42 protein-coding genes and 1 tRNA gene are annotated in these 42,629 nt (G+C 46.6%); 20 read left to right on the top strand and 23 right to left on the bottom strand.

Annotated features, from left to right (window positions below):
* On the top strand, positions 1-368 hold a 368-nt coding region (locus Q0198_RS08020), incomplete at its 5' end, for an agmatine deiminase family protein (protein ID WP_297896764.1).
* Here Q0198_RS08020 and Q0198_RS08015 read toward each other — a convergent pair.
* The gene (locus tag Q0198_RS08015; RefSeq protein ID WP_297896762.1) at positions 313-1,269 is read right to left on the bottom strand and encodes a hypothetical protein; all 957 of its coding nucleotides are present in this window, start codon (positions 1,267-1,269) and stop codon (positions 313-315) included. The two genes, Q0198_RS08020 and Q0198_RS08015, sit on opposite strands and share 56 nt — an antisense overlap.
* A gap of 182 nt (positions 1,270-1,451) precedes the next feature.
* On the opposite strand from Q0198_RS08015, the gene Q0198_RS08010 reads away from it, so the two are divergent.
* Complete coding sequence (locus Q0198_RS08010; RefSeq protein WP_297896760.1) at positions 1,452-2,351, top strand: DMT family transporter; 900 nt, start codon at positions 1,452-1,454, stop codon at positions 2,349-2,351.
* 13 nt (positions 2,352-2,364) lie between these two features.
* Entirely contained in the window at positions 2,365-2,787 is a 423-nt protein-coding gene (locus Q0198_RS08005; protein ID WP_297896758.1) for a Sua5 YciO YrdC YwlC family protein, read from the top strand.
* 395 nt (positions 2,788-3,182) lie between these two features.
* Here Q0198_RS08005 and Q0198_RS08000 read toward each other — a convergent pair whose 3' ends face one another.
* Positions 3,183-3,410 carry a hypothetical protein gene (locus tag Q0198_RS08000; RefSeq protein ID WP_297896757.1) on the bottom strand — a complete coding sequence of 76 codons (228 nt, stop codon included), beginning with the start codon at positions 3,408-3,410 and terminating at the stop codon, positions 3,183-3,185.
* A gap of 563 nt (positions 3,411-3,973) precedes the next feature.
* Between Q0198_RS08000 and Q0198_RS07995 the strand changes: the two genes are divergently transcribed.
* From Q0198_RS07995 to Q0198_RS07975, 5 genes are all read left to right on the top strand, one after another.
* Positions 3,974-5,350: a GntP family permease gene (locus Q0198_RS07995; protein WP_297896756.1), complete on the top strand. Its 1,377-nt coding sequence runs from the start codon at positions 3,974-3,976 to the stop codon at positions 5,348-5,350.
* A gap of 393 nt (positions 5,351-5,743) precedes the next feature.
* A complete protein-coding gene (locus Q0198_RS07990; protein WP_297896754.1) occupies positions 5,744-6,880 on the top strand; it encodes a glycerate kinase in 1,137 nt (378 codons plus the stop codon).
* Between the two features lie 276 nt (positions 6,881-7,156).
* Complete coding sequence (locus Q0198_RS07985) at positions 7,157-7,288, top strand: hypothetical protein (RefSeq protein WP_297896752.1); 132 nt, start codon at positions 7,157-7,159, stop codon at positions 7,286-7,288.
* 223 nt (positions 7,289-7,511) lie between these two features.
* Complete coding sequence (locus Q0198_RS07980; RefSeq protein ID WP_297896751.1) at positions 7,512-7,751, top strand: hypothetical protein; 240 nt, start codon at positions 7,512-7,514, stop codon at positions 7,749-7,751.
* Between the two features lie 87 nt (positions 7,752-7,838).
* On the top strand, positions 7,839-7,961 hold the full coding sequence (locus tag Q0198_RS07975; protein WP_297896749.1) for a hypothetical protein: 123 nt from the start codon (positions 7,839-7,841) through the stop codon (positions 7,959-7,961).
* A gap of 707 nt (positions 7,962-8,668) precedes the next feature.
* Here Q0198_RS07975 and Q0198_RS07970 read toward each other — a convergent pair.
* Complete coding sequence (locus Q0198_RS07970; protein ID WP_297896748.1) at positions 8,669-9,475, bottom strand: 3'-5' exonuclease; 807 nt, start codon at positions 9,473-9,475, stop codon at positions 8,669-8,671.
* Between the two features lie 21 nt (positions 9,476-9,496).
* On the bottom strand, positions 9,497-10,138 hold the full coding sequence (gene rpe / locus Q0198_RS07965) for a ribulose-phosphate 3-epimerase (protein WP_297896746.1): 642 nt from the start codon (positions 10,136-10,138) through the stop codon (positions 9,497-9,499).
* Between the two features lie 145 nt (positions 10,139-10,283).
* Between rpe and rpmB the strand changes: the two genes are divergently transcribed.
* The 4 genes from rpmB (at position 10,284) to Q0198_RS07945 (ending at position 13,287) form a co-directional block, all read left to right on the top strand.
* Complete coding sequence (rpmB, locus tag Q0198_RS07960; protein WP_297896744.1) at positions 10,284-10,475, top strand: 50S ribosomal protein L28; 192 nt, start codon at positions 10,284-10,286, stop codon at positions 10,473-10,475.
* Between the two features lie 18 nt (positions 10,476-10,493).
* Positions 10,494-11,624 carry a potassium channel protein gene (locus tag Q0198_RS07955; RefSeq protein ID WP_297896742.1) on the top strand — a complete coding sequence of 377 codons (1,131 nt, stop codon included), beginning with the start codon at positions 10,494-10,496 and terminating at the stop codon, positions 11,622-11,624.
* A complete protein-coding gene (gene argJ, locus Q0198_RS07950) occupies positions 11,617-12,810 on the top strand; it encodes a bifunctional glutamate N-acetyltransferase/amino-acid acetyltransferase ArgJ (protein WP_297896740.1) in 1,194 nt (397 codons plus the stop codon). The genes Q0198_RS07955 and argJ overlap by 8 nt, the downstream gene beginning before the upstream one ends.
* 246 nt (positions 12,811-13,056) lie before the next feature.
* Positions 13,057-13,287: a YdcH family protein gene (locus Q0198_RS07945; RefSeq protein WP_177387402.1), complete on the top strand. Its 231-nt coding sequence runs from the start codon at positions 13,057-13,059 to the stop codon at positions 13,285-13,287.
* A gap of 862 nt (positions 13,288-14,149) precedes the next feature.
* On the opposite strand, the gene Q0198_RS07940 is transcribed toward Q0198_RS07945, so the two are convergent.
* The gene (locus Q0198_RS07940; RefSeq protein WP_005873131.1) at positions 14,150-14,590 is read right to left on the bottom strand and encodes a hypothetical protein; all 441 of its coding nucleotides are present in this window, start codon (positions 14,588-14,590) and stop codon (positions 14,150-14,152) included.
* A 134-nt stretch (positions 14,591-14,724) separates the two neighbouring features.
* Positions 14,725-15,078 carry an HTH domain-containing protein gene (locus Q0198_RS07935; RefSeq protein WP_297896737.1) on the bottom strand — a complete coding sequence of 118 codons (354 nt, stop codon included), beginning with the start codon at positions 15,076-15,078 and terminating at the stop codon, positions 14,725-14,727.
* A gap of 113 nt (positions 15,079-15,191) precedes the next feature.
* Between Q0198_RS07935 and Q0198_RS07930 the strand changes: the two genes are divergently transcribed.
* The 4 genes from Q0198_RS07930 to Q0198_RS07915 all read left to right on the top strand — a co-directional run bounded on the left by Q0198_RS07930 (position 15,192) and on the right by Q0198_RS07915 (position 20,024).
* Positions 15,192-16,118, top strand: coding sequence for a zinc ABC transporter substrate-binding protein (locus tag Q0198_RS07930; RefSeq protein WP_297896735.1), 927 nt, complete (start codon positions 15,192-15,194; stop codon positions 16,116-16,118).
* A 3-nt stretch (positions 16,119-16,121) separates the two neighbouring features.
* A complete protein-coding gene (locus Q0198_RS07925; protein WP_297896733.1) occupies positions 16,122-18,284 on the top strand; it encodes a DUF1007 family protein in 2,163 nt (720 codons plus the stop codon).
* A 242-nt stretch (positions 18,285-18,526) separates the two neighbouring features.
* Entirely contained in the window at positions 18,527-19,495 is a 969-nt protein-coding gene (locus Q0198_RS07920) for a DUF3137 domain-containing protein (protein WP_297896731.1), read from the top strand.
* Between the two features lie 376 nt (positions 19,496-19,871).
* The gene (locus tag Q0198_RS07915) at positions 19,872-20,024 is read left to right on the top strand and encodes a hypothetical protein (protein ID WP_297896729.1); all 153 of its coding nucleotides are present in this window, start codon (positions 19,872-19,874) and stop codon (positions 20,022-20,024) included.
* A 147-nt stretch (positions 20,025-20,171) separates the two neighbouring features.
* Here Q0198_RS07915 and serA read toward each other — a convergent pair whose 3' ends face one another.
* From serA to pheS, 6 genes are all read right to left on the bottom strand, one after another.
* Positions 20,172-21,749, bottom strand: a complete 1,578-nt coding sequence (gene serA / locus Q0198_RS07910) for a phosphoglycerate dehydrogenase (protein WP_297896727.1) — start codon at positions 21,747-21,749, stop codon at positions 20,172-20,174.
* A 54-nt stretch (positions 21,750-21,803) separates the two neighbouring features.
* Complete coding sequence (locus tag Q0198_RS07905; RefSeq protein WP_297896725.1) at positions 21,804-23,471, bottom strand: 30S ribosomal protein S1; 1,668 nt, start codon at positions 23,469-23,471, stop codon at positions 21,804-21,806.
* Between the two features lie 112 nt (positions 23,472-23,583).
* On the bottom strand, positions 23,584-24,420 hold the full coding sequence (locus tag Q0198_RS07900) for a 4-hydroxy-3-methylbut-2-enyl diphosphate reductase (RefSeq protein WP_297896723.1): 837 nt from the start codon (positions 24,418-24,420) through the stop codon (positions 23,584-23,586).
* On the bottom strand, positions 24,410-25,684 hold the full coding sequence (aroA, locus tag Q0198_RS07895; RefSeq protein ID WP_297896722.1) for a 3-phosphoshikimate 1-carboxyvinyltransferase: 1,275 nt from the start codon (positions 25,682-25,684) through the stop codon (positions 24,410-24,412). The genes Q0198_RS07900 and aroA overlap by 11 nt, the downstream gene beginning before the upstream one ends.
* Positions 25,681-28,011, bottom strand: coding sequence for a phenylalanine--tRNA ligase subunit beta (gene pheT / locus Q0198_RS07890; RefSeq protein ID WP_297896721.1), 2,331 nt, complete (start codon positions 28,009-28,011; stop codon positions 25,681-25,683). The genes aroA and pheT overlap by 4 nt, the downstream gene beginning before the upstream one ends.
* The gene (gene pheS / locus Q0198_RS07885) at positions 28,008-29,003 is read right to left on the bottom strand and encodes a phenylalanine--tRNA ligase subunit alpha (protein ID WP_297896719.1); all 996 of its coding nucleotides are present in this window, start codon (positions 29,001-29,003) and stop codon (positions 28,008-28,010) included. Before pheS ends, pheT begins: the two co-directional genes overlap by 4 nt.
* Positions 29,004-29,133: 130 nt before the next feature.
* On the opposite strand from pheS, the gene Q0198_RS07880 reads away from it, so the two are divergent.
* On the top strand, positions 29,134-29,490 hold the full coding sequence (locus Q0198_RS07880) for a histidine triad nucleotide-binding protein (protein ID WP_297881238.1): 357 nt from the start codon (positions 29,134-29,136) through the stop codon (positions 29,488-29,490).
* Between the two features lie 556 nt (positions 29,491-30,046).
* On the opposite strand, the gene Q0198_RS07875 is transcribed toward Q0198_RS07880, so the two are convergent.
* Entirely contained in the window at positions 30,047-30,490 is a 444-nt protein-coding gene (locus Q0198_RS07875) for a Dps family protein (RefSeq protein ID WP_297896717.1), read from the bottom strand.
* 165 nt (positions 30,491-30,655) lie between these two features.
* Between Q0198_RS07875 and Q0198_RS07870 the strand changes: the two genes are divergently transcribed.
* From Q0198_RS07870 to Q0198_RS07860, 3 genes are all read left to right on the top strand, one after another.
* Entirely contained in the window at positions 30,656-31,576 is a 921-nt protein-coding gene (locus Q0198_RS07870) for a M23 family metallopeptidase (protein ID WP_306528386.1), read from the top strand.
* Entirely contained in the window at positions 31,528-31,944 is a 417-nt protein-coding gene (locus Q0198_RS07865) for a polymer-forming cytoskeletal protein (protein WP_297883182.1), read from the top strand. The genes Q0198_RS07870 and Q0198_RS07865 overlap by 49 nt, the downstream gene beginning before the upstream one ends.
* A gap of 630 nt (positions 31,945-32,574) precedes the next feature.
* Positions 32,575-32,665 (top strand) — tRNA-Ser (locus Q0198_RS07860).
* A 51-nt stretch (positions 32,666-32,716) separates the two neighbouring features.
* Here Q0198_RS07860 and Q0198_RS07855 read toward each other — a convergent pair.
* From Q0198_RS07855 to Q0198_RS07810, 10 genes are all read right to left on the bottom strand, one after another.
* Positions 32,717-33,346, bottom strand: a complete 630-nt coding sequence (locus Q0198_RS07855; RefSeq protein WP_297896714.1) for a hypothetical protein — start codon at positions 33,344-33,346, stop codon at positions 32,717-32,719.
* 373 nt (positions 33,347-33,719) lie between these two features.
* Positions 33,720-35,006: a 2-hydroxyacyl-CoA dehydratase gene (locus tag Q0198_RS07850; protein ID WP_297896712.1), complete on the bottom strand. Its 1,287-nt coding sequence runs from the start codon at positions 35,004-35,006 to the stop codon at positions 33,720-33,722.
* On the bottom strand, positions 35,006-37,960 hold the full coding sequence (locus Q0198_RS07845; protein WP_297896710.1) for an acyl-CoA dehydratase activase: 2,955 nt from the start codon (positions 37,958-37,960) through the stop codon (positions 35,006-35,008). The genes Q0198_RS07850 and Q0198_RS07845 overlap by 1 nt, the downstream gene beginning before the upstream one ends.
* 294 nt (positions 37,961-38,254) lie before the next feature.
* On the bottom strand, positions 38,255-38,611 hold the full coding sequence (gene rplS / locus Q0198_RS07840; RefSeq protein ID WP_005873155.1) for a 50S ribosomal protein L19: 357 nt from the start codon (positions 38,609-38,611) through the stop codon (positions 38,255-38,257).
* Positions 38,608-39,309, bottom strand: a complete 702-nt coding sequence (trmD, locus tag Q0198_RS07835; protein WP_297896708.1) for a tRNA (guanosine(37)-N1)-methyltransferase TrmD — start codon at positions 39,307-39,309, stop codon at positions 38,608-38,610. Before trmD ends, rplS begins: the two co-directional genes overlap by 4 nt.
* A complete protein-coding gene (gene rimM / locus Q0198_RS07830) occupies positions 39,306-39,836 on the bottom strand; it encodes a ribosome maturation factor RimM (protein WP_297896707.1) in 531 nt (176 codons plus the stop codon). The genes trmD and rimM overlap by 4 nt, the downstream gene beginning before the upstream one ends.
* Entirely contained in the window at positions 39,829-40,071 is a 243-nt protein-coding gene (locus Q0198_RS07825; RefSeq protein WP_297896706.1) for a KH domain-containing protein, read from the bottom strand. The genes rimM and Q0198_RS07825 overlap by 8 nt, the downstream gene beginning before the upstream one ends.
* A gap of 1 nt (position 40,072) precedes the next feature.
* Entirely contained in the window at positions 40,073-40,303 is a 231-nt protein-coding gene (gene rpsP, locus Q0198_RS07820) for a 30S ribosomal protein S16 (RefSeq protein WP_297896705.1), read from the bottom strand.
* A gap of 78 nt (positions 40,304-40,381) precedes the next feature.
* Complete coding sequence (gene ffh, locus Q0198_RS07815) at positions 40,382-41,722, bottom strand: signal recognition particle protein (protein WP_297896704.1); 1,341 nt, start codon at positions 41,720-41,722, stop codon at positions 40,382-40,384.
* Positions 41,723-41,788: 66 nt separating this feature from the next.
* On the bottom strand, positions 41,789-42,538 hold the full coding sequence (locus Q0198_RS07810; protein ID WP_297896702.1) for an RluA family pseudouridine synthase: 750 nt from the start codon (positions 42,536-42,538) through the stop codon (positions 41,789-41,791).
* Between the last annotated feature and the right edge of the window lie 91 nt (positions 42,539-42,629).

Here is a 42,629-nt window from a genome sequence, read left to right as displayed (position 1 = left end):
GGCACAGCGACGGCATGGTGAGATGGATAGATGAAAACAGCGTGATTGTCAATGATTTTTCAAACGAGAGCAAGAGTTTTAACGATAGGCTTATAAGGTCTCTTAAAAAGTGCGGTTTGAATATCAAATTTATGAAGTATGGCGAGGGCTTTTTTAGTAAAATAAGAGATTGGGGCGCTTACCTAAATTTTATTAAAATAAACGGTCTTTTGATAGTGCCAGTATATGGGACAGATGATGACTATGTCGCGATAGAGCAGATCAAGAAAATTTATGGCGGTTGCAAAGTAGAGACGATAAATTTAAGCGAAATCATAGAGCTTGGCGGAGCGCTACACTGCATAACGGCAGAGAAATTTGGGCGGTAGAGTTACCGCCATTTTTAAAACTATTTTTGTTTTTGCTCCAATATTCAAAATCTTCTGGAAATTCTACATTCTTGTTTAAGTAGTCATTCCAAAATTTATTTATACCTCTAGCAATAGGCTCAAAACTCTCAGCCGACAAAAAATCACTTTTTGCATTATTGCAAATGTAGCAAGCCAAACGGCAATTATCTTTTGAATATTTATTTTCACTTTTTGGCGCTGTTATCACTCGTTCAACTTCTAAAAATTTTCCTCTTGGTCTAGCTTTTTCATATTGCGTATTTTCACTTTTAAAGTATTCTTTTAAATCAGCTTCTTCAACTCCGCAATAGCAGCATTTTTTCTCTTGATTGTTATACCAATTAAAAAAATTTGCCATTCCCTTAAATCCTTCTAGTCTTGTATTTTTGCTATTTTTTACAACTTTTTCAGCTTTTGATAGAGCTTTCCAGCTATTAAAAAAATCTTCTTCCACCCCTAATGGTTTTTCGGATCTCAAGTCATCTTCCGTTAATGTATATTTGCTATTTTTTACATTTTTGCATATATCATAAAAAGTTTTTTCTAATCTGTAAAATTTTGAATTTTCTATATCAAAACATCCAAAGATGATCTTGCCTATTTTCTCTACTCCGCCAAAAATACTTTTCACATCCATCTTTGCCATATCCTGTTCTTTTTCAATAGGAAATGAAAAATTATACTTGCCGTCTTTAGTTTTTTCAGCGCTTTTTACTAAAGTATGTTCGCTCTCAACATAAAACCAATTTAAATTCTTTTTGTTGTTTTTTTGATAAATGTCGACAGGCTTAAAATTACCTTTGAAAAAATCCAAATTATTGTAGTTAAGTAAAATTTGGGCTCTCGTTGCAAGAGAAATTTCTGACCAATTTTTCTTCATTCTTTTATTCTCCTTTGTGAAAAATGTTATATTTATTATATCACTAATGTTTAGCCTTAAATTTTAAATTTACAAAATTCTACTAGTTGCAAACACTGTCCGATAAACTACGCCAAAGTCCTAAATTTAACCCCAGCTTAAGCATAAGCTTGTATACTTTGGCTTTAAATTTAAGGCGGCAAATGAGATCACAGAGCGAATTTTTTGGCGTTTTCATCACTCTTCTTGGCGGCGTATTATGGGGATTTAGCAGTGTTTGCGGGCAGTATTTGTTCACGCAAAAGGGCGTTAGTGCCGACTGGCTCGTGCCCTACCGCCTAGGCCTCGCCGGGCTTGCGATGGTAGCGTATTACATCGCTCGCTCGCCGCGCCTAGCCTTTGCGCCGCTAAAAGATCGCGTGCTTTTGCCGCAGCTGCTCATCTACGCGTTTTTTGGGCTTATGATGACGCAGTATTCGTACTTTTGCGGTGTCGAGCTCTCAAATGCCGCCGTCGCGACCGTAATCCAGTACTCCGCGCCCGCGCTCATCCTCGCCGTCGTTTGCTTTTTAGAACGACGCGTGCCTAAAAAGGTCGAGCTCATCGCGCTCATTTTCGCGGTGCTGGGCGTCGTGCTGCTCGCCACCCACGGCGATCTGGGATCGCTGGTTATCAGCGCGGAGGCGCTGGTTTGGTGCCTCATTAGCGCGCTTGGCGTCGTGATTTATAGTCTCATCCCAACGAAGCTAAATCAAAAATACCCCGTCGCGCTAAATTTAGGCTGGGGCATGGTCATCGGCGGCGGCGTGCTCGCGCTTTACACGCGGGTTTGGCAGCTAGGCGGCGTGAGCGACGCGGACGGCTTTGCGGCGCTTGCCGCAGTAGTGGTACTTGGCACGATATGTGCGTTTAGTTTTTACATGACGGGACTAAAGATAATAGGCGCAAGCAGGGCGAGCATGATAGCGTGCATCGAGCCGGTGAGTGCGGCGGCGTTTGCCTATTTTTGGCTGGGGACGGAGTTCGTGTTTCTTGATTTTGCGGGCTTTACGCTGATTATCTCGTGCATATTTTTGCTGGCCAAAGATAGAAAAAAGGCGTAAATTTGGAGGAGAGATGATCTATTTGGCGCAGACCGATACGACGGCGGGATTTTTGAGCAAGGATTTTCGCGAGATAAACGCGCTAAAACGCCGAGCGGCAGACAAACCCTGCCTCATAACGACGGCAAAGCTTAGCGAGCTAAAAAATCTCACTCGCGTGCCCGCTAAATTTAAAAATTTAGTGCGCCGCGCGAGAAAAACGACGTTTTTATATCCGAACGCCAAGGCCGTGCGCGTCGTAAAAGGGTGCGCTCACGAGGAGTTTTTAAGGCAATTTGACTGGCTTTACTCCAGTAGCGCAAATTTAAATGGACAAAGCTTCGACGAAGCCTGGGCGAAAGCGGCTGCAGACGAGGTAGTGGATCAAAATTTCAGCCAAAATGCAAGCTCGAAAATTTATAAAATTTCAAAAACGCGCTTAAAGCGGCTGAGATAGCGCTGCACTCAAAATTTACACGCGCAAAGAACACACAAAAAAGAGGCGCGGCGGGAAGTAACTTTACAAATTTAAACGGCTTTGCAAATTTAAAACCAGATTCCTCGCTTCGGCTACTTTGTCCTCTGCACGATTTAAAACGGCCTTCTAAATTTAAAATAGCTCTGTAAACTTAGCCGAGCCGTGAAATTTCGTCACATATAAACCGCGCAAATACCGTCTGAAATTTTAAAAAATCGCGAAAAGATCACGGCAGGCTCGCAGAAAAATCGTATAAAAAGCTGTAAATCCCCCCTCCCGTTGCCTTCAAATAGTAAAATTCCTGCCGTTTTCGGAGCCGTAAAATTTCGCTATTGCTAGCTTTTGAATGAAATTCTATCGCCAAATACTCTCGATCAAAATTTTAACTCGGGCGAGCTAAGATTGTCGCTATAAATTCTTGCATCCCGAACATTTTCGATTAAAATTTTAAAGATCGGGCATTGCCGCCGGTTTTTATCCGAGCCGCTACGCACCGTTTTGATCGAAGCTCCACCGACGCCGCTTTTGCCTTTGATTAAAATTTGATCTTTTAAAAAAGCTCCTCTGGCGCCGCTAAAATCAAAATTTCGCTGCTGCGCCAATAGTTTTAATAAAATTCAGACGTCACTTCCGCCGACACCTATTCAATTAAAATTTTATCGCCGCTGCTGCAAGTAGTTTGCGATCAAAATTCTATCATCGCCGATTGTATATCAAAAACCCTGCCGCCGCCTCATCGCTGCTGCCGCCGATACTACGCCTTTGATCGCCGCTGCCGCAGCAAGCGCCGCAAAGCCGTCCGCATCACTTACGCCCTTTAGCTGCCAAACCTGCGTTTAAAGCGCAATCGCACCGCCCCCATTGCTGCGCCACGACGACAGATCCGCGATAAAATTTCCGCCGTCGCGCAACGTGAGTCAAGCCAAACGCTGCAAATTTTAAAATTTAAACCGCCTCTCGCCGCGTAGCACTGATAAATTCCAACCGATAAATTCCGCTAGCTAGTCTTTCATTTCCGCATAAATCATAAATTTCCATAAATTTAACGCTGCCTTTCTTGCTTTATATTAAAATTTCGCTAAAATTACCGCATTAAATTTGAGGCGCAAACGGAGTTTAAGCTTAAACCGCTTGCGGGCAAATTAAATCCATTCAAGGAGCTTTTATGAGCGGTGTTGCGTTAATCATCTGCTTCGCCATAGCGGTCGTCGTGATGATTTTTTTGATCTCCAAAGCAGGCGTTCACCCATTTTTGGCGCTAATGCTTATCTCCCTGGCGCTCGCGATCGTTGCGGGCATACCGCTAGCCAAGATCCCCGCGATTATCGGCGACGGATTCAGCGGCACGTTTAAGAGTATCGGTATCGTCATAATCTTCGGCGCGCTCATCGGCACCGTGCTCGAAAAGACGGGCGCGGCACTCAAACTCGCCGATATGGTCGTAAACGTAGTCGGGCAAAAGCGCCCAGAGCTTGCGATGCTCATAATGGGCTGGATCGTAGGTATCCCCGTATTTTGCGACAGCGGCTTCGTAGTTTTAAACCCGATCCGAGAAGCGATCAGTAAAAAAATCGGCGAAAATCCGGTCGCTCTTGCAGTAGCGCTCTCCGGCGGACTCTACGCCTCGCACGTATTCATCCCGCCGACTCCGGGACCGATCGCCGCAGCAGGCGCCGTGGGTCTAGGCGGCAATCTGCTACTCGTAATCGCAATGGGCGCGGTAGTATCATTGCCGGTGCTAATCGCTACATACTTTTTTTCCAAAAAAGTCGCCAAGAGCGTGCATATAAGCGAGGCTGAAGCAAATGAAGTTATCGCAAAAAGCTACGACGATCTGCTTAAACAATACGGCAAATTGCCGAGCGGATTTTTGAGCTTAGCCCCTATTTTGATCCCGATCCTATTTATGGCGCTGGGCTCCGTCGCCAAGATCTTAAAAGTAGGCGGATTTGCGGGCGAAATTTCGCAATTTTTAGGAAATCCTATCATCGCGCTAGCCTTGGGCGTAGTTTTTGCGGTATTTCTACTTGCACAAACCGACAAACTAGGCGAATTTAGCGAGATCACCAACGAATCCTTAAAAATCGTAGGCCCGATCCTCTTCATCACCGCAGCGGGCGGAGTGCTAGGCAAGGTAATCACCGACGCCGGCTTCGTAACCTACATCAAGGACAATGCGACCGCGATTAAAGCCGCGGGAATTTTCTTCCCGTTCTTAATCTCGGCAGTCCTAAAAACCGCGCAAGGAAGCTCCACCGTGGCGATCATCACCACCGCTTCGATCATGGGCGCATTTAACGCGGACGGCTCGCTGATGCAGGTGCTGGGCTTCACCTCCGAAATGTCCAGCGCGCTTGTGGTAATGGCGATCGCAGCGGGCGCTATGACGGTTTCGCACGCTAACGACAGCTACTTCTGGGTTGTTACGAATTTCAGCAAGATGAATCCGCAGCAAGGCTACCGCACACAGACCATGCTAACCCTAATTATGGGCATTACGGGCATGATCAGCGTTTGGATTTTGTCGCTGTTTTTGATCTAGGCTAGCTTATTCTAGCCGCTACCGCGCTAAATCAGTGCGGAGCGCTACGGGCATCTACCAGCGGCTAGCTACATAAGATTCTTTAAATTTACGTAGCTAGCCGTACCGCGCAAATGCCTTAATATTAAAATTTCGTATAGCGGAGTTTTAAATTTACACACAAAGCCTCAAGGAGCGAAATTTTAAAATTCTATCGCTACGGAATTTTAAAATTTAGCCGAAATTCTGTGGCTTACAGAATTTTAAAATTCCACGACATGAAATTTTAGAATTTGCCCCATAAATTTGGCAACGAGATTTTAAAATTCTACTCTTGCTTCAGTCTTGTCATCGTAAATTTAGCCTACGCGCTGTAAAATTCCAAAATTTTAAGATACCAGCTAAAGGAAAAATATGAAAGTTTTAGTCGCGATCGACTCGTTTAAGGGCTCACTTAGTTCGCTTGAGGCGGGCAACGCCGTAAAATCAGGCATCAAAAAGCTAGGCTGCGAGGTGCTCGTCAAACCTATCGCAGATGGCGGCGAAGGAAGCGTTGAAGCCCTTGCCGACGCGCTAAAAGCTAGGTTTATGGACGTCATCGTAGCAAATCCGTTAGGCGAAAAAACGCCCGCGCGCTACGCCTTAAAAGGCGAGCTAGGCATCTTAGAAATGGCGTCCGCATCGGGTCTGCCGCTCATCGAAAAATCGCGCCGCAATCCGCTAAAAACGAGCACTTATGGCTTTGGCGAGATGATAGCGCATGCGATCACGCACGGCGCGCGAAAGTTTATCATAGGCATCGGCGGAAGTGCTACGAATGATGCGGGTATGGGTATGCTGCGCGCGCTTGGTTTTAAATTTAAAGATGCAAATGGCGCAGAGCTTGCGGGAGCGGGCGAGGATCTGATTAAACTCGCCACGATAGATTGCACTTCGATGCTGCCGCATCTTAAAGAATGTGAGTTTCTCATCGCCTGCGATGTGGATAATCCACTTTTTGGCGAAAACGGCGCGGCATATATTTACGCTCCGCAAAAGGGCGCGGATGCGACGATGGTAAAGCAGCTCGATGCAGGACTTATCAATTTTGCAAGCGTCGTAAGCAAACACCTCGGACGCGAGCTTTGGAATAGCCCCGGAGCAGGAGCTGCTGGCGGGCTGGGCTTTGGTTTTGTAAGCTTTCTAAACGCGACGCTTAAGCCGGGCATCGACATCATCACCGAAGAGATCGGGCTAGAGCGCGATATGCAAGGCACCGAGCTCGTCATCACAGGCGAAGGAAGGCTCGATTTTCAAAGCTCGATGGGTAAAACCCCTTGCGGTGTCGCAAAGATTGCTGCTTCTTACGGCGTGCCCGTAATCGCGCTGGCAGGCGGCATCTCGCCCTGTGCCGGCGGCTGTAACGAGCGAGGCATAGGCGCATTTTTTTGCATCCTAAACGAACCGATGAGCCTTGAGCGCGCGATGGAGCCCACCGTCGCAACGCAAAATTTAGCCCGGGTCGCCGAACAAGCGGTGCGATTATTTCTACTCGGACGCGGCGCCAAATAGGGCTTTTGGACTGAAATTTAAAGCACAGGTGCTAAAATTAGCAGCGAGCGCGGTATGTATGCGTGACAGGTGCGGTTGCGAAATAAGGCGGCGGCGGCTCGCAACATATAAGCACGACAAAGTGCGGCAGGAGGCGAGCATGGCAAAAAAGCTAAATTTTATGCAGGATGGATTTGCGTGCTTTAAAGGCACGGCGCGATCTTGACGCAGATGCGGTGACGCGCAGCTTACAAGGCATAAAAAATATACGCGAAGAAGCAGGCGAGAGCCACAACGATGGACGTTAGTAAAACGGCGGCTTGCGGCAAGGATATGGGCTATGACGTGCATGCGTGGCAATCAAATACCGCGCGCGTCTCGCGGCGAGCGGCAAAATTTCATCCGCCGCAGACCGCGGTAAGTGGATAAATTTTGCATTAAAACGTAGCTTTGCTGAAATTCTAGCGCGTTTGAAAATACGGAGCAATAGGACAGGAGGTAAGACGGCGAGCGGCTCAGCAGTAACGCAGCGGCGCGAAATTTTACGGCGCAAAAATTTATTTTACCGCGCGATACATACGCAAGGCGCGATCTAAAACTCATTTTCCAATCAAGTGGCTCGCGCACCCCTCGCAATACATAACCTCAAGGCATGATTAAGACAGACAGAATTTTAAAATTTAACGCCGTATTCGCAGCCTATGAGATTTGCAACGTAAATTTAAAAGCAGCGCCGCGCTTTATGAAATTCCATTTAAATTTTAGCCTACGATATGTCCGTCTTGAGGCGAAAAAGACCGCTCAATCGCAAAATCGCGCTTCTGTAAAGATGGTGGCAGCGCATTACTCCGCTCGCTCGCAAAGCCCGTCAAGCCCTCCGATGACGCTTTGATTCGGAGCGGGTCGCGTCTGCGTAAATTGGTATTATTAAGATCGCGGATTTGCTTATCGCTAAATTTAGTGCAGATGCGGCTACCGTATGCCGCTACGACAGGGCCGGGCTTGCGTTAAATTTGCTCCGATCGCGCTGTGCTTTTACGATAAAATTTATAAAATTTTATTTGCGATCGGCGCCGTGAAATTTTATAAAGCTCCATTTTAAAAATTTGCGGCACGGGCACGTACCGACCAGATCGTCAAGCTAAAATCAAATATCAAAATTCCAAGCGGCGAATGCAGAAAAACCCTCGTCCTAGCGTATCTGCGGCGGCGGCGCAGGCGCGCTAAATTTATCGCTTTTAGGACGCAAAAGACGCACAGACGCGGGCAAAATTTATTGATTTTATAGTTTAAAGCATCGAATTCGCGCGCCTAGGCTAAATTTTAAATTTAAAGCGCGCGACGCTTCGGACGCATCCGCGCGACTGCGAGCGCTCATAAAATTCGCCCGAAGCAAGGTTATAAACCGCAGATGGGCGCAAAATTTATCGCCGCAAAAATCAAATTCGCGAAAGCAAAAAGGCTCCACGAGCGCTCGCTGCCGCATCCGCCCGAGTAAATTAAAATCGCATGATCCGCCTGGCTGTCATACATAGAGGGCGTCGCTGCAGGCATTTGCACTTAAATCCGGTGCGATCGCAATGCGATTTAAAACCGCGCCTGCTTAAATTCGCGCCGTTTCGGTTCGCTCACAATCACATCTCGCCGCAGTAGCGCTTTAAATTTGCGCCGCCCAAAATCGCTCGGATCGAATTTACGCTACCGCAATCCGCGCAGACTAAAGCGCCGCCGCTTAAAAGCGTAAAATTTACCTCTCAAACGGCGACGCGAAATTTCGCTAAAATTTCATCTCTTAATTCAGCGCGCGATTTATAAAATTTCGCCCTCGTCCTGCCCCGAAATCTGCGGCTTAGGCAGCGCCAGGCTCTTTGCAGTTTTGCTAAAAAGTATCAGATCCTCGGTGCTTTGCACGCTCCACGGCAGCCGCGAGAGCGCGAATTTGAAAATTTCAAAGCAGGAAACGGCATCGCTAAATGCGCGGTGGTGGACGTTTTGCACGCCTAAAAGCTCTTTTAGCGAGCCGAGCCCGTATCTTTGCGCCTTGATCGTGCGGCGCGCGAGCTCGACGGTGCAGAGCCTGCGATTTAAAAGCATTCCAAAGCCGCATTTTTGCAGGCTCGCGTCGATGAAGCCGTAGTCAAATTTGACGTTGTGCGCCACAAAAACGCTATCGCCTAAAAACAGCCTAAACCGCTCCAGCACGCTAGCTAGCGGCGGCGCACCCACAAGATCGTCCGCGCAAATCCCCGTAAGCTCCGTGATATTTTCGGGCACGACGGGCGCGTAAACGAAGCTCTCGAAGCGATCCAACTCCTGCATGCCGCGCGTTTTTATCGCGCCGATTTCGATGATCTGGCCGTTTGAGAGCCCGCCGTTTGTTTCGATGTCCACGAAGCAAAAAATTTCATCCGAAATATCCGTCTCACGGGTTTTGAGCGTGATTTTGCCGTTGTCGAGTTTTATTATCTCTATGCCCAGCGCACGCCACATCGAAAGGTCTTTGGGCTCAAAAAGCTCGGTAATCTCGGCAATATCGCTTGCTTTTGAGATAAAATCGTAATAATTTATGCTCTTTTGAGCCAGTAAATTTATTAAATTTTCGATCTGACGCGTCAAAATTTTACCCCTGTGCCGCGCCTAAATTTTAAGCGCACGGATCGCCTCCGCGTAGTCGTTTGAAGAAAATATGTAATTGCCCGCTACCACGACGTCGGCGCCCGCTTCGTCGATATCTGCGATATTCAGCCCGTTTACGCCGCCATCGACCTCGATGAGGCATTTTGCGCCTTTACGATCGATCAGCTCGCGCAGCTGCTTAATTTTCTCAAGCGCCGAGGGGATAAATTTCTGCCCGCCAAAGCCAGGATTAACGCTCATCAAAAGCACCATATCCACTTCGCCCAAAATAAACTCCAGCGCGCTAAGCGGAGTGTGCGGATTCAGCACAACCGCAGGCGAGACGCCGCTATGGCGGATATGATCTATGAGGCGCAGCGGATGGGTCTCCTCCTCGATATGGAAGCTAAGAAATTTCGGCCTTAGCGGCAAAAAAAGATCGACGAAAAACGGCACGTTTTTGACCATCAGATGGATGTCTAAAGGCTTGCTGCTCGCCTTTGCCGCGGCGCTCGCTACAAGCGGTCCGATCGTAAGATTGGGTACGAAATGCCCGTCCATCACATCCACGTGAATGAGATCGGCGCCCGCCTCGCAGACTGCGCGAATTTCCTCCGCAAGCCTTCCGAAATCCGCCGATAAAATGCTGGGTGCTACATACATTAAGATTCCTTATAAAATTTTAAGATGCGAAATTTTACTTAGTTTTGTCATAAATTTCGCTAAATTTAAACCGCGGCGGATTTTAAGCATAATTTGAAATTTTTTCGCTATAATCGCCATTTATTTTAATCATCAAGGATTTATTATGGCAAGAAGATGCGCAATCACCGGCAAAGGTGCGATGGTAGGAAACAATGTCAGCCACGCAAATAACAGGACCAAAAAGAAATTCCAGGTCAATCTACGCACCGTCCGCGTTCAGCTAGAAGACGGCTCAACCAGACGAATCAAAGTCGCCGCCTCAACTCTACGAACTATGAAAAAACAATCAAAATAACCTCTTAAAGAGGAATTTATGTCTGTTTTGGACAAGATCAAGCGATTCCTCGACTGGTCCGGCTCGACTAAGCCGGACATCAACCTCTACACAGAAATTTACGACCAGCTACGACCTTTTCGCTTACCACTGATAACCATCGTGCTGATGATGCTAATCGGCACATTAGGCTATGTCTTTATAGCGGGCTTTTCGCTCGTGGATGCCTTTTATCAGGCGGGTATGACCTTCACGACGGTAGGCTTTACCGAAGTAGCGCCGATATCGCCCGCAGGTAGAATTTTTACCGTCTTATTCATCCTCATGGGCTTTGGAACCTTTTCGTTTTGCCTGGGCGTCGTCGTCGAGGTCATAAAAAACGGCAAACTTCAAAATTTACTTAGGGAGCAACGAATGATCAATAACATCGCAAGGCTCAAAAACCACTACATTATCTGTTACAACAACATCTACTGCGCCGAGCTTGCCAAGCAGTTTCGCGAAAACCACCTACCCTTCGTGGTGATCGACCCCGATCCCGCTCTAGCCAAAATCGCCGAGGAAAACCGCTACCCCTACTTCATCGTAGGCGAGCCGCACGTGGAAACCACGATGCTAAAAGCCCACCTCTCATCGGCCAAATGCGTCATCACCTTGGCTCCAAATTTAGCCGATAATATCGCGATAATCTCGCTGGTGCGCCTATACGAAAAGGAGCTTGGTCGCATCACTCCCTACTTCATCATGGCAAATAGCGATGATGACAGCGACACCGAGAGGCTAAAAAAACTCGGCGCAAATTCTATCGTCTCACCATCCAAACTCGCCGCACAAAGACTCTCTGCGATCAGCGTGCGCCCTGATATGGAAAACATTTTGGAGCGATTTTTGTATAAAAAAGACTCACTCATCGATATCGAGGAGATCACGGTGCCCGATTTTTCGTGGATCCGCTTCAAGCGCCTAAAAGAAACTCGCTTGCGTGATTTTACAAACGCCGACGTCGTGGGAATCAAAGAGCCCAACAGCCGCTTCATTCCTATGCCGGATGGCGACTACCTCATCGGTACTGGGGTGAAATTTTTAGTCATCGGCACGGCAGAGGGTATCCGCAACACCAAAAAGCTCATCCGCAGCAAATACAAGCCACAGGAGATGAGATATGTTTAAAATCGCTAAGCTCGAGGGCGGCTTGCAGAATGTCGAGGGCTTTTATTTTGACGGCGTGAATTCGGGCTTTAAAAAACAGGGCAACGATCTAGGATTTATCCGTGCGGACGAGCCCTTTGCCGTAAGCGCGATCTTTACGAGCAATAAATTTCAAGCCGCGCCGATTAGGCATTTCAAAAGGGCGCAGGAGCGCGCGGGCGGGGAGCTTAAAACAAATTTTATCCTCGTAAATTCTAAAAACGCAAACTCTATGACTGGGGAGCAAGGCATCGCGGACATCGATGAAATTTTTAGCGAGCTTGGCAAAAAAATCGCTCTGATAAACCCCGTCATGAGCTCCACCGGCGTCATCGGATACCGCCTTAAAAAGGAAAAAATTATCGCCGCCGCGCAAAATTTTGACCTTTCGGCACGAAACTCGAACGCTCTAGCCACCGCCATTATGACGACAGATACGATAAAAAAAGAGCTTGCATATGAAATTTCTTTAGAAAACGGCGAGAAATTTCGCATCACAGCCGTTTGCAAGGGCGCAGGCATGATCAATCCTGCGCTTGCAACCATGCTCTGTTTCGTCCTGACCGACGCAAAAATACCGCGCGCGGATATGGACGAGCTGCTAAAAAAGTCGGCGGAGCAGAGTTTCAACACCGTAAGCGTCGACGGCGACACCTCCACCAACGATACGATTATGCTATGCAGTAGCGCCAAATGTGCTTACGACAAGAATGCCTTCTCATCCGCGCTAAACGCCCTGACGCGCGAGCTTGCGCTAATGCTGGTAAAAGACGGCGAAGGCGCAAACAAGCTGGTGCGATTTAGAGTAAGCGGTGCCGCAAATGCTGGGGATGCCCGCACGGCGGCAAAGGCGCTTAGCAATTCGCCACTTGTTAAAACGGCGATCTTCGGCGAAGACCCGAATTGGGGTCGCATAGCCTCCACCATAGGCGCCTGCGGTATCGAATGCGACGAAGAAAAGCTGCGTATTAAATACGATGACGTGCTACTTTATGACGCGCAAAATCGCGAACTGGACGCCGCTCGCGAGGCCACGGCCCACGCCGTAATGCAGCAAAAAAGCTTTACGATCTGGTGCGATTTAGGGCTCGGGGATGGCGAGTTTAGTGCATACGGCTGCGATCTTAGCTACGACTACGTAAAAATCAACGCCGATTATAGATCATAAAGATTCACAGCTTACTCTTTCATAATAAAAATCTCGTCTCGAAAATAGCGAATAGCGGCAGGGCTTTAAAGCTCTGCCCTAAAATTTTATCATTTAAATTTGCCTGTTTTAAATTTTTAAATACTAAAATTTTACCTTTTAAAATTTGGAATCTCATGCGTGAAATTCAGTCTAAATTTGATAGCTGAAATTAGGTTTTAAGCGCTTTATTGATATACTTAAATAAATTTTTCAAAGGAGTAAAGCATGTTTCATGAATACAGAGATTTAATCACTGAGTTAAAAGGCAAAAACGCACGATTTGATTCGCTTTTCGAGAAACACGACGAGCTGGATCACAAGATCGCCGACGCACAAGCCGGCAGAGTGCATATGAGCGATCTGGAGATCGATGCGATGAAGAAGGAAAAGCTTCGCATAAAAGATGAGCTAGGCACCCTGCTAGCGCAATATAAAGCCGAAAAGGCAGATAAATAAAGTTGCTTGCGGCGAAATTAAGATGCAGCAGAGTGCTAGCAAGGCTAATTTCGCCGCTAAGCTTTAATCCGTGTTTAGAATTTTCTAATCTCAATAAGTTTAGCCGCTTAAATTTGCCGCGCGCGATAGAGATATTAAAACAGCGCGCCAAAACAAGTTAAAATTTATACCGCACGCTCCCACCTTGACACCTCTAAATAATTTTTACGTATCGGCTACATAACTGCATATACCAACAATGCGGTATTAGCGCAATCAAATATAATTCGTTACGGCTCTCTATAGCCCTTTCCGCTTCCAAAAATATCTCTTGCTGAATTCGTTTTGCGCTACAGAGTAAATTAAAAATTTATGCTGCGTCGCCTGCAGCCTGGCTTTTAAATTTTACTTTGCAGCGAGCATTTTCTAGTAAATTTCAAATCTTACGCTTTGCTTATTGCAGGCGCAATACATACTTTTAAAAATCCGCATTTCAAAGGAATCTGAAGTAGCGCTAGAATTTTAAATTCCCGTTCGCGCTAACCGCGAAATTTCAAATTCGCAGACTTCAAACAAGCGCTAGTTTATGCTAGAGCCTACTTTAATCTCTTCAAAGAATTTAGCTAAGCTTGCTTATTTTAACCCGCTTCGTTGAGCTTTAAAAATTTAGATTATTTCTTTGATCGTATCGGATAATGCCTACCGGCACGGAATTTCTAAAGTTACCTTGTTTGCTATATGCGCAATTAAAAGCGGCGCTAACGGGGAATTAAATAATATAAGTGGATCTGTAAAAGGTATGAAATTTAATCATAGGATTTTAAGCGCCAAGAATTTGCGATAGAATTTCGCCACGCAAATCAAATCCCAAAACTAACCTGGCCTACTCGAAAACCTTCGCTTCTAAGCCATGTAGCCTTTGCAAGCCGATATCGATATATTCGTTAAGCTTCTCATTATTTTCCAGCAATTTGTCGTAATAGCTCTTGGCTCTTTCTCTCGCGGTCGCATCAGGCTCGATATACTTTAGCCCGCTTTTGAAAAATCCTTTGGATTCCACAAAATAGATCGAGTGGATCTTCTCGCAGTGCGATAGCCCTGCTTCAGTGTAGTTTAAAATCGATTCGTACGCGATGTTGCCTAACAGCTCCTGCAGTCTATTTGCGGGATTTTTGAAAAACTCGGCAAACTCCTTATACGGCGTAAAAACCTGATCCAGGTTTTTCATCGCATCGCCGTAGATACCCTTTTTCAGGCGAAACATCGTCATTTCTTGAGAACTTACAAACTTCTCTATTGCTTTTATCGTATCGTTTTTATTCACTAAATTTTCCCTTTTAAAATATGAAACGCTCGGATTATATCGTTTGTTTTATAAAAATCCGTTAAAAATCGGTTAAATTTTACCCTAGCGTTTTAGCCAATTTTCCTTGAGCGCTTTTTATTAAATTTCCCGCCTCAGCCGCCGCACTTCTCGCACAATCCTCGCACGAGCACGCTTTTGACATTTTTTTGTGGCAAAGCTGGCATCGAAATCTCCTCCATTTTATGGCAGCTTTCGCAGACAAAATACGCTTTGGCGCCGTCGGTAAGCTCATAAAAGCTTTTATGATTATTTTCGCTGGTAATTATCAAATTTTTCTCTTCCAAAAGCGCTATATTGCGATATATAGTGGTTTTATTCGCACCTGTTAGTTCTACTAGTTCATCGTAGCTTACCGGGCATTTTTTCTCGCTTAGGATCTGCACGATCTGCACTCTAAGCGCCGTAGGAGCGATATCGTGACTCGTTAAAAAATCTTTGGGATCCATTTTACGCCTTTTTTAAAATTTAAGCGATGATAGCGAAATTTAGATAAATTTATATTAAGTTGCAACTAAGTTGCTTTTGATATACTTCCGCAATTTTTTTGGAAAGGAATTTTATGAAAAAGCTTATTTTCACGCTTTTAGCAGCTAGTTGCGTAGCATTCGCCAAACCTACGGTCACCACGACTATACTTCCTACGAAGTATTTTGTTGAACAGATCGCAGGTGATACCCTGCAGGTAAATACAATGGTAGGCAAAGGCGCTGATCCGCACACATACGAGCCTAAGCCTTCGGAGATGAAAATGCTAGAAAATAGCGATCTGTATTTTGCAGTCGGTATAGAATTTGATGAAGTCTGGCTACCAAAGCTTGCCGCATCGTATCCGAAGATGAAGATAATCCGCACCGAAGATGGCATCACTAAAATGGCTATGGCAGAACATCACCATCACGACGAACATGATCATAGCGCACATCACGATGATCACGATCATGATGCGCACCATGAGCATGGTGACAAAGACCACGAGGCGCACGAGCACCATCATCATCACGGCGGTTTAGACCCACATATCTGGCTCGATCCGCAGCTTGTAAAAATTCAAGCTAAAAATATTAAAGACGCGTTAACCAAACAGTATCCAAAGGATGCTAAAATTTATGAAGCAAATTTCGATAAATTTGCTAAAAAGCTTGACGAGCTAGACGCTTACGCAAAGCAGAAATTAGCGGGCGTCAAGGGAAAGAAATTTATGGTTTATCATCCGTCTTGGGGCTATTTCGCGCATCGATACGATTTAGAGCAGATCGCAGTCGAAGTGGAGGGCAAAGAGCCTAAGCCTGCGGATTTAGCCGAGCTAATCGAGGAAGCCAAAGAGGAAAAGATCAAGGTGATTTTCGTCGCACCGCAGTTTTCCAAAAAGGCAGCGCAAACCATCGCCGCTCAAACGGGCGCAAAGGTTATAGAGATCGATCAGCTGCCGCTAGATTGGTACGAGACGATGAAAAAGACGATCGACATTTTCGGAGAAAATTTGTAGTTGATGAAATTTATTAAAATTTTACTTTTATCCGCGATCTTTAGCTCGCGGATATTTGCGTGCGCTCTGTGCGCCTTATACACGCCCACTGCGCACGTTAGCATTACCCCCGTCGCGCAAGACGGCAAGATCGTGAGCCTGCACTTTTCGTGGCTCTTCTCTCAAAATTTCACCGACGTTATAATGCAGACCTACGATATAAATTCCAACGGCAAGCTTGAAAATAGCGAGCTTGCCGAGATAACTAAGGCGATGACTGACTATCTAACCCCCAAAAGCTACCTTTGCGAGGCGGAATTTTACGATCAAGCGCCAAAAAACGCAAAGCCCGCACTTAGCAACCTCGTAGGCACGCAGATCAAGGGAAATTTTAAAAACGCAAAAAGCCTTATTAAAAAGGGCAGGCTTGAGTTTGAGTTCGATCAAAAGGTCGGCTTCGAGCTGCGAAACGGCCGCGTTCTTAAAATTTCCATTAACGACGATCAGGGATTTTTCAATTTCAAAATGCTTGACGACAAGCCCATTAATCTAGGCGAGGGCTTTGTAGCGAAGCCTAATTCAAATTTAGCCACCACTTTTATAGAATTTAGCGGCGAAAAGCCAAAGATCGCAGATAAAAAACCGCCTATTTCAAGCGCGCCGAACTCCGATTTAGCGCAGGATGGTCTTGCATCTAGCGAGCAGAGTCTTGCGGGCTCAGAGGATAAACTTGCGCAAGGCGGCCAAGCTAAACCGAATTCCAGCTCAGCACGCAGATCAAACCAAAGATCCGTCGGCGACATCGTTTCGGAAGCTGCAGCAGAGGCGCAAAAAAATATAGCCGCTTCGGATACCATCGCGCAGATTAATAAAGCCGCAAAAAAGGACGTGCAGGCAAAAGGTGGCCCTGCAAATTCTGCGGCGCCTGAAGATAAAGGCGCGGGCGAAAATTTTGCTGCGATCCGAGACAATTCTTTAAATTCCGCGCATTCTACGCAAAATTTTGCGACTCCGCCCGAGGAGAGTTCTTTAAATTTAGCGCAAAATAGCGCTAGCAAAAACGGCGCCACATCCGACAGCGACGAGATTTCAAGCGAGCAGCACAAAGAGGTCTCGCTGGGATTTGTCGCGCAAAAGACGATGGATTTTATGAAAAGCCTCAAAACGGCGTTTCGCGCAAGCAGCGAGCATGCAAGCGCGAGCACCATCCTATGGGTCTTGGCGCTTTCTTTCATATACGGCTTTTTCCACGCGGCGGGTCCTGGGCACGCGAAGCTGCTAACGGCGAGCTATTTCTTAGCCCATGGCGGCAGCTACGTCAAGGCCTTTGGATTTGCCCTCAAAATCGGGCTTCTACACGTCCTAGGAGCGCTCGTTTTGGTAAGCGCGAGCATGTTCGTGCTGCAAAACGTCGCAGGGCTCGTCTCCACGAACTCTGCCTCAATCACAACGAAAATTTCGGCGCTTCTGATCATCGTCATAACCGCGCTCATCATCTACGACAAAGCTCGCCGCGTAAGATCGGGCGCCCACCACGATGCGGGCTGCTCCTGCGCTGCTTGCGCTTCCGCCGCAAATACCGCAGAGACGGACGTCAGCTTAAAAAATACGGCGTTTGCAAACGCCGGGAATTCCGCTTACGCAGCGTCAAAGAGCTATAAATTTTCTAAATTTAAAACCCCTAGCGGCGAATCCGCACAGTATTTAGATACTCAAAATTTAGGCGCCGCAACGGCAGAGCTAAATTCGAATTCAAATTTAACCGCAAGCCTAGAAGAAAACTCGCCTAGCCAAAACGAGCAAGAAAAGGTCTTAAATTCTATAAATTTAAAAAACCAAACCTCGTCTCGCTCGCTGCAAAATGGCGCAACTGGCGGCGGCGAGAAAGGGCGGGAGTGGCTTATCGCGCTTGCGGCGGCGCTCGTGCCTTGCCCCGGCACGATCCTTATTTTCGTGCTTGCCTTCAGCCTCGGAAGCTTCGCGCTTAGCGTCGCGAGTGCGCTTTTCATCGGTTTTGGAATGAGCGTCGTGATATTTTTAGCCGCGCTTTTCGGCGCGAAAGCAAACGAACTAAGCTCGAAGCGGCTCGTAAGCCTGAAGCTTTATATAGAATTTGCGGGGCTTTTCGTGATGTTCGGGCTCGGGATTTTTATGTATTTCATCTCAGACACCCTCAGGATACTGTAATCGCAAGGTTTTAATGCAAATTTTAAAAAGCGGCTCGCGTGAAATATAAAGTTTATGCGATACGTTAAATTTTAAATCCGGTGCGAATTGTTTTCAGAATAGTAAGATTTTAAAATTTGCGCCGCACGGACTGCATAAATTAAGCTCCGATCTCGACTATTTAATTATGAGGCGAAATTCGCTCTTTATGAATTCCGCTAAATTTTGCTACAATACGGGCGAAATTTTTCTCAAGGATAGATATGTCGCCTTCTTTGCAAGATGCTATTTCACAGACTTTAATCGAGCAAAAAGCGTGCGCTAGAGTTTTTAATAGATATTACCACCTCAGTATAGCCGCCTTTTTTGCGGTCCTGTTCGTATTAGTGTTTCTAAACGGCGTTAAAGCAGACACTCCTCTAATAAAAATTGCCGAATTTTCGAGCGTCTTGATCCTTTTTCAGATCTTTTGGATATTTCTTCTTCATTGTGCCGGTCAAGAAACTGAAGCAGAAATTCGCTACTACAAATTTTACAAAGAGATATTCGTCCGCGCCGTAATAAACGATATAGATGCTGGTTTAAAATATGATCCATATACCGGTATGCAAGAAGAGGAATTTCAAAAATTTAGAATTTATAGGAAATCTAGGATCAAAAGCGAGGATCGGATTACGGGCGTGTACTGCGGGATTAAATTTAGCCTCAGCGAGGTACATAGCAATAGCAGGTTTTACATGAAAACGGATAATCCGCTCATAGCGGCGATTATGTTGATCAAAATATTCTACGATAACTATATGGACTTTGACGGCAACGTACTGATCTGCGAGCTCGCGAAAAAAACCTCGGGCAAAACGATAGTGGTAAGCAGGGAGCTAAACGCCAAGATCTTCGGCGAAAAAGAGATGATGGACGATGTGGATTTTATGCGCGATTTTCGCGTGTTTGCGGATGACAAAGTAGAAGCGCGCTATCTGCTAACGCCCGCGTTTATGGAGCGCCTGCGCGAAATAAATCGCGAAACGAGCGGCGAGTTTAGCTTGAGCGCGGTATTTATGGATGAGCGTTTATATCTATTTTTAAACGGTGTGCCCGATCTTTTTGAAACTACTCTTTTTGATAGGCCTGCTAGCATAGAGCTCGCGCGCGAATACCAAACGCAGATCCGCAAAATTTTAAGCCTAATCGAGACACTAGGACCACAAATTAGCAGGACGCATTACAGCTGAAATTTTGTACCTGCTCATTTTAGGCTAGACGGAGTTTTCCGGCGAAGCATAATTTCGGCAAAACCGTAAAATTTAATCAGCGGCGCAATCTCTCGGCAGCCGTCCTAAATTTAATCAGCAATAAAATCGCTCGGTGGTTGCCCAAAATTTAAACGGCGATACGATTAGAGATGAAAGTACCTATCGCGCATAAATTTGAAGCAAAAACGCCTTGCCGTTGTCTTATAAATAAAATTTAACGCTCCGATGCTTCCTGGAAGCGACTCTTGCTTAGCGCTTCATGCTCAAAATAAAATTTGACCGCGTCTCGTATCGCAGCCTCTAGCTTTTAGTGCCAAACTCGCATAGCGACGAAATTTAATCGGCGGCGCCCGCGATGATGAAATTTAAAAGTAGATCCGCAAGGACGAAATTTAAATTTAAAAACAAAACCGCGATGAGAGTTAAATTTAAAGCGTGCGGCGCTTACAAAAGCCGCACGCTAAAAGGTATCTGCCAGGACGCAGCCGCAACGTACCTCAAGCGCTAGCTCTGCACGTACTCAAGTTCGCTAAAATCCTTGCCGCGCGTTCCCGCGTTGCCTCATCAAACGCCGTCGTAGGCTGGATTGTAAATTTAAATTATAAAGAATTGTATGAGGCGAAATTTAAAATTCCGCCTCCTAAGCGGAAAAGGATTAAAGCGCCGCGTAGCGCACCATTAGGCAAGTTGGTAGAGCCGCTAGTTTATCGAGCGTGCTTTTTTGCACTTCGGAATCGACCAAAATGACCGCCAAAGCATCCCCCTCCTCGCCTCTGCCTAAGCGAAAATCCGCGATATTGATGTTCTCGTCGGCTAGGATCGTGCTTACGGATTTGATAACGCCTGGCACATCGGTGTTTTTGAATATTATCATCTTGCCTTTCGGCTTAAAATCGGTCTTAAATCCGCCGATATTTACGATGCGCTCCTCGCTTCCGTCAAAGACCGTGCCCGCAACGTTTGAGATCGCCTCGTCGGTCGTAACCTTAACCGCGATCTCGCTTTTATAAACGCTGCGCGCAAGCTCGCCGAAGCTCGTCTCGATACCCTTTTCATCCGCAAGAAATTTAGCGTTGACGTAATTTAGCGAATCGCCCAAAGAATCGTGCAGCGCGCCTACGATAGCAAAAACGAGCATCGATTTTAGATACTGCACCACCTCGCCGCTGCCCTCGATAGTGATCGATTTGATCGGGCCCTTGTTGATCTGCGCCGCAAGATAGGCCATTTTGGAGACCAAATTTATATACGGCTCGATACCGCGCGGCAGATCTTCAAGTTTAAGCGGCAAATTTAAAGCGTTTGGATAGTTTAAGCCGCGCGCGGCGCTGATCGCCTGCTCTGCGGCTTCTCGGGCGATATTGCTTTGCGATTCGAGCGTATTTGCTCCAAGATGCGGAGTCGCGCTTAAATTTTCGATATCCAAAAGCTCGTGATCGGTCGCAGGCTCTTTGTCGAAAACGTCGATGCCGAGATATGCGATCTTGCCGCTGCGCAGATTGTTTGCGAGCGCCTTTTCGTTGTAAAGTCCGCCTCTAGCGCAGTTTATTAGGCGCACGCCGTCTTTCATCTTCGCTATTTGCGGCTCGCCTACCATATTTATCGTCTCTTGATTTTTCGGCGTATGGATCGTGATGAAGTCGCAAGATAAAATTTCATCGAAATTTTTCGTATATTTTACTCCGAGCTTCGTGGCCTTCTCAGGCTCGATATACGGATCATAGGCGATGACGTTCATCCCGAACGCAAGCGCGCGCGCCCCCACGCGCGAGCCGATGTTTCCAAAGCCGATGATACCGAGGCTCTTTTTATAAAGCTCGGTGCCGTACCACTTCTCGCGCTTCCAAATTCTATTAATTTTCAGATCGTTGCAGGAATTTACATATTTGCGCGCCGCATTCAGCAGATGGCACATGGTCATTTCGACCGCGGCGATGGTGTTTGCCGTAGGTACGTTCATCAAAATAATACCGCGCTTGGAGCAACCGTCGATGTCGCAGTTATCTACGCCCACACCCGCACGCACGATCGCTTTTAGCTTGGTGCCGGCATTTAGAAATTTCTCATCCACCGCCGTAGAGCTTCTGGTAATCGCAACGTCCGCATCGCCTAAAATTCCGTATAGCTCGCTCTTGGGCACGTTCGTGGCGTCGATTACTTTAACGTCCGATTCCTGCTTAAGCAGATCAAAACCGATTTTGTGGATTGCGTCGCAGACTATGATAGTTTTCATTAAATTTAACCTTTAGAAGTGAGTCCGCAAGGCGGGGATGCCTTGCGGGAGGAATTATTTGTTTAGTTGATCTTTGATTAGATCCCCTAGGCTTTGCTTCTCGTCGTCGTTGCTATTGATTTCGTTTAGCGCCTCGCGCTCCTTCTGATGAGCCAGCCTGCGCACGCTTAGGCGGATTCTATTTTTCTTCTCGTCGATGAAGGCGATCGCAGCTTCAATCTCGTCGCCCACTTTTAGGCTATCTACGCTTACGTTGCCAAGATCTTCCTTGCGAATAAGCGCGTCGATACCGCCTCCCAGCTCGACGAAAATTCCAAACTCTTTAATATCGCGGATCTTGCCTTTTACGACATCGCCTTGATTGTGACTCTTGGCAAATTCACTAATCGGGCTATCGCCGAGCTCTTTGTGGTTTAGAGAAATTTTTTGAGTGTCTTTGTCAATCTTGATGATCTTAACCTCGATCTCGTCGCCTACTTTGAATAAATTTTTGCACTTCTCACCGCGATCCCACGAAGCGTCTTCATTATGCAAAAGCCCCTCTACGCCGTCGATCCTCACAAACGCGCCGAAATTTGTAATCGTAGTGACGCTGCCTTTTAGCACGTCGCCCACTTTATGCTTAGCAACAAACTCGTCAAAAGGCTTGGTGAGTAAATTTTTAAGGCTCACGCGCAATCTACGCTCGCTAGGGTTGATCTCTACGACCTCAACGTCAAGCTCCTCGCCCTCGCTGATGAAATCTTTCGGATTTTTGATATTTTTATCCCACGAAATTTCACTGATATGCAAAAAGCCCTCGATGTCATTGCCAAGATCGACAAATGCGCCGTAAGGCTCGATATTGCTTACTTTTACGCGGATAGTATCGCCCACTTCCAGGCTATCTTTAATCTCGTTCCAAGGATCTGGCATCGCCTCTTTGATCGAAAGGGAGAGATGCTTTTTATCGTTATCGTATTTGATAACTTTAACCGGAACCTTATCGCCCTCTTTGTAGAGCGAGCTTGGATTTACCGGGCCTTTGTATGAAATTTCGCTGTAGTGCACGAGCCCATCCACGCCGCCTACGTCTACGAACATACCGTAGGTGGTGATCTTTTTGACGACGCCTTCGATGATGCCCTCGGTAGCGATTACTTTCTCGATCGCCTCTTTGCTTGCTTTGCGATCCTCATCAAGTAGCTTCTTGCGCGATACGACGATGCTTTGCTCATCTCTATCGACCTTAATGATCTTTACTTTGAAATTTTTACCGACGGCGCCATTTGGGTTTTTAAGCGCACTTTGCGAGCGTGGCATAAAAAATTCCACATCATCTGCGTTAGCACAAAGGAAACCACCCTTATTAAACGATAGAATTTTAACGTCATAGACATTCTCTGCGTTTTCATCATAGGAGTCGATGAATGCCTTTACTTTTTCCTTCTTTAGAGCCTTTTTATACGATACGACCGGGCGACCGCCTCTGCTTCCGATAATAGCGACTTTGATGTCATCTCCTACATTAACCTGCGGGTTTCCTTGCTCATCGCTAACCTCGGCGGCGTCCAAAATGCCCTCCGACTTCCTGCCTACGTCTATGAAAACCTCGCCGTCCTTAAGGGCGATAACCTTACCTGTGACAACCTCGTCGCGAGACTTCCCGGTGTCATACTCCTCTAACAATGTCGCAAAATCTTCCTCTGCGTGGTTTTGAACCTTCTCGTTCACCTCAGCCATATGCTTCCTTTAAATTTATTTGTGCTTTTTTGAAAAGAACTAAAATGCGCGATTCTAGCCAAAATTTGCTTTCGATTTGATAAATTTCTAAGAGTAAATTTGATAAGAGGGCTTATAAATTCTGCGTTAGACTTTCGATTCTCGCTACTACTTTTTTGATGATCCAATCGGGAGTGCTAGCTCCTGCGGAGATGCCGCAGAGGCTTTTGTTTTCAAACCACGAGCGTTCAAGCTCGCTTTCGTTTTCTATAAGATAACTGTCTTTGCAAAAATTTTGCGAGATTAAAAAAAGCTGCTTGGTGTTGGAGGAATTTTTCCCGCCTACGATTATCATCACGTCGGCCTTTTGTGACAGGCTTTTTACAGCCTCTTGATTTTCCAGCGTCGCATTGCAAATCGTATTAAAAATTCTCAGCTCCCTTGCGCGTTGCATCAAAAAATCCGCGATTTTAGTAAAGCTTTCTATCTTTTTCGTAGTCTGCGAAACGAGCGCGACGCGAGGTCCAAGCTTGATCTGCAGTAACTCCGCGGGCTCCAGCACTACGCATACTCTTCCTTTGGCGTAGGATTTCACGCCCTTTACTTCGGGATGATTTTTATCGCCGAAGATTACGATATCATAGCCCTCCGCGCTCATCTTTTCTACGATCTGCTGCGGCTTGGTTACGAAAGGGCAGGTAGCGTCGATGAGCTGCTTGTTTTGCGCTTTTAGGTTTTGCAGATCGTCCTTTTGGATGCCGTGCGTGCGGATGATGAGCTTTTGCTCGTCCTTGATCTCGCTAACGCCCCCCAGGGTTTTGACGCCGAAATTTTGCCTTAGCCTATTGATCTCTTCGGCGTTATGTATGAGTTCACCAATCGTAGCGGCCTCGCCGGCGCTTTCTGCGATCTTGATCGCACGCTTGACGCCAAAGCAAAAGCCGTAGCTTTTAGCCATCTCAATCTTCAACGCTGGCTCCGATCTGTCTTAAAATCGCGGCAAAATTTGGAAACGACGTCGCGATACAATCGCTATCTTCGATGATCATCCCCGATCTTAGGCCTAAAATCGCAAAACTCATTGCGATACGGTGATCACCGCACGGCGTGATGATCGCCGCGTTTGCCTCGCCGCCTTCGATCTGCCAGCCGTCCTGTAGCTCGCGCGCCTTAATACCGCAAGCGCGAAGCCCTTCGCAGGTTACTTTTATGCGGTCGCACTCCTTCACGCGTAGCTCGGCGGCATTTCTAAGCACGCTACTTCCCTTTGCGCAGGCAAAGGCGATCGCAAGCGCAGGCGCTTCATCTATCAGCCACGAGATATTTTCGCTAACCTCTACGGCGTGAAGCGGCGCGTAAGCGACCTCTATATCGCCGATCTGCTCGTAAAATTCGCTCGTTTTATTAAATTTAACCTCGGCTCCCATGCGTTTTAAAATTTCATACGCCTCTATTCGGGTTTTGTTTAGCAGCATATTTTTTAGCACTATGCGCGAGCCCGGGGTTATCGCTGCGGCGACCGCGAAGAAAAACGCCGAGCTGGGATCGTTTGGGATAAAAATTTCAAGCGGTTTAAGCGGCGAGCTAAGGGGCGCAACTTCGATCGCAAGACCGTTTCGCGAAATTTGCGCGCCCATCGCTTTTAGCATCCGCTCGCTGTGATCGCGGCTAAGCTCGGGCTCGCTAAATTTACATCCGCTGCCGCGCAGAGCCGCTAAAATCAAAGCGGTCTTTACCTGCGCGGACGCAATCTTACTTGCGTATTCAAAATACCCAAGCTTCTGCCCGAGCACCGCAATCGGCGCCTTTTCGCCGCCTGCTCGTCCGTAAATTTTAGCGCCTACTTTGCAAAGCGGGTCCGCAACGCGCCTCATCGGACGCTCGCTTAGATACCGATCACCGCACAGCACGAAAAAGCCCTCGCGTCCCGCCAAAAAGCCCATAAATAGCCGCATTGCCGTACCCGAGTTGCCGCAATCAAGCGGGACATTAGGCTCTTTGATAGCGGCGGGAGGAGTGATTAAAATTTCGCCCTCTACGCGCTGCACGCAAGCGCCCAAAAGCTCCACGATCTTTAACGTATTTTGCGTATCTTCGGCCTCAAGATAGTTTGAAATTTTACTCATCCCCTCCGCTAGCAGCGAAAAGATCGCCGCGCGGTGTGAGATCGATTTATCCGCGGCGATATTTGAAATCTCCGCCCGCAAAGGGCTTGCTTGCGCAAAAATTCTCATCGCAGCCCAAGTCCCAGCTCGCTGCTAAGCGCGGCTAAAATTTTATCGGTAAAGCCCGCCACTTCCTCGTCGCAGAGGGTTTTTTGAAGGTCTTGAAATACAAGCCTGATCGTCAGGCTCTTTGAATCGCCCAGGCTTTCGTCGCCGTAAAGATCGCTCGGGATAAATTCCTTTAGCGCCTCGATTTTAAGGGCCTCTATGCACTCTTTGATCTGCTCGAAGCGCATTCCGTTCGGCACCAAAATACTTAGATCGCGCGATACGCTAGGGAACTTCGAATAAGCATCCGCTACGATATTTTCAAATTTAAGCTTGGAAAAATCGATCTCGCACAGATAGCTTTTATCCAGATCGCGCCCTGCTTCTACGGCGTAATCCACGCGCCCGATAAAGCCCACTATCTGCCCGCCCTGCTCGATCTGAGCTTGCTCGAATTCGCTTAAAAATTTCAAATTTTCGCCAGGCAGCCTGACCTTAAATTTACCGATGACGCTTTGGATTAAATTTGCAAAATACAAAAAATCCACCGCAGCGGGTTTTGCGCCGGCAGCGATAGAGGGCTCGGCTTTTAGTCCGCTAACTATAAAGCCCAGCCTTAGGCTCTGCGCGCCGCTTTCGTCAAAGACCTCTCCTAGCTCAAAAAGTTTAACGCTTCTACGAGAATTCTTTAAATTTCGCTCCGCAGATTCCAGCAGATGATTAATCAGCGTCGGTCTTAGCGCGTCCAGCTCGCCGTTTATCGGATTTAAAATTTTAACCTTGCACGGCGCAAAGCCTAAGCTTTGCAGAGCCTTTCCGTCGTCAAATACATAATGCACGCACTCGAAAAATCCCACTGCTGCCGCCTTGCTGCGAAGCTTACGCCCGTTTTGCAAATTTACGTAGGTATCGTTTAGGCGGTTTTTCTCGTAGAAGCTTAGCGGCGCGGCAGCGATATTGTCGATGCCCACGATACGCACGATCTCCTCGCACACATCGTGAGAATTTACGATATCGTGGCGGAAAGGCGGCACCTTGGCGGTGATGAGATCGGCTTCGACGCCCACATCAAAGCCCAGCCTTTTTAAAATTTTTACGATCTTATCGCGTGGAATTTGCGCGCCGATCATTGAGTTTATCTCTTTTTCGCTAAAGCCCACAATAAGCGGCTCCAAAGCATTTGAAATCTTTTGTGTGCCCGCATATAGGCTCACGGCTTTATTTTTAAGTAGCAATCTAAATAGCAGATCTAGCCCCAGCCTAAGCTTTGGCTCGCTGCCTCTGCTTGAGCGATACACGTGCTCGTCACCTTTTAGGCTTTTATTTTCGTTTACTGCTCTGGCGATAATTAGTGGCGCGGTGTAGTTTGCCTCTAATAGCACCACTTTGCTACTGCAACACGCCTTTAGCTCCGCGTCTTGGCAAATCCCTGCCACGCTAAGCAGTCTCTTGCCCGCATAAACGCCGAACTCGCCGTTTGGCATAGGCTTTATGTCAAGCGCCACCTTGCCGTCTGCGGAAGCGATCTTTTCAAAATCATAAGCACGCAGCAACACTCCGGTAGAATGAGTAGCGTAGTTGATGAAATTTTGCACCGCGCAGCTTTGCAAAATACCAACGCTTGCGAGACGCAAGGTCTGCTTTAAATTTAACTTCAGCTCGCCTTTGATCTCATAAGCTCGAAAAGCAAATTTAGCGCTTACCTCATCGCTTGCACGCACGCTTAGAATTCTACCGATACCAGGCGCTCCGTCGGCATCTTCAAACTCGTGTTTTTCCTTTAGCGGTAGATCAAGTGCCGCGCCTAGATCGCGCGCTATGCCTAAGATGCTAAGGCAGTCGCCGCGATTAGCGGTAAGCTCGATCTCGATAAGATCGTCGTTAAAAATTTCATACTCGCGCAGCTCCTTGCCGAGCACGAGCTCGCCGATACTGCTATCAAGCACCATAATGCCGTCATTCGTCTTAGCAAGTCCAAGCTCGGTTGCCGAACAGATCATGCCGAAGCTCTCCACGCCGCGAAGTTTGGCGGGCTTTATCTCAAGACCGCTAGGCAGCACGGCGCCGACGAGGCTAACCGCGACATATTGCCCTGCCTCGACGTTTTTCGCGCCGCAGACGATCTGCAGGCTCTGCTTACCGACATCAACCTCGCAAACATTTAGATGATCGGAATTCTCGTGACGACGCTTACTTTTTACGAGTCCTACTACGACGCCTTTAGGAAGTGAAATTTTATCGTGAGCGTCAACCTCAAGACCGATAGAATTTAGCGTAGAAAGCAGCTTTTCGCTTGAAATTTCGCTTATGTCGATCCACTCCTGCAACCAATTTCTCGTTATTATCATTTAAACTGCTCCAATAATCTAATATCGCCTTCAAATAGCGAGCGCAGATCGGGGATACCGTGCAGCAGCATCGCAAATCTCTCCACACCGAGCCCGAATGCGTATCCGCTGACGTTTTTCCAGCCCACCGCTTTAAAGACGTTAGGATCGACCACGCCGCTGCCTAACACCTCGAGCCAGCCCGTCTGCTTACAGACGCGGCATCCCTCGCCGTGGCAGAAAATACAGCTGATATCGACCTCGGTGCTAGGCTCCGTAAACGGAAAGAAGCTCGGGCGGAAGCGCACCTTTACGTCTCCAAACATATAGCGCAAAAATTCCTCTAAAACGTATTTTAAATTCGCAAAGCTCACGCGGTCTCCCTGCTCGACTACGAGGCCTTCTACTTGATGAAACATCGGCGTGTGGGTTAGATCCATATCGCGGCGAAATACCGCGCCCGGGGCGATCATGCGCACCGGCGGAGCTTTAAATTTCTCCATCGTGCGGATCTGAACGCCGCTGGTATGCGTGCGCAGCAGGCGCCCGTCATTTAGATAAAACGTATCTTGCATATCGCGCGCCGGGTGGTATTTGGGTAAATTTAGCGCCTCGAAATTATGGAAGTCATCCTCGATGAGCGGGCCGCTTTCAACGCTGAAATTTTGCGCGATGAAGTAGTCTATGATCTTATCCATCGTCTCCATCACCGGATGCAGCGCGCCGCAGCTTACGTTTTCGTTAAAAAGCGTGACGTCGGTTGCTTCATTTTTCATCGCCTCTTTTTGCTCCGCCTCTTCCAAGCTCGCCCTTTTTGCGGCGATGAGCTCGCTGAAATAATCTCGCTTTTCATTCGCGCTTACGGCAAGCTCTTTTTTCTGCTCGGGCGCTGCGGATTTGAGCTCGGAAAAAAGCGCCGTTATGATGCCTTTTTTGCCGAAAAGCTCTAAGCGCACGGCTTCCAGCTCGCTTAAGCTTGATGCGGCGTCGATTTTTGCTTTAATTTCTTGCAAATTCTATCCTTGTGGTTAAATTTAATGGCGCGATTGTAGTTAAAATTTGATAAAAGCTAGGTAAATTTGCGTGTTTGGATTTTTTGGCTATAATCGCGGCTAAATTTCAACCCTCATAAAAGGATCTAAAATGAACGTCTTCGAAAAGATCGTAAACGGCGAAATCCCGTGCAACAAAGTGTTAGAGAACGATGAATTTTTGGCCTTCCACGACATCAACCCAAAAGCGCCGATCCATATCCTGGCGATCCCTAAAAAATGCTACGAAAACTTTCAAGTAACACCGCCTGAAGTGATGAGCAAAATGAGCGCTTTTATCCAAGAAGTAACTCGCAAAATGGGGCTTGATAAGAGCGGATACCGCCTCGTTTGCAACTGCGGCGAAAATGGGGGTCAGGAGGTGATGCATCTGCACTTTCATATCCTGGGCGGAATGAAGCTGCCGTGGGACCATGTCAGTGACCGCAATACTGAAGAGAATTTTTAAGGCTCGAACCAAATTCTATTAAAATCAAAATTCCGTGAAATTGCAAAATTTTACGGAATTTGCGAAATTCTTTGAAATTTTTAAAATTCCGCTTCATTTATAAGCACCGAGGTTTTAAAAATAATCAAAATAGTAAAACTGCAAGCCAAAATTTATCATCAGACGCTAAAAAGCAATATAAATTTATCACAAGCGAGCTCTTCGCAAATGCCATTCTTTATCTGCAAAGCCTTAGCTCTTAGAATTTTTACGGCTATGAAATTTGAAATCGACAAGAAATTTTAACGACGCAGCAAAATTTTAAATTAGACCGAGCTTTATAAAAAGAGTTATGATTTTACATGGCAAATGAGTTAGATTTCGATGATATGAAATTTAAAACCTACATGAATTTTGCTTTGAATGAGCGATTTAGCTTCAGTTTTCAAGCATAATTTAAAATTTTAGCGTGAAATTATAATCTTAGAATTTTAAAATTTCTTGGAATTTCAATATTAACTTTAATAGATTTTAGGGGGCATATGCCCCCTAAAAATTTTGAAAGGATTTGCGGGGATTATTTGCTTAGCATTGAGCTTAGCATCCATAGGCGTTTTTCATAATCGCCGTAGTGATCCTGCGCAATATTTGAAGTCGTATCGTCGCCCTCTTCTTCGGCTACTTCTTGAAGCTTTTTAAATTCTTTTACTAAATACTCATAGGCTTTTTTAACATCCTCGAGTACCTCAGATACGCTATAGCTATCTTTTACGCTAATTGGAGCGTCTTTTGAAAACTCAATTAGATCCTTAGCCTTAGTTACGGCCTTGCCACCTATTTGAAGCGCGCGCTCAGCCATATCGTCGAAAAGCTCGCCCATCTCGTCGTATGCTTTCTCGGTATAAGCGTGAACCTGCGCGAATTGTAAGCCCTTAACATTCCAGTGATAATCGTGGAATGCGACAAAGAACGCATGAGCGTCCGCCTGAAGTTTGTTTAGTTGTTTTACTGTTTTTGACATTGTGTCTCCTTTATTTAAAATTGCTGTAATTATAGCAAGATTTTCTTAAATTATAATTATACTAAGTAATAAATTTTATCTTTTAGTGAAATTTTGAAATTAAATGGCTTTTAAATTTATCTACAATTTTTTTGAAATTTCAGCTATGCTGCATTATAATGCCGCATTATGAAAAACAAATTTATGATAACTATAACCGACCTTAACGGCTCTAGGAATTTTTTGCTCTCGCAAATCATCAAAAAGATCGCGTTATATTTGGTGCTATTTGTTTTTACCGTTTTCGTCACGGGTGCGCTATATATCAGGTATCTGGGCTCTAAAATCGATAGCCTTTCGCGAACCAAAACCGAGCTTAACGAGCTAAATCAAAAACTTCGCGACGGTATTGCGGCAAGTCAGATGGAATTTGAAGCCATCGAGGGTAAAATTTCGGATTTGGAGCATCAGTTTGGGCTTGATCCTGAGGAGGATGAGCGCGCGATCGACCGCCTATCTCACATCAAGCCTACTTCCGAACAAGAGATTAAAGAGCGTGCGCAAAAGATCATCAACGAAAAATTCTCCGACGCGCTGATAAAAGAAATTTTTATGCAGATCCCAAACGGCAGGGTAATGCGCACTCATCAGCTCAGCGAGAAATTCGGCTGGCGCAACCATCCCATCTTAAAGCGCAAGCAGTTTCACCCGGGCGTTGATCTACGTACGCCGCCTAAAACTCCTATCTACGCGCCTGCAGACGGCATCATCCAATACAGCGGCGCGGGTGCTACGGGCTATGGCAATCTAGTCGAGATCCGCCACAACTACGGCTTTACGACACGATATGCGCATTTGGATTCAAATTTAACTCGCAAAGTAGGCGAGTTTGTAAACAAAGGCGATCTTATCGCTTTTAGCGGCAACACCGGGCTTAGCACCGGACCTCATCTGCACTACGAGATTAGATTTTTGCAGCTGCCGCTAGATCCGCTAAATTTCATCAACTGGAACGAAAAAAATTACAAAGAAATTTTTACTAAGGAGGAAGATGTCCCATGGCAATCTTTAATAAAGGCGATGCAAACACCGCTCAAACAACAATAATCTCGTCAGGCACGCTCATCAAAGGAGAGCTGCACCTGTCGTGCATTTTGCATATCGATGGCAATGTCGAAGGCGACGTGATCTCCGATAATACTGTCGTCATCGGTAAAAATGGTACCGCGCGCGGCTCGATTAGGGCCAAACATATCGTAATCAGCGGCAAATTTTTCGGTAATATCGAAGCCGAGCTCGTCGAGCTACTAGGCGGCGGCGTGCTCGTGGGCGACGTGCTATCACAAAGCTTCGGCATCGAAGTCGGCGCAAAATTTAATGGAAAAAGCGCTGTAAGTGGCAGCGATCAAGCCCTAGTCATCGACGGCAGCGCAAGTGAAGACGTCAAGCTCATCGACAAAGCTTTAGGCGAATAAATCGCACATATTTGGAATTCTTGGAATTTAAAACGCTTTAGCTAACGGGGTTTTAGAATCCGATTGATATTGAAATTTTAGAATTTCTAGCCTTTGGAATTCTTAGAATTTTAAAGATTTTTATATTTGCATAATCTTAGAGCGTAATCAATCTTAAAATTTGGAATTTTGAAAAATTCCAAATTTTAAAATCCTCGCAACCAAAATTATTGAAATTTTTAAGCTTTGAAATTTTCGAAATTTTAAAGCTTAACTATGCTTAAAATTTCAGAATTACGCAGATCGTAAAACCCTAAATTCTAAAATTTTGCACTTGCACGGGGTTTTGAAATTTTGTTTGTAAGCCGGATTTTAAAATTCGCGCCCGGCTGAATTTAAAATTTTAAAATTTTGCCGCAAAATAACGCATGGACGCAAATTTTTTGCTCGCACAGACTTTAAAAGCTCGCATAAGTTTTAAGTTTCGCAGAAGCTGTGTAAGCAAGTATAAATTATCTACGTCGAATGTTTTGACTCATTATATCTCTTTGTGCCGCCAGCTCAAAATATCCGCGAGGTGATAAATTCCGCGAGCTGAGCTAATTTAAGCCCATTATTAGATTAGTTATGTATAATGCGATTTCTTTTTGTGGACAGATGGGTGAGTGGCCGAAACCACACCCCTGCTAAGGGTGCAGCTTCTAACCGGGGCTCGAGGGTTCAAATCCCTCTCTGTCCGCCACTATTTTAAAATTTAAATCAATAAAATTTCACTTCCGTGGTTCAGTCGATTCTAGCCGCCTAGGATACTGCCTAACAGCAGCACCGGCATCATTAGCGGCATTACGATGAGTCCTTGTATGTCGGTATCCATTTTTGCATCGCGCTCGCTTTTGATCCCGCTATCGACCGCTATACGCGCGGGATACTCGATCGGCACGCCTAGGCGGTGCGACCTGCGCAGCTCGTCGTGATCTTTTAGGCGCTTAAAATATTTGCCTTCGATCAGATAAGAGTAGCGAAACGTAGAGCTATACGCGGGCTCCAGCTGCTCTGGGTCGTCCATCAGCTTAGCCTGCACGGATAGCGGCAGATCGTATTTTACGAGCTCGATTTCGTGTTGGATATATGCGGCATCGCTACCCTCGTTATATCTGTCGATCGTGAGCATGCTTACGTTGCGCCTTATCGCGTCTTTATTTAGCGACGCCAGACTTGCGACCTTGGCGCGCACGGCACTAAGATTCGCATCAAATACGTAATCGTAAATCTCGCCACTCATTCGCAGCTGACCGCCGGACGCCGCGCTCATCGCGACGATATGCTCGCGCCCCTGCAAATAGCCCGGCAAATTCTTACTCGCACATCCGCTAAAAACTCCACAGCATAGTGCCAAAACCGCGCCGCAAATCCAAAATTTCATAAACTTCCTTTGTAAAATTTAAAGACGGATTGTATTAAATTTTGCCTTAACGAGAGTGGAATTTTACGGCGCGGCAGAATAGAATTCTGCGGCGGAATTCTATGGCGGCGACGCGTAGAATTTCGCGCGGATTTGTATAAAATTATGATGAATTTCGTAAGAGCTGAAGCCGGAATGCACGGAAGAGGCAAAATAAACATAAGGGCGTTTCGAAATTTAAAATTTCAAAATCTCGAGGAAATTTCGCGAAAGGAAGCGAACCATTTGCGTGTCAAAATTTAACCATCATCGCAGGCTTACTTTTAAATTTTAAAATTTTACGGTAGGCTTTAGAATCTAAAATTCCAAAGCTCTTTTTGATATGTGGCACATGCTACTTTCGATTTGCGTTAGCAAGCATCAGCTTTATGCGGTTTTCTTGATTTACCGCGCTTGCGCCCGGGTCATAATCGATTGCGGCGATGTTTGCCTGTGGGTAGTTTTGTTTGATCTTTCGGATCATTCCGCGCGCGATGATGTGGTTTGGCAGGCAACCGAAGGGCTGCGCGCACACGACGTTTTGTATGCCGTGGCGCATGAACTCGACCATCTCTGCCGTCAGCAGCCAGCCCTCGCCCATCTTCACGCCGTGACCGATGTAGCCATTGGCGGCGGCACGAACCTCGCTAAATGGGCTCGGCGCGCGAAAGCCAAAACGCTTCATCTGCTTAATCATCATGCGCTGGAAAAATTCCACTACTTTAGCGACCGCAAGCGAGCCGTAATACGCCACGCCACCCTTGCCGTAGAGCTGCTTGTCGTAGACCGCATCGTAGATGCAGGTAAGCACGAAGTCCATCAGCCCCGTATTTACGGGCTCCGCGTTTTCGCGGATGAGATAGGCGTTCAGGCCGTTGTTGCCGATGGGCGAGTATTTGAGATAAATTTCGCCCACGATGCCTACCTTCACTCGCGGCTTATCGTCACGCTCGATTTTAGCGAACTGCGAGAGGATAAATTTAAAATTTTTCTTGAGATTGAAGAACGATCTTTGGTCGGTCAAATTTTTGATCCGCTCGGCGCAGAGTTCGTAAATTTCATTCGTTTGGTTTTTGATCTTTTCGTAGGGCTTGCACTGATTATACAGCCCCATCATCAAATCGCCGTAAAATATCGCGGCGAAGAGCTTTAGAAGCGATTTTTTGCCGAGGCTAAATTCATTCTCATCTAGCGAGCCGAAATTTAACGAGATTGCGGGAACGTAGCTAAAGCCGCTGTCCTCAAGCGCTTTGCGAAGCAAATTTATGTAGTTGCTCGCTCTGCAGCCGCCGCCCGTTTGGCTGATGAGAAGCGCTACTTTGTGTGTGTCGAACTCGCCGCTTTTGAGCGCGTCGATAAACTGCCCGATGACGAGCAGCGCGGGATAGCACATATCGTTGTTCACATAGCGCAGCCCGAGGTCGATCGCCGCTTTGTCCGGCAGAGCCGGCACGACGACCTTATAGCCATGCTTTTCGAGCACCGGACGCACGACGATATTTTGACGATTTTCGCCGAGCAAGACGCTCTTATAGCCCTCGTCGCGCAGCACGCCTTGCATAAAGCGAAAATGCGGATCGATCATCGTGGGGATCAATATCGTGTGGGTCGCTTTCATATCCTTCGTAAATTTAGCAAACATTAGCGCGCATCCTTTCTTGCTTCTTGTTGCGCGCCTTGCCTCTCGCGCTCTATCATGGTCGCTTTTAGGCTACGCAGACGAATTTTAACGGCGCCTAGGTTCGTAACCTCGTCGATTTTAAGTTGAGTGTAAATTTTACCGTTTTGACGCAGTATGTCGCGCACCTCGTCGCCCGTGATCGCATCGATCCCGCAGCCAAAGCTCACTAGCTGCACCAGCTGCATGCGCGGGTATTTACAGACGAACCGCGCCGCGCTATAAAGCCTGGCGTGGTAGGTCCATTGATTAAGGCTTTTCGTCTGCACCCTGCTAAGCGGCAGCGCGTCCTCGCTAAGCACTATAAAGCCCAAGGAATTTAGATAGCGATCAATGCCGTGGTTGATCGTCTTGTCGATATGATACGGGCGACCCGCTAGCACCACGGCGCTAGCACCGCTGCTTTGTATCTCTTTTAGGGTCTCCTCGCCCTTGATTAGGACGGTGTTTTTATAGTTTTGCAGCTCCTTTAATCCCTGAAATACGGCGTTTTTGATCGCATCGACATTAAATTTATACCCGGCATCCGCAAGCTCGCTTTGCATTGTCTTTGAAAACGAGTCCTGCATATTCAGATCCACGTGCGGATAGAGGAATTTTTTCTCCTCCAGCGCCCCTACGTTCGCGCGTATCAGTTCGGGGTAGTATGCGACTACGGGGCAGTTGTAGCAGTTCTCGCTAATATTTTCATCGAGGCTGTAGCTCATACACGGATAGAAGATAAAATCGACGCTTTTATTTAGCAGATCGTAGATGTGGCCGTGCACGCTTTTAGCCGGGTAGCAGACGGTATCGCTCGGGATGCTCTGGCTTGCTAAAAACAACGTCTCTTTTCGCGGCTTTTGCGACAGCACGACGCTCATGCCTAAATTTTCAAAAAACGCGCTCCAAAACGGGATCATCTCAAACATATTCAAAACAAACGGAATTCCGACTCGCGGTGCGTCTTGCTTCGGCGGCTTGCGATATTTTCGCAAAAGCTCGTTTTTAAACTCAAATAAATTCGTAATGTCGTGGCGGATCTCCTTGCCCGCGCCGCGCTCGCATTTATTGCCCGAGACAAATTTAGTATCGCCGAAGTAGCTGATCGTAAGCGGGCATTTGTTCGTACAGAGCTTGCAGACGCTAAATTCGCTGCGGTGGGTAAAGTTTTCAAGCTCGGCGCGACTGATCATATCGGTGCGCTCGTTTGCGTTATTTTTGGCAAAAAGCGCCGCGCCGTATGCACCCATAAGCTCGCTTATATCGAGGCGAATCACATTTTTACCGAGCTCTTTTTCAAAAGCGCGCAGCACAGCGTTGTTTAAAAAGGTACCGCCCTGCACTACGATGTTTTGACCTAAATCGTCGGCGTTTCGCACGCGGATAACCTTGTAAATCGCATTTTTGATGACGCTAATAGCAAGACCTGCGCTGATGTCCTCGATCGTAGCGCCGTCTTTTTGAGCTTGCTTAACCGAAGAGTTCATAAAGACCGTGCAGCGGCTACCGAGCTTGGCGGGGTGAGTCGCAAAAAGGGCTAAGCTTGCAAAATCTTTGATATCGTAACCCAAGGAATTTGAAAAGGTCTGCAAAAACGAGCCGCAGCCCGAGCTGCACGCCTCGTTTAACACGATAGAATCGATATTGCCATCTTTAATGGAGAAGCACTTGATGTCCTGCCCGCCGATGTCGATGATAAAATCTACCTTCGGATTGAAGTGGCGCGCGGCGCTATAATGCGCGATCGTCTCAACGATACCGTAATCGAAGCGAAAGGCGGTTTTAATGAGATCCTCGCCGTAGCCGGTAACGCCGCTGCCCTTGATCTTGATGCGGCCCTCGCAAAGATCGTATAGCTCCTTAAGACGCGGCAGCAGGATATCGACCGGATCGCCTTTATTGGAGGAGTAAAATTTATACAGCAGCTCGTAGTTTGCGCCCATCAGCACGACTTTGATCGTAGTGCTGCCGCAATCCACGCCCAAATACGCATCTCCGCTGTAGGCGTGGATATCCACCTTAGGCACGCTCGCGCGAGCATGGCGGGCGATGAACTCGTCAAATTCCGCTCTGTCTTTAAAAAGCGGCGGCTCGGCTTCCAGAGCGGTCCTGTCGGGCTCCTTTTTTAAAAGCGCGATCGTCTCTTCCAAATTTAAAGTCTCGCCTGTATCTTTTGCGTACAGCGCGCTGCCGTAAGCCACGAAGTAAGGCGCAATGTCCGGGAAGGTCGCGGTTTCGTCGGTAAGCTTTAGCACCTCTTTAAAGCGCGCCTGAAGGCCTTTTAGGAAAAACAACGGACCGCCTAGAAACAGGATATTGCCCTTAACTTCGCGACCTTGCGCAAGCCCTGAAATCGTCTGCTCGACGACCGCGGCGTAGATACTAGCGCAAATATCCTCTTTTCTAACGCCCTGATTTAGTAGCGGCTGAATGTCGCTTTTAGCAAACACACCACAGCGTGAGGCGATCGGGTAAATTTTATTTGCCGCAAAGCTTAAGCGGTCAAGCTCCGTGATATCCAGATGCAAAAGGTTGGTCATCTGATCGATAAATGCACCGGTACCACCCGCACACGAGCCGTTCATCCGCTCCTCAAGTCCGCCCGTGAGAAATAAAATTTTAGCGTCCTCGCCGCCGAGCTCAATGACGACGTCGGTCTTTGGAAACATCCGCTTGACGCCGAGCGAGGTAGCGAAAACCTCTTGGACGAACGGAATTTTGCAATTTTTGGCGATACCCATGCCTGCCGAACCCGCTATGGCGACGCTGAATTGCTCGCCTGCATAGGTTTTTTGGATTTGCAAAATTTTATCCAACACCAGCTCTTTGGGCTTTGCCAAATGCCGCTCGTAGCTCTTGCTTAAAATTTCATATTTATCGTTTAAAACTACCGTTTTAACAGTGGTTGATCCTACGTCAATGCCTAAAAAAATCACATCTCGCTCTTTACTGAATAAATTTTACTCGGCCAAATTCTCAAATTTAGCGCGAGCTTTCTAAATTAAAATTTGCATTTTATAGTAATATTTTTAAACGCAAATAAAATCAGGATATATTTTATCTTTTTCTATCGAGAAAGACGAATTTTGGGCAGTTTAAAACTAAAAATTTTAATGGAAAAGTTGTAAAATTTTAGATTTAATGCGAGTGAATTTTGCGCGAAATTTTTTAAAATCTCGCGCATTATAAAAAGAGCTTCCTTTTGAATTGGGAAGTATAAATTTAAAGGATTATTTTCGAAGCTCTTTGATTTTAGCCGCTTTACCGCGTCTGTCGCGTAGGTAAAATAGTTTCGCGCGGCGAACGCGTCCTTTTCTTAGAACCTCGATGCTTTCGATGCTTTCGCTGTAGATCGGGAAAATTCTCTCTACGCCGACGCTATTTGCGCCGATCTTGCGAATAATGAAGGTCTCGCTGACGCCGTTTCCACGGCGCGCAATGCAGGTACCTTCGAAATTTTGAATTCTGCTCTTATCGCCCTCTTTGATCCTGATGGCTACCTTTAAGGTGTCGCCGGCACGGAAATCAGGCACACTTTTGCTTGTGATCTGAGCGTCCTCAAACGCTTGGATATACTTGTTTTTCATAAATTTCCTTTATTTCTGGCGATTTTTCGGTACATATCCGGGCGGAAGAACCTCGTTTTGCATAGCGCCATTTGATTTTTTAAGTTGCGCATTTTAGCGTGATTACCCTTTAAAAACTCTGAAACTATAGGTAAATTTTCAAAAACATCAGGCTTTGTAAATGCAGGCGCCTCTAAAATTCCGCCTTCAAAGCTTTCTTCGACGAGCGAGCTTTCGTTGCCCAAAACGCCTTTTATGTTGCGGCTTATCGCATCGCACATACAAAGCGCGCCGAGCTCGCCGCCGGTAAGAACGAAATCGCCGATGCAAAAAATTTCATCTACATATCTTTCGACTATGCGCTCATCGATCCCTTCGTAGCGCCCGCAGATAAAGCATAAACTCTCCTCGCCGCTTAGGCGCTTGGCGTCGTTTTGGTTAAATTTTTTACCGGCAGGCGAGAGGTAGATAAACTTGGCGTTTTTAAATTTAGTTCTTACCTGCTCGATCGTCTTAGCAAGCGGCTCTGTGCCAATCAAAAGCCCCGCACCGCCACCGATCATATAATCATCTACCTTTTTATACCGATTTGCCGTGAAATTTCTCGGGTTAAAAAAATGCGTCGAGATTATTTTCTTATCGACTGCGCGCTTTAAAATCGAGTCCTCAAAATACGGCGCGATGAGATTTTCAAATAGCGAAACGAAGATAAAATTCATGAGTTTTCCAAAATCGCGCGCGCATTTTGCGTAAAAATTTTACGCTCGCTAAGCGAAATTTCTTTCACATAGGCGTCCACATAGGGGATGAAAAATTCTTTCGGCAAAGCCTGCGAGATTAAGCTTTCATCCGTTTCTACCTCGAAAAGATAGCCGCTTCCGATCTGCGATATGTCCCTTACGCGCCCCAAAACCGCGCCGTCTTCATAAATTTCAAGCCCGATAATATCGAAGTAAAAGAACTCGCCCTTTTGCAATTTGCAAAATTTCTGCGTGTCCTCTTTGCTTCGGTAAAGGATTTGGTTGGTTAAATTTGCCGCCGCTTCTACGCTTTCGTAATTTTTAAAAATAGCGCTAGAATTTGCGCCGCTAAAGGATAGAATTTCTAAAATTTCGCCGTTTCGCAGATAAAATTTAGCGCCTTTTTTAAACTGAGAGGGGAAGTCGCTGCGATCGAAAATTTTAACCGCGCCCTTTAGGCCGATAGTCCGACCGAGCTTTGCGACCTCTAAAAGATTATCAGGCATCTTTGGCTTTGACGGTAATTTTATAATTGATCGGATCTTTTGCTTTATAGCCAATGATGACGGTCTTTATGGCGTTTATCATTTTGCCGTCCTTGCCGATGAGTTTGCCGGTGTCGGCCTTGTCGGCAAGGACGATGATCTCGGTAAAGTTTTCACCGACCCGCTTTTGCGTAGAAACGGACTGCGGATAGTCGGCGATCAACTTTGCGTATTCTTTTATAAAATTTTCTACCATTTTATTTGCTTGTGATTTGAGCGACCCTATCGCTTAACTTCGCGCCTACGCTCTTCCAGTATGCCAAACGCTCCGCGTCAAATTTAATATTATCGCCATCTTTTAGCGGGTTATAAAAGCCGATCGTCTCGATAAAGCCGCCGTCGCGTCTTTTCCTGCTATCCGTTACCACGATGCGGTAAAAAGGCTGCTTCTTTCTTCCGATTCTTGTAAGCCTAACAACTGTTGCCATTTTTTCTCCTTAAATTTTTGTAAGTTTTAGAACTTGCAGATGGCTAAAACTTAAACATCTGCAAACTCTACCGAGAGGCTATCTCGGTAAATTTTGCCTTTGAGCGATTGAGGCAAGCCCCTGCATACCGCCCTTGCCCGAAAATTTCTTCGCAAGCTTCGAAGCGCCCGCGAACTGCTTCAAAAAGCGGTTTACTTCCACCTGCGAAAGTCCCGCGCCAGCAGCGAGTCTGCGCTTGCGCGAATTATTTAGCAGATCGGGATTTTCGCGCTCTTTCGGCGTCATAGAGCTGATCATCGCCTTGATATGAAGTATCTCTTTTGAGTTTTCCAAATCGATATCTTTTATCTTATTCGCCATGCCGGAAAGCCCGGGGATCATGCCGATCAAATTTTTCATATTGCCGAGCTTTTTCACGCTTTCGAGCTGATTTACGAAATCGTTGAAATTAAACTCGCCCTTTTTGATCTTTTTGTTCAAGGCCTTAGCTTCTCTTTCATCGAAAACGGTGCTTGTCTTCTCGGCTAACGTCGCTAAATCGCCCTCGCCCATAATGCGACCTGTAATTCTATCGGGTATAAAGCCCTCTAAATCGGCCACCTTCTCGCCGGTTCCGATAAAGCGAAGCGGGATGCCAAGCTGCTGAGCGATACCAAGAGCTACGCCGCCTTTGGTATCTGCGTCAAATTTGCTTAAAATCACGCCCGTTAGGCCTAAAATTTCATCAAATTTAGCGGCCGTTTTAATGCCGTCTTGACCGCTCATGGCGTCCGCTACGTAAAAAATTTCATGCGGATTTAGAGCTTTTTTCATCTCCGCAAGCTGTGCCATTAGCGCCTCATCGATCGCAAGACGTCCCGCCGTATCTACGAGCAGTACGTCATAAAGCCCGCTCTTAGCCTTGCTTAGCGCTTTTTCCGCAACCTTTAGCGGATCGCTCTCGCCCTCGATAAAAAACAGCTCGATCTCATTCGCCTCGCACAGCTGGCGGAGCTGCTCGACCGCGGCTAGGCGCTGCAAGTCGCACGCTGCGACTAAGACCTTTTTTTTACGAAGTTTCAGATAGTTTGCGAGTTTTATCGTGCTTGTAGATTTTCCGCTTCCTTGAAGTCCCGTCATCAAAGCTACCGTAGGAGGCGTGCCGGCAAATACAAATCCCTGGCTGCTGCCTCTAGGCGCCGTTAAAATTTTAGTCAAATTTGTCTTGATGGACTGCAAAAGCGGCTTCTGTCCTATCGTACCGATACGAAGATCGGCTTCGACGAGCGCCAAAAAATCCTTTACGACTTTGTGGTGCACGTCGGCCTTTAAAAGCGCCTTTTTTAGCGTCTCCAAGGCGTTTTTTAAAGCTTTTTCGTCATCGATTGTTTTTAATTTATTGACCGCGTTTTTAAACGACTCGCTTATGATCTCAAACACTTTGATCCCTTATAAAATTTTTAAACCTGCGATGTTACCTAAAATTAACTTAAAAGCCATTGAATATCAGAGCTCTTTAGGAATTTCGAAGCCGAATTCGTTGAAGCTTGTACCTAGCGGAGCTTTAAATTTTAGCCCCAAAATCTCGGTCTCGTATGAGTGCAGAAACATCCGCTTCGCACGGCTTTTAGCGTATTTTTCATCGCCTATTACGCCATAGCCCGCGTTCGCCAGATGCACGCGGATCTGATGCGTCCTGCCCGTCTCGATCCGCACCTTTACGAGCGATTTTTTGCCGCTTACCATAAGCGGATAAACCTCGCTAAATGCGCTCTTGCCGTTTGGCGAAATTTTAGAAAACGCGCCGCTTCTGGTTTTTATCGTCAAAATCGGCTCGTCAAATTTCATCTCTTCGCTCACGATCCCTTTTACGATCGCGATGTAGCTTTTCTTCACGCGCAAATTTTTAAATTCCGCAATCGCCGCTTCGCGAAATTTCTCATTCTTATACAACAGCACGACGCCGCTAGTCTCCTTATCCAGGCGGTTTAGAAGCCCGAATTTATAGATTTTTTCCAAATTTTCGCTGCTCATAAAGGGCGGCTTATTGACCGCCAAAACGTTCTCATCCTCGTAAATAATCGCGGGTTTTGCGGGCTTCATTACGCTAAATTTAGTATTTTCGCCGAGCATCTCGCGCGCTAGAGCGATCTTTGCGCCGCGCGCGCTCACAAGCCCTGCGTCGATGAGAGCCTTGGCTTCGTTGTGCGAGATATTTTCCTGCGCCGCCAGCAGTTTGTAGGCCTTTTCTTGCATTAAATTCTTTCCTTGATTAAATTTTCTATCTCTATAAGGATTTCATCATAGTAATTTGTCATATAGCCTCCTAAACGAAAGAAACCGCCGA

The organism is uncultured Campylobacter sp. (assembly GCF_938045205.1).
Taxonomy (GTDB): Bacteria; Campylobacterota; Campylobacteria; order Campylobacterales; family Campylobacteraceae; genus Campylobacter_B.
Note: the sequence above shows the minus strand (reverse complement) of the source record. Positions and strands in the feature narration are given on the sequence as shown.

What these genes read in the sequence shown, in the direction of transcription:
- Q0198_RS08015 (WP_297896762.1), bottom strand. Translation starts at nt 1,269, where the DNA reads ATGAAGAAAAATTGGTCAGAAATTTCTCTTGCAACGAGAGCCCAAATT.
- Q0198_RS08010 (WP_297896760.1), top strand. Translation starts at nt 1,452, where the DNA reads ATGAGATCACAGAGCGAATTTTTTGGCGTTTTCATCACTCTTCTTGGC.
- Q0198_RS08005 (WP_297896758.1), top strand. Translation starts at nt 2,365, where the DNA reads ATGATCTATTTGGCGCAGACCGATACGACGGCGGGATTTTTGAGCAAG.
- Q0198_RS07995 (WP_297896756.1), top strand. Translation starts at nt 3,974, where the DNA reads ATGAGCGGTGTTGCGTTAATCATCTGCTTCGCCATAGCGGTCGTCGTG.
- Q0198_RS07990 (WP_297896754.1), top strand. Translation starts at nt 5,744, where the DNA reads ATGAAAGTTTTAGTCGCGATCGACTCGTTTAAGGGCTCACTTAGTTCG.
- Q0198_RS07985 (WP_297896752.1), top strand. Translation starts at nt 7,157, where the DNA reads ATGGACGTTAGTAAAACGGCGGCTTGCGGCAAGGATATGGGCTATGAC.
- Q0198_RS07980 (WP_297896751.1), top strand. Translation starts at nt 7,512, where the DNA reads ATGATTAAGACAGACAGAATTTTAAAATTTAACGCCGTATTCGCAGCC.
- Q0198_RS07975 (WP_297896749.1), top strand. Translation starts at nt 7,839, where the DNA reads ATGCCGCTACGACAGGGCCGGGCTTGCGTTAAATTTGCTCCGATCGCG.
- rpe (WP_297896746.1), bottom strand. Translation starts at nt 10,138, where the DNA reads ATGTATGTAGCACCCAGCATTTTATCGGCGGATTTCGGAAGGCTTGCG.
- rpmB (WP_297896744.1), top strand. Translation starts at nt 10,284, where the DNA reads ATGGCAAGAAGATGCGCAATCACCGGCAAAGGTGCGATGGTAGGAAAC.
- Q0198_RS07955 (WP_297896742.1), top strand. Translation starts at nt 10,494, where the DNA reads ATGTCTGTTTTGGACAAGATCAAGCGATTCCTCGACTGGTCCGGCTCG.
- argJ (WP_297896740.1), top strand. Translation starts at nt 11,617, where the DNA reads ATGTTTAAAATCGCTAAGCTCGAGGGCGGCTTGCAGAATGTCGAGGGC.
- Q0198_RS07945 (WP_177387402.1), top strand. Translation starts at nt 13,057, where the DNA reads ATGTTTCATGAATACAGAGATTTAATCACTGAGTTAAAAGGCAAAAAC.
- Q0198_RS07935 (WP_297896737.1), bottom strand. Translation starts at nt 15,078, where the DNA reads ATGGATCCCAAAGATTTTTTAACGAGTCACGATATCGCTCCTACGGCG.
- Q0198_RS07930 (WP_297896735.1), top strand. Translation starts at nt 15,192, where the DNA reads ATGAAAAAGCTTATTTTCACGCTTTTAGCAGCTAGTTGCGTAGCATTC.
- Q0198_RS07925 (WP_297896733.1), top strand. Translation starts at nt 16,122, where the DNA reads ATGAAATTTATTAAAATTTTACTTTTATCCGCGATCTTTAGCTCGCGG.
- Q0198_RS07920 (WP_297896731.1), top strand. Translation starts at nt 18,527, where the DNA reads ATGTCGCCTTCTTTGCAAGATGCTATTTCACAGACTTTAATCGAGCAA.
- Q0198_RS07915 (WP_297896729.1), top strand. Translation starts at nt 19,872, where the DNA reads ATGATGAAATTTAAAAGTAGATCCGCAAGGACGAAATTTAAATTTAAA.
- serA (WP_297896727.1), bottom strand. Translation starts at nt 21,749, where the DNA reads ATGAAAACTATCATAGTCTGCGACGCAATCCACAAAATCGGTTTTGAT.
- Q0198_RS07905 (WP_297896725.1), bottom strand. Translation starts at nt 23,471, where the DNA reads ATGGCTGAGGTGAACGAGAAGGTTCAAAACCACGCAGAGGAAGATTTT.
- aroA (WP_297896722.1), bottom strand. Translation starts at nt 25,684, where the DNA reads ATGAGAATTTTTGCGCAAGCAAGCCCTTTGCGGGCGGAGATTTCAAAT.
- pheT (WP_297896721.1), bottom strand. Translation starts at nt 28,011, where the DNA reads ATGATAATAACGAGAAATTGGTTGCAGGAGTGGATCGACATAAGCGAA.
- Q0198_RS07880 (WP_297881238.1), top strand. Translation starts at nt 29,134, where the DNA reads ATGAACGTCTTCGAAAAGATCGTAAACGGCGAAATCCCGTGCAACAAA.
- Q0198_RS07875 (WP_297896717.1), bottom strand. Translation starts at nt 30,490, where the DNA reads ATGTCAAAAACAGTAAAACAACTAAACAAACTTCAGGCGGACGCTCAT.
- Q0198_RS07865 (WP_297883182.1), top strand. Translation starts at nt 31,528, where the DNA reads ATGGCAATCTTTAATAAAGGCGATGCAAACACCGCTCAAACAACAATA.
- Q0198_RS07855 (WP_297896714.1), bottom strand. Translation starts at nt 33,346, where the DNA reads ATGAAATTTTGGATTTGCGGCGCGGTTTTGGCACTATGCTGTGGAGTT.
- Q0198_RS07850 (WP_297896712.1), bottom strand. Translation starts at nt 35,006, where the DNA reads ATGTTTGCTAAATTTACGAAGGATATGAAAGCGACCCACACGATATTG.
- rplS (WP_005873155.1), bottom strand. Translation starts at nt 38,611, where the DNA reads ATGAAAAACAAGTATATCCAAGCGTTTGAGGACGCTCAGATCACAAGC.
- trmD (WP_297896708.1), bottom strand. Translation starts at nt 39,309, where the DNA reads ATGAATTTTATCTTCGTTTCGCTATTTGAAAATCTCATCGCGCCGTAT.
- rimM (WP_297896707.1), bottom strand. Translation starts at nt 39,836, where the DNA reads ATGCCTGATAATCTTTTAGAGGTCGCAAAGCTCGGTCGGACTATCGGC.
- Q0198_RS07825 (WP_297896706.1), bottom strand. Translation starts at nt 40,071, where the DNA reads ATGGTAGAAAATTTTATAAAAGAATACGCAAAGTTGATCGCCGACTAT.
- rpsP (WP_297896705.1), bottom strand. Translation starts at nt 40,303, where the DNA reads ATGGCAACAGTTGTTAGGCTTACAAGAATCGGAAGAAAGAAGCAGCCT.
- Q0198_RS07810 (WP_297896702.1), bottom strand. Translation starts at nt 42,538, where the DNA reads ATGCAAGAAAAGGCCTACAAACTGCTGGCGGCGCAGGAAAATATCTCG.